Below are 57,671 nucleotides of genomic sequence, written 5' to 3' on the forward strand. Positions count from 1 at the left end.
CGCGGATTTGGATGCAGTCCGTGTTAGCACTACATGGCGGTGGATTGCCGATCGGTCCGCACTCTGAACTTTTCGTTCCTGAACATTTGCGTTCTGGCGGCGTTCATAATTCCGGGTGCTAAATTGGATCTCGGTTTAGGAGGAGTCGTCCATGAGAAAGATCGCTGCAATTAGCCTTCTGCTCGCGTCGTTTTTACCCGGCGTGGCACTTGCACAAGACATAGAGCTTTATATCGATGGCGGCGGACCAAGATATAACGATGGACCACGTTACTACGACGAGGACTATCGCGATTACCGCGCTGAGCGCCGCTATTGTACGCCGCGACGAGCCTTGGCAATCGCACGGGAGGAAGGCCTACCAGGCGCCCAGATTGGCCGCACCACGAATCGCTGGATTGAAATCCGAGGAACCCGCGGACGTTCAATCGTCTTCGGCCTTTCACCTCGCTGCCCGATCCTCGGCTACAATGATTAACGCCTGGCATTTGCCGGATGGGCTTCATTGCGTTCTTCCGCACGATCGGGCTTATAGATCCGGAAGTCGCCGTGGTTCCCTACGTCCTACAAAGGTGGCTTTTGTCGGTGTCCGGAGGGAAGGGTCTTGCAGAGAGTTATTATTACAGGCGCGAACGGCTTCGTGGGCAAGAGCATGCCGACTTCGCTGATCCGTCGCGGTTGCCAAGTGTATTCGCTTGGCAGGACGGATCCAAAAGTGGACGGCGTGAGCTTCCATCAGATGGATCTGCTTGATTCTGACGCTGATGAATTCCGACGGGTAGCTGCGATTGGCGCTGACACGATGATCCACGTGGCGTGGTGCACTGAGCCCGGCGTTTATTGGACCAGCATTGACAATCTCAGATGGATGGCCGCTTCGCTTCGGCTTCTTGATGCTTTTTTAGCAGGGGGCGGAAAACGCGTCATCATTGCAGGGACCTGTGCAGAATACGACTGGAATTTCCACACTTTGACCGAAAGGGAAACGCCCCTAGCCCCATCGACAATTTACGGGCAGGCCAAAGCCTCTCTTCATGCGACCGTCAACGCATACGCGCAGAAGCACTCAATTTCCTTCGCCTGGGCCCATATCTTCTTTCCCTATGGTCCCGGAGAGAAACGCGGACGCCTGCTCAGCGATTTAGTCTGCAACCTTCTCGATGGCCTGCCGATGGACGTTTCCGATGGCAAACAAATTCGCGACTTCATGCATGTTGATGACGTCGCCGACGCCATTGTAGAACTTGCTGCCAGCGATGTGCAAGGCCCCGTAAACATTGCTAGCGGCGAGCCGCGGCAACTGCGTGAGATCATCGAGTCAACCGCGAAAGAAGTCGGCAGACGCGACCTTGTAAGGCTGGGCGCGCGGCCTCCGTTGGCAAACGATCCGCCTTGCCTCACTGCATCCGTACTGCGCCTTCGGAATGAGGTTGGATTTCGCCCTCGATACACGCTAGAGGACGGGATCAGCGCCACCGTGGCGTGGTGGAGATCAAATTTGACGAACGAGGCGATCAGAAGATGACGTACGGAATTGCCGGTCTGCAAAAGCACCGAGGTCTCTAGCGGCGTGATGAACAAAGCGAAAGTCGTTGTTGCTCCAACCCAGCCTGGAGTGCATTGCGAATCAGACGTTTGCAGGTTTCAAAGTAATATTTTTAGAAAGTTGACTTACTACCCAAGGTGCGCAGCTCAGGCTTGGTAGCTGAGCTGATCATTATTTTGGTCTTCATAATGCAAATCTTATGATACGTTGCGCGCCTTAATGCATCATAAGATTTGCATTACTCAAGGCCGCCAGTGCCGTGTGTGCGCGAGGCATGAGAGCTTTCAGCCACGCTCATCCTCCCGTTTTAGTTCTCACGGCAACTGGAATCTTGGAGTATTTGCTGCAAATTCCCCAAAACCAAAAACAAAACCAGAACCTGAAGCACAGGAAGCGGATGCTAGGGATTACGGTTCGCTAGCCTTCAGGCGGATCCGAGCCGCCTGATATTGCCGGCAAGTTCCGCTGCGAGGCGCAAGGCTGCTGCAGTTGCACCGGCCATCTGCGGCATGATCAGCCATTCGAGCGTCCAGGCAGCGCCGGAGCGCTCCTGTTCGTGCACCAGTGCCTGATGCACCCCGGAAAGCTGCGTCGCGTTGAAACGGGCAAGCGCCACCAACACCTCGGCGGCGACCGGATTCTGCTTGTGCGGCATCGCCGACGATCCGCCACCACCCGCAAGTTCGATTTCATCGCCCTGCTGCGCCATCAGCGCGATGTCCTGCCCGAATTTGCCGAGACTGCCGGTGATGAGCGACAGCGCGTTGGCAAAGTCGGCAACTTCGGAACGCTGGCTGTGCCATTGCGGAAAATCGGCAAGCGCCAGTTCCTCAGCCAGCGTGGCGCGAACATCGTCGGCCCTGTCCCTCAGCTTGTCGAGCGTGCCCGCCGCGCCGCCAAACTGAACCGCGAAGAGATCACGATCCATCGCCTGCAGCCGATCCTTGTGATCGAGCAAGGGTTCGATCCAAGTGCGCAAGCGATCGGATACCGTGATTGGTATAGCCGCCTGCATGCGCGTGCGGCCCATCAGCTCTCGCTCGCCCCATTGATCGTCGCACTCCTCCAACACCGAAACGACATCGCCAAGACGAGTGCCGAAAAGTTCGGCAACAGCCTTCATGCGCAGCATCAAGCTCGTATCGATGACGTCCTGGCTGGTCGCGCCAAAATGCACATGCGTTGCAGCCTCACCACCGACGGCCGCACGCAACTGTCGAACAAGTTCAGGAACGACGACGCCGTCGACAGCCATGGCCCGCCTGAGCGCTGCGACATCTGGAGAAAAACCCCGACAGGCCTCGGTGATGCGGTCGGCAGCACTTTCCGGGATGACGCCATGGATCGCTTCCGCGCGCGCCAGCGCCGCCTCGAAGGAGAGCATCGCATGAATGTCGGCGGCAGTCGAAAACTCGGCAGCCACCGCCTCGTCGCCCAGAAGGCCGGAGAGATAGGGATGATCGAAAGCGGAATAGGTCATGGTCCCCCCGATTGATGTCGCGATGCCCGCTCGCGCTTGAACGGAATGCCACGGTCTGCCTTGCGCCGTCCATGCAGCAAGATGCAACGGATCGGCCTCTCGCGTGACATTCCGGCTTCAGATGTCGAGGAAGACCGTTTCCTTCTCACCCTGCAGGTGAATGTCGAAGACATAACTAGGGGCGCTGCCGGTCGCGACAAGCGTCGCGACGCGATGGCGATGCTCGACGCGCAAAAGCAAGGGATCGGCGGCGTTCGCCTCGGCTTCATCGGGGAAATACATCCGTGTGTGCAATCCGATATTAATGCCGCGCGCGACGATCCAGAATGTGATGTGCGGCGCCATCGGCCGGCCGTCCTTGAAGGGCACGGGCCCCGGCTTGATCGTGTCGAAACGGAAGACGCCGTCTTCTGCACCGGTCGGACACCGTCCCCAGCCGGAGAAGCTCGGATCCGCCGCGCCGCGCATTTCCGACGGCGAATTGTAGAGCCCTGCCGCATCTGCCTGCCAGATTTCCACCAGCGCATCCCGAAGCGGCGTCCCCGTACCATCGAGCACCCGGCCGCTGACGGTGATGCGTTCGCCGAGCGTGCGTTCGCTCACCATCGTTGTGCCGAGGTCGGCGTCATAGACGCCGCCAATGCCGCAGAAATTCGGCGTGAGGCCGATATGCACATAGGGACCGGCTGTCTGCGACGCCGTTTCCTTGAAATAGCCGAGCGCCTGGACCATCAATTGCCCTCCATGCGGTTTTCAAACAGCGTCGAGCGACGACCGCGCAAGACGATATCGAACTTGTAGGCCCGCGCGTCCATCGGGATGGTGTTTGCCCAATCGAGCGGCGCGATCAGTTGCTCGATCGCACGGCGATCGGCGATCGTGTTGACGATCGGACACTTCCAGATCATCGGATCGCCCTCGAAATACATCTGGGTGATCAACCGCTGGGCAAAGCCGTGGCCGAAAACCGAGAAATGGATATGGGCAGGGCGCCAGTCGTTGACACCATTCGGCCAGGGATAGGGTCCGGGCTTGATCGTACGGAAGGAGTAAAAGCCGTCTTCGTCGGTGATCGTGCGGCCGCAGCCGCCAAAATTCGGATCGAGCGCTGCGAGATAGCTTTCCTTCTTGTGGCGATAGCGCCCGCCGGCATTTGCCTGCCAGAATTCAAGAAGAGCGCCGGGAACAGGCCGGCCGCGTTCGTCGAGTACGCGCCCATGAACGATGATGCGCTCGCCGATCGCGCTTTCGCCCGGCTTGGCGAAGTTGTGGATGAGATCGTTGTCGAGTTCGCCCAGAATCGAATGACCGAAGACCGGGCCGGTGATTTCGGAAATGGTGCCGTCGAGAGACAAAAGCGCCTTCTGCGGCGAGCGCAGCACGGAGGTCTTGTAGCCTGGCGTCAGCGCCGGCGCATGCCAGTTCCTGTCGCGGGGAAAAAAGGCGCCGGTCTCGGGCTTCCGGTTGGCTCTATCGGACATCTCGTTGCTCCCGTCAGGCCGCCTTGCCGGCGTCCATTTCCGCAAAGACCTGTTTGACGATCTTGATTGCGTGGTTCGCCGCCGGAACGCCGGCATAGATCGCCACATGCAACAGCGCCTCGCAGACATCGTCACGGCTGGCGCCGGTATTGGCGGTCGCACGCACATGCATGGCAACCTCTTCGTCCTGGCCAAGTGCTGCCAGAAGCGCGATGGTTACCATCGAACGCTCGCGTTTCGTCCAGGTCGGTCGCGACCAGACGTGTCCCCAGGCCGCCTCGGTGATCAGTTCCTGGAACGGCCGGTCGAAATCGGTCGAGGCCGATTGCGCACGGTCCACGTGGTTGTCGCCAAGGACGGCCCGCCGCGTCGCCATGCCCTGGCGATAGCGGTCGGAGGGCGCGAAGGCATCACTCATGGCTGTTGTCTCCATGCGTTACAATCTCGAAAAAGGCGCGCAATACCGCAGTCAATGCCTCCGGCTTTTCAACGCAAGGGATATGCCCGGCATCGCGGATAACCTCGTAGCGGGCGCCGGGAATAAGGCGAGCCGTGCCAAGCACCACATCCGGCGGCGTCGATCCGTCCTGGTCGCCGACGACGCAAAGGACGGGCACGGCGATGCGCCCAGCCGCTTCGGTATAATCGGCATCGCGGATCGCACCGCAGGTGGCGGCGTAGCCCGTCGCCGACTGGCGGATCAGCATGTTGCGGTAGCCTATCAACGCTGCATTTTCAGGGCGTCGGAACTCAGGCGTAAACCAGCGTTCAAGGATGCCGTCGGCGATCGCCTCAATGCCATGGGCTTCGATGGCCGCGATGCGCTGCGCCCACAGTTCCGGCGTGCCGATCTTGTGCGCGGTATCGCAGAGAACGAGGGCCCGCACGAGATCCGGCCGCCGCTGATAGAGCGACTGGGCGATCAATCCGCCGACCGAGAGGCCGCACACGATCGCTTGGCTGACCGAGAGCATGTCGAGCAGGCCGGCAAGGTCATTGGCGTGGTCTTCGATCGCGTAAGGGAGCGGACCGATATCGGAGAGACCGTGGCCGCGCTTGTCGTAGAGAACGATCGCATAGTCGCCGGCAAGGCGGACGATGACATCACGCCAGATGCGAAAGTCGGTGCCCAACGAATTGGCAAAGACCAGCACCGGCCGCTCGGCCGTGGCGCCGATGACCTGATAGTGGATTGTGATGTCGTTGATGCGGGCAAACTGCACGGTGCTTCTCCTCTGCAACCAAATTGTCTGTTTAATCTGGTTAGGTAAAATGATATTTCACGGCATTCCATTAACTCACGAGTTATGAATTCCATGGTCAACGCTCGGGTCAAGTTTCGTCATCTTCAGACTTTTGTCGAGGTCGCACGGCAGAAGAGCGTCATGAAGGCGGCCGAACTCCTGCATGTCAGCCAGCCGGCAGTCACCAAGACGATCCGCGAGCTGGAGGAGGTTCTGGGCGTTGCCGTTTTCGAACGCGAAGGACGCGGCATCAAGATCACCCGCTATGGCGAGGTCTTTCTTCGCCATGCCGGTGCGGCACTGACGGCACTGCGCCAGGGCCTCGATTCGGTCTCGCAGGAGCGCTCCGGTGATGGCGTACCGGTGCGCATCGGAGCATTGCCGACAGTCTCGACACGGATCATGCCGAAGGCGATGTCGCTTTTCCTGAAGGAAGATACAGGCGCACGGATCAAGATCGTCACCGGCGAAAATGCCGTGCTTCTCGAACAGTTGCGGGTCGGCGATCTCGACCTCGTCGTCGGCCGGCTGGCGGCACCGGAAAAGATGACCGGCTTTTCCTTCGAGCACCTCTATTCCGAACAGGTGGTTTTTGCCGTTCGCGCCGGTCATCCCTTGCTTTCCGGCGCGCAATCGGCCTTCGCTCATCTCGGCGACTACCCGGTGCTGATGCCGACGCGTGCCTCCATCATCCGCCCCTTCGTCGAACACTTCCTGATTGCCAACGGCATACCGGGCCTGCCGAACCAGATCGAAACGGTCTCCGACGCCTTCGGCCGCGCCTTCGTGCGCGCCAGCGACGCGATCTGGATCATTTCGGCGGGTGTCGTTGCCAGCGACATCGAGGATGGCACACTTGCGGTCCTGCCGATCGACACCAGCGAGACAAAGGGCCCGGTTGGCCTGACGATGCGCGCGGACTCCATTCCGTCGCTACCGCTTTCCATCCTGATGCAGACCATCCGCGAGGCGGCAGCGGCTATCGCGCCGAAAGCCTGACGGTCGTCCGGTAACGGATACCGAGCCACCTTTACAAAACCTCCTCGTCAGCCGAGATTGCGGCCCTCATCCGTTCACCGAAACCACCATGCGATCGATCCAATGCAGCTCGAAATCTTCGCCGGACACCACATTGCCGACATGCTGGACTGGTTCCCGACTGCCGAAGCGCTCATTCAATGGGGCGGGCCCGGGCTCCGCTTTCCGCTTGATGAGACGCAGCTCGAGGAGATGCAGGCTTCGACATCCGGGGATGCACCGACGCGCTGGATGTTTGCCGGCATTGTCGACGACAATCTGGCCGGTCACGCCCAGGTCGCGCTCGACTGGGAAAATGGCGTCGGTCGGCTCAGCCGCGTGGCGATCAATCCGCGGCTTCGTGGCCAAGGCCTCGCCCATCCGTTTCTCCAGCGCATCATCGCGCGCTTCTTCGCAGACGCCCGCTTCGAGCGACTGGAACTCAACGTCTATACCTTCAACACGGCCGCAATCCGCACCTATCTGAAGCTCGGTTTTATCGAGGAAGGCGTTCGGCGGTCGTCGGCCAGGGTTGGCGATATCAGGTGGGACACCGCCATTTACGGCATGCTGCGCAGCGATCTCGCGGCGAACAACCTGGCTTAGAACGGCAGCCCGACATAATTTTCGGCAAGCGCTGTCGAGGCGGCGCGCGAATGGGTGAGATAGTCGAGTTCCGCCTCCTGGATCTTCTGGTCGAAATCGCCGGTATCCGGGAAACGGTGAAGCATCGTGGTCATCCACCAGGAAAAGCGCACGGCCTTCCACACTCTCGCTAGGGCATGCGTCGAATAGGCCTCGACCCCGGCATTCGAGCGGTCCTGGTAATGTTCCAGCAGCCCTTCGAAGAGGTAGTGCACGTCACTTGCCGCAAGGTTCAAACCTTTGGCACCGGTCGGCGGCACAATATGCGCGGCGTCGCCAACCAGGAACAGCCGCCCGAAACGCATCGGCTCGGCGACGAAGGAGCGGAGCGGCGCGATCGATTTTTCAAACGACGCGCCGGTGACCAACGCCTCGGCATGGTGCGCCGGCAATCGCCGCCTGAGTTCGTCCCAGAAGCGCTGATCCGTCCAATCCTCGATCTTCTCGTCGAGCGCGCATTGCACGTAATAGCGGCTGCGGGTCTGCGAGCGCATCGAGCAAAGGGCAAACCCACGCGGATGGTTGGCGTAGATCAGTTCATGGCTGACCGGCGGGACATCGGCAAGAATGCCGAGCCAGCCGAAGGGGTAGACTTTTTCGAAGGTGCGGATCGCCTTTTCAGGAACCGACTTGCGGCTGATCCCGTGAAAGCCGTCGCAACCGGCGATGAAATCGCAATCGAGACGGTGATTTATGCCGTCCAGTTCATAGGTGACGGATGGATTGTGGCCATCGAAATCATGCGGCTCGACATTTGCCGCAGTGTAGATCGACGGTGCGCCGGTGAGCGCGCGCTCTTCCATCAGGTCGCGCGTCAGTTCCGTCTGGCCATAGACCATCACGCGCTTGCCGCCGGTCAGGTCGTAGAGGTCGATGCGATGATCCCGGCCATCGAAGGCGAGCGAAAAGCCGTCATGCGGCAGGCCCTCGGCATGCATGCGCTTGCCGGCCTTCGCAAGGTCCATCAGGTTGACCGTTCCCTCTTCCAGAACACCGGCCCGCACCCGGCCAAGAATGTAGTCCTTGCTCACGCGATCGAGGATGACGTTGTCGATGCCGGCACCAGTCAGCAATTGCCCGAGCAGAAGGCCCGATGGACCTGACCCGATGATGACGACCTGTGTGCGCATGCATTCCTCCCAAAACTGACTTTTGACAAGACTCTGCTCGGGAGAGCCACCAGGCTCAATGGACATTTCGGTCAGGAAATTGCACTAATCGAACATCACCAACGGATGCGGTCGATGAAAAGGACGGTTCCAACCTACCAGCTTTACGGCGAACAATCGCTGGAACGGCCGGATTTCTGGCTGCATTGTGAGACGATCCCGTCGCGCAGCAGCCAGCATCATTGGGAGATCGGGCTGCATCGCCATGAGAGTTTCTTTCAGATCCTGTACATTGCCGGCGGATCAGGAGACGCGGTGTTCGGCGACACGGCGCACCCCATTCGCCCACCGGTGATGATCACCGTGCCGCCGGCGATCAGCCATGGCTTCCGCTTTTCCCGTGACATCGACGGGTTCGTGTTCACGGTCCTCGCAACGCATCTCAGGGTATCGCCCGGCGAGCGCAGCCGCCTCGGCGCCTGGATGGCGACGCCGCGTCTCACCCGCCTCGACGGCGGCGACGACAGCCGGTATGTGGCATTGACCCTTGCCCGGCTGGGTGCGGAGTGGGAAGCCAACCGGAGCCACCGCACCGATCTGCTCGACGCCTATCTAACGTCGGCGTTGACACTGGGCGCCCGCCTCGATGAAGCGCAACCCGTCGAGGACGACGCCGCCGACACGGAAAACGAGCAACGCGTCGAACTTTTCATCAGCCTCGTCCAGCAACATCATCGCACGCACAAGCCTGCAGCGTTCTACGCACGCGAGATCGGCCTATCGCCGACGCATCTCAACCGTATCGCCCGCAGCATCACCGGCCAAAGCGCCCACGAGATCATCGCACGCAAGCTGACGGACGAAGCACGGCGCGAGCTCGTCTTCACCCGCGGCAGCGTGCAGGAGATCAGCTTCCGGCTCGGCTTCGCCGATCCCGCTTATTTCTCTCGCTTCTTCCTGCGTCAGACCGGCATGACACCCAGAGCCTGGCGGCTTGCCGAGCGCTCGAAGCTCGGAGCATAGGCACTCTGATGGCAATCAATTGCCGAGCCGGCCGCGCGCCGCTGGTGATGGCGCTGCCTATTGCGCCACCTGCTTTTTCGCCTCCGTTTCCGAAACGAAACAGCCGCCGGCCAAAATCACACAGGACCTAGGCAAGCGGCTGTCTGCGTCGAATCGGATCCCTCAGAACTTGAGGCTCAGATTTGCCTTGAACGTCTGATCGCTGACGCCGCTGGCGAACTGTCCGGCGTAAATCAGCCCGAGATTAGCATCCGGCGTAAGAGCAAAGTCGAGACCGGCTTCGAGCACCGCCGCATCCTCGGCGATCGGAACACCGGCGATGGTAAAGGTGCTCGCAGACGAGAACCCGTTCGACGACAGCGGCAGCGTATCGCCGAAGGCGTGTTTCCAACCGATCGTGCCGCGCGCCGTCGCCAGTACACCGCCGAGGTCGAAACTGGATGCTGCGCGCAGACCGAGGGTCGTGAATGTCGTGTCCTGCGACGCGTCGCTGCCCACGAGCGCAGCTGCCCCGCCGTGTTCCGCAAAACCATCGCGGTTGAGCTGCACATAGGCGAGATTGGCAAACGGCTCAAACTCGACCGTGCCGGTCCTGACGGCATAGGCGAACTCGCCAAAGACCTGGCCGGTGCCGGCATCATAGTCGGCGTCAAGACGATCGGAGAACCCTGGGAACGAAACCGAGCGGCTCGTCTCAATGTCATGCCAGCTATAGGCGGCGCCTGTTCGCAGCGAAGCGTCGCCCCATTGTCCACCGGCATAGAGCCCGAGATGATAGTTGTCGGATGTCGCCGAAGAAAACCGTGCGTCGATGTCCATCGAAGAGCGCGAATAGCCCGCAAGCGCGCCGACGGTCCATTCGTCCACCTGCGTATCGGCACCGACGAAGAAGCCGCCGATGGAGCGATCCGCCTTTGCCGCATTGCCGTCGCCATCCCAACGGCCCCAGGAGCCGAAACCCTGCGACCAGATGGCGAGCTCGCCCGTCTCAGCCGCCGTGCTGTTTCCGGAAGTCTGCTTGGCACCCACGGCGCCAAGAACCGAGCGCAAACGATCGTTTGCCGCGTCGCGCAGGAACCGGCTGTCCTCGATCAGGATCGACTGGAAGGAGGCATGCACTTCGCCGGAAAGCAGGTCGAAGGCCGTGCGCGCGGCCTCAGGCGTTGCTGCAAGCGAGAGTGCATTGACGATAGGGCTCGCAACCCCCAGTCCATCAACACCGGTGCTAGCGGCAATCTGGTTGCGCGTGCGGGCGACGCTGGCAAAGCTGATGTCGTTGCGGGTCAGCTTAAGCGACAGGTCGTTACCGTCGCCGCCGCTATAAGAGACGGTCGGATCGAGGAAGACCAGATTGTCGACGATCGAGGCAAAGGTCCCGGTTATGGCGCCTGAACTCTGCTTGTCGATGAGGATGAACGGGCCGTTGACCGGGCTCCAGCTCGCCGCCGTGTTGGGAGAGAGCAGAAGATCGAGCGTCGCACCTGATATGTCGACATTGCCCGAAACGATCAGCTTGTCGGCGTTGGCAGGCGTGCCCTCGATCTGAAGGACACCGTTGTTGGTATAGTTGCCGGCAATCGTCTGTGTGCCGATCGAATTGCCGGGAGCATGGACGCCGCCACTCAGAACGGTCGTGTTCCCAAGTGTGCCCGTGCCGCCGAGCCGGGCACCACCGTGGATAGTCGTCAGGCGGGAGGCGGCAAGCGAGCCATTGACGACCAGTGCCCCCGACGTGATGGAGGTGTCGCCAGTGAAGGTGTTCACGCCCGTCAAGGTGAGCTTGCCGGTGCCGGCCTGGGTGAGTGCACCGCTGCCGGAGAATGTGCCGGCAAAGCTGACGTCGTTCGAGCGGTTGAAGATCATGGTACCATTGTTGGTGATCGAGCCGGCGAAGTTGCCGGTGCCGCCGATCCAGCCGGTCGTGCCGCCATTGCCAAGCTGCAGCGTGCTGCCCGTACCGATCGTTACCGGACCGCGGCTGCTGCTGGTCGCCGTCAAGGTCAGCGTGCCGCTGCCGATCTGCGAGAACGAGCCGGGGCCGCTGATCGAGCCGGCATAGGTGACATTGTCGGAGCGATTGAAGGTCAGCGCACCGTAGTTGGTCACATCAGATGCGAGCGACCCGCCCGTGCCGCCGTCGCCGATCTGCAGCGTCGCACCCTGAGCGATTCCGGCGCCGCCAGTAAAGCCGTTGGTGCCGGTCAGCACCTGCGTGCCGCCATTGACCGAGATGCCGCCGGTACCGTTGATCGCGCCGGAGAACGTGCCCGCGGCGTTGTTGATCATCAAGGTCTTGCCACCGAGCACCACCTGCCCGCTGCCGGCAAGCGACTTGATTTGTGCCGATGAAGCCGCCGAGACGTCGAAGACGCCATTGGCGGTCAAGCCGCTCGAGGTGTTGATCCGCCCCTGGCCGGACAGCGCAAGCGTGCCGCCCGCCGCAATGCTCGTCGCGCCCGTATAGGTGTTCATTCCCGTCAGCGTCAGCGTACCGTTGCCGACCTTGTTGAGCCCGCTGCCGGTTGCACCGTTCTGCAGCACCGTGCCAATCGTCGTTGCGACGCCGCTGCCGACATTGATCGTTGCCGCCATGCCGCTTGCCGGATTGAAGGCGAGTACGCCGCCATTGATGGTGTAGCCGCTGCCATCGGTCGTCGTGGAGAACTGCAGCGTGTCGAGGCTCTGCGTGCCAACGACATTGACGACACCACCGGTGGCGCCGGCAAAGACGCCGACGGAGCCGCCAAAGCTGCCGTTGATGCCGGCATGCAGCGGGTCGCCGGTCCAGTTGGTGCCGGTCGACGTCCAGGTGCCGGCGCCGCCATCGACCGCGCCGTTGCCCGCCGTGTCTGCCCCATCCCAGAAATGCATCGTCTGGCCGGTGCCGAGCACGGACAGATTGACCTGCTTGGCGATGCCGGTCTGGACCTGGTGGCTGGCAACGGTGAAGCCGGGTGCTGTCGACGTCGCGACCGTCGTGGCAAAGCTGCCCGACAGCGAACCGTCATATTCGAACAGCCGGTAATATCCGGCGGATGCCACCTGAGCGTTTAGCGCGCCGCCGAGCGTCAGATTGTCACCGACCTTTACCAGGTCGTTTCCGCCAGCGCCCACACCTCCGACGAGACCGGGCGTGTTCAGCTCGAACACCGATGAGGAGCCACCGTTCAGTATCAGGTCACCACCGATCGTCAGTGTGCCCGGGCTGTTTCCGGCCGCAAGCGTGCCATCGACCGTCACGTCGCCTGCGATCCTGCCCGATCCGCCGAGCGTACCGCCGGTGCCGACATTGACGTTGCCGCCAAGCTGGCCGTTGACATAAGTCGTACCCGACGACATCGACGTCGTGCCGGCGAACAACGAACTATCGCCCGTCAGGGTGAGCCGGCCAGTTCCGGCCTGTGAAAGTGTGCCGGTACCGCTGATCTTGCCGGCATAGCTGACATTGTTCGAGTGGTTGTAGATCAGCGCACCGTTGTTGGTGATCGAGCCGGCGAAGTTGTTGGTGCCGCCGATCCAACCGGTCGTACCGCCATTGCCGAGCTGCAAGGTGCTACCCGTTCCGATCGTCACCGGACCGCGCGTGCTGTTGTCCGCCGTCAAGGTCAGCGTGCCCGCACCGATCTGCGAGAACGAACCGGGACCACTGATCTGGCCGCCATAGGTCGAATTGGCGGAGCTGTTGAAGACGAGCGCGCCGTAGTTGGTGACATTGGATGCGAGCGATCCGCCCGCACCGCCATCGCCGATCTGCAGCGTCGCACCGGAAGAGATGCCCGCACCGCCGGTGAAGCCGTTGGTGCCGGTCAGGACCTGTGTGCCGGCATTGATCGAAATGCCGCCAGTGCCGTTGATCGCGCCGGAGAAAGTGCCGGTCGCGTTGTTGACGATCAGTGTCTTGCTGCCAAGCACGACCTGTCCGCTGCCGGCAAGCGATTTGATCTGTGCCGAAGATGCCGCCGAGACGTCGAAGACGCCGTCGGCGGTCAAGCCGCTCGAGGCGTTGATCCGCCCCTGGCCGGAAAGCGCAAGCGTACCACCTGCCGCGATGCTCGTCGCACCCGTATAGGTGTTCATCCCCGTCAGCGTCAGCGTGCCGTTGCCGGATTTGATGAGGGAGCCATTGCCGGTAATCGTATTGCTGATCCTGCCGCTACCGGTCTGGTCGATCGTCAGGCTGGCGGAATTGTTGATCGCGATGTTGCCCGCAAGACCCGGCGTCGCCGCGAGAAACCGGAACGTGTTCGCACCACCATCGAAGGTCATGGCATTGGCGCTGCCGCCATTGCCGCCGATGATCGACCCGGAGGCGCCCAGGGTTACATCCAGGTTTCGGCCAAAAATGCCGGCTCCATGCGCGCCGCCCGTCCCGCCGCTTCCTGCCACGCCGCCCGTCACGCTGCCATTGATGATCAGCGTGCCGCCGTTCAACGCGCTAATGCCGATGCCGCCATCACCATTGCGCTTTTCGGTAACGTCGCCGCCGGCGCCGGCGTTGCCGCCGTTGCCGCCGGTAAGCTGCGTGTTCACCGTCAATGTGCCGCCACCGATCAGCGCGGCGCCATCACCGCCATCACCACCGCTGCCACCAATCCCAACGCCTCCCGACGCTGCCCCGCCGGCACCGCCATGTCCGCCCTGCCCGCCTGAGACTGTCGCTCCGGTAATGCTATCGGTGCTGCCAGAGGCGACAATCCGGCCATAACCACCAGCACCGCCACCACCGCCGTCGCCACTTGGCGAAGAACCACCATCGCCACCGCGGCCAGCGGCAACTCCAACGCTGCCGTGCGCGCCACCACCGCCGCCGCCGCCGCCACCATAATTGCCGCTGCTGCCGCTGCCATTACCGCCTGACGTTCCATTCGGGCTGCCAACGGTACCGCCTGCGCCGCCAGTGCCGGCAACCCCGGTACCGAGCTGACTTCCCGCGCCGCCGGCGGCACCCGGCCCGCCACCGCCGCCGCCATTTCCGGAATAGGTCGCATCGGCGCCAGGTGTGCCCTGCAGGCTTCCGTCCACGCCACCACCGGCACCGCCTGTGCTACCGCCGTTGCCGCCCTTTCCTGCCGCCTCAGCAGACGAAGGCGTGATCGCGACCATGCCGAGGGCAAGACCAGAAGCGGCAAACAGCCATAGCGCTGTGCTACTCAGCAAGAGGCGTTGCCTGCCGCCCACGGGGCGACGTCTCGCCAAGAGCCGATTACCCCGGCTCTCCTCACCCTCAAGCCCGCCAGCCAAGCCCTTGTTCGTACAATTGATCTTTTTCAAAGGCTTGCCCCTCGCCATCATCCCAAATATCCCAGGATGCTGGCTTGCACGGCAACCCTAAAGCGGCAACGGCCAATCGACGAAACAACCTACGGGTTCGACGAAACGACAAAGCGGGAGGTCTGCGACTGTGGACAATCTCAGATCCCCAGCCGGCTGCGCAATTCCTGCCTGTAAGGCCGTGATACGGCCCATGGCGCATCGAACCTGCGCAGGCGCACTGCCCAAGCCTGCCTGGTCGGGCCCGCATGACGATCCAACTCGGTCACATGCGCTATGTTTATCACCGTCGTACGGTGGATGCGCAGGAAGTTCGACTTCGGAAGCAGGCCGATCCAGAACGAAAGCGGCCGTAGATCGAGCACCGCCGCTTCGTCTCTCAACCAGATCTGCGTGTAGTCTTTGGCGGAACGCAATCCGACGATCGCTGCCAGCGGAACGCCGCGCGTGCGCCCCGGCATATGCAGATGCACGAGGGGCTCGGTGCCGGTGAGTGCGCTGACGGTGCTTCCGTCGCGTTGACCGTCCTTCGGCGCTCGCCCATAGCGAGCGATGCCGATCAGTTTTGCACAGCGGGCAAGCTGGTGGATCTCGGGCACCGGCCACCGGCGTTTCGCGCGCGTCGCATCAAAGCCGATACAGGCGCGCAAGGTGCCGTCATGAAAGACCGGCACGCACAGGACGCTCTTGTCGTTCTGACGCAGCATTTCCGCCTGAAGGACGCGCGCGGGACGCGGAAGGTTGGCGACGTCATTGATCATCACCGCCTTGCCGGCGACCAGCCACTGATGCAGCCAGCCGATCATCGTCACCGGCGTCTGCTGCAGATCTTCTACGTGCGACGACACGCCCTCGCGGGCCCATTCCTGGGTATTGCGGAACCGCAGAAGATCGTCGTCGTATTCGAACATCCAGGCGCGATCGGCGCCGGCGAGCCTGCCGGTTTCCTCCAGGATTGCCGAAATCGCGACGTTGGCAGGCGAGCCGATGAGGTGAGTGGCCGCCAGATAGGCCCAGTCATACGAAGGCTGTCCCACGATTGGCTGGAAACACTCGGCAATTTCTATCAACTCGTAGGGCGGCGCTGTGTCGGAAAGGTCGGACGGTTGAAACTGTTCGTTCATGGCGACCAATATGTGAATAAGGAATGGGGCAGGCTTCGCAATGTGTCGTTGCCGCCCCAGGAAACCATGGCGTGACAACGACGGACACGTCCGATGATCGCCGAGGGGCGGCGACAAGCGGAGCTCTGAAATCGATAATTACTCAAGCGCGCGCGTTCCGATGGCCCCCTCCATCGTCATGCAGCAGCGTTTCGCAACGCAGCATCCGCCCACGGCCGCCAGTTGAGGTTGAACGTGAGAAAAATGCAAGAGCCATCTGCTTCGCCCAAGCCCCCCTTTTTGGGTCGATGCTTGGCAAAACGAAGCGATATCGGCGGTTGTGCCGCAGGGCCAGAGCGAAAGCTTCGCGGGTAGAGAGCAGACGCGCCCCACACGCCGAAGGAGACGTGGCTTTTCCGCTACAGGAACCGCCCCGGCAGCGATGGCCGACGCATGGCGAGCGACGTCACCGTCGCCAGCAGCATGATGATGCCGAGCAGGAAGAACGCGTTGGCGTAGCTCATTGTATAGGCTTCCCGTTGAACCACCCTGGCCACCATTGCAGTCGCCTGCCCTATCGCATCCTGCTCGCCTGGCGCCCGTGGCCGAAGGGTGCGCGCGAGCGCCTCTATGCGAGAGAGCGCTTCGGGGTTGCCGCTGTGCACATGAAGGCCGATCAGGTTGGAATGAACCTGCTCCTGCACGCGTACGACCGTCGCAACAAGCGCCATGCCGACGGCCGACCCGACGGTCCTGACGATATGCACGAGCGAAGCGATCCAGGGTATTTCCTGAAACTGAATGTCTTCGGTGATCAACACCATGGTCGGCACCGCCAACAGGGGTGCTCCGAGCGCCTGCAGCATCACCGGCAACAGGAAATCGTCGGCCGCCCACACACTGGAGAGATTGACCGCCATCAGGATGCCGCCGCCGGTCAGGATCCCGCCCGCAGCCAACAGATTGCGCGGGTCGACCCTGTAGCAGAGCCAGGCGACGACGGGCGTCAACAGCAGTTGCGGGATCACGGCATTGAGAAACAGCCCGCTGCTTTCGAGCGCTCGGTAGCCCTGAACGCGGATCAGATATTGCGGAATGAGGAACGCCGATGACATGATGGCGAGCCTGACGGCAAACATCATCAGCAATCCGAGCCCGACATTGCGCCGCCAAAGCAGCTTCGGACTGACGACCGGGTTCGGATGCAGCACGGCGTGGACGAGGTAGGCGCCGATCAGGAACACGCCGGCCAGAAGCGACCCGACGACCAGGCCCGAGTGCAGCCAGTCCAGCCTGTTGCCCTGGTCGAGCGCCGTTACCAACGCCGCCAGGCCAAGTGAAAGTGCCAGGAGCCCAAAACCGTCCACCTTGCGGAAACGCATATATTTGATTGGCTCGTGCGCCAGGCCATAACCGGCGGCAAAGACTGTCAGCGCACCGGGGACGGCATTGAGCCAGAAGAGGAACTGCCAGGACAGGCGATCGATCACCCAGGCCTCGAGCGAGACCGACAGACTGGGCGTGGCGGCCGAGACGAGCGCATAGAGCGACAAGCCATAGAGACGCTGCTGCTGCGGCAAATGGCGCATGATGACGGCATAAGCCATCGGAATGAGGATGCCGGCGCTCAGTCCCCTCAGCGCCTGCAATGTCAAAAGCACCTGCAGGTTGGGACTGAGCGGGATGACCAGCGAGAAGATCGAAAACAGCCCCGCGCCGATGATGACCCCGCGCGTCGGCGAGAGAATGCCACGCAGCCAGACCGCTGCCGGGATCGCCGCGACCTCGGCGACGACATAGGCCGTCGTGATCCACGACGCCTCGTCGAAGCTGAGACCCAGAGCGCCTCTGATATCCGCCAGCCCGATCTCGGTCAGTCGCGAATTGAGGATTGAGGTAAAGGTGCCGAGAAGCACGGCTCCGATCGCCACGATGGTTTTCAGGCCCGGAAACGGTACGCTAGGCTTTGCGATCGCAACGGATGTCATCGTCAGCCCTCCCCGTCCTCAGAGCTTCGCGGGCGTATCGGTTTGAATGGTCGATACGACGGACATGCCGGGTCGCAACTGCCGGCGCAGCCCCTCGGGCACATCGGTCAGCGCTATCTTCACCGCGATGCGCTGGGCGACCTTGGTGAAGTTGCCGGTGGCGTTGTCGGCCGGCAACAGGGCGAATTCCGAACCGCTCGCGGGCGAGATCTGCTCTATGCGGCCGGCAAGGCGTTCGCCCGGAAACATATCGACGGCGATCGTGACGGCCTGGCCGACCCGGACTTTGCCGAGTTGCGTTTCCTTGTAGTTCGCCACCACATAGACCTTCGGCAGCGGAACGACGGAGATCACGCGCGTCCCAGCCGACACATACTGGCCGGCACGCACACTGCTCACATTGACGACGCCGTCGGTCGGCGCGATGACCTTGGTATAGCCAAGTTCGATTTCGGCAAGTTCAAGCTCGGCGCGCCGACTGGCAAGCTCGGCCAATGCTTGTTCGCGCTGCGTGCCCAACACGTCCAACTGCTGCCGCTCGGCATCGACTTCGGCCTGCTTCTCGATCATCTGGGCTTCGAAGCGGCGGATGGCGGCAAGCGCCTCCTCCAGCCTCTGGCCGGTCGACCAGCCGTCGCGGGCGAGTGTCTTCTGCCGACCATGCTCGGCGGCCGCGCGATCGCGGTCTGCGGCCGTCGCCTGAATACTCGCTTGCGCCTGCGCGATGATGCGGTGCTGCAACTGCACGCGGCTATCGACATTGCGGATCGCCGCTTCAGCCGCCGATACCGCTGCCCGCGCACGGCTGACCTTTGCCAGATATTCGGCAGGATCGATTTCGGCCAGGATATCGCCGGCGTGCACGCGCTCGAAATCCCCAACGAGAACGGCGCGAACATGTCCGCCGATCTGCGTGCTAACCGGCGTTATGTCGGCGCGCAGATAGGCGTTGTCAGTCGATTGGTCGGTGAAACCGGCCACCCACTGCCCCCAGCCGAGCGGTATCACCGTGGCAAGACCTATGCCCATGACGATGACGGCGGCGCGCGTAAGGGCGAGATAGCTCCGCTTGCGGCGCGGCTTTTTCGTCTGCCTCGGCTCTTCGCTCTGCGACCGGCCGGTTGCTGGGGTCTGCATCGGAGCCGTTCGCTTGTCCTGAACGGGAAGTTCCGTGACGACTGCGTTCATTGCCGTAAATCCTTTGGGTCCGTTGGACCAGATCAAGATTTCGACAATATGAGCCCTGAGCGGCAATGAATGAAATGATCATTGAGCATGTGAGAAATGAGTGCCATTCATGCAGATCAAAGATACCGGCGTCATTCTTCGACGCCATAGCGCCTGGCGCTTTCGATCAGCTCATTGCGCAGCCATTGCACCGACGGATGTGCGCCCATGGTGCGATGTGACAGCATGGAGATCTGAAACGCCGGCGCCTGGTAGGGCGGCTCCCGCCAGGTCAGGTCGAGTGCCTTGGCTGCGCGCTTGGCAAATTGCAGCGGCGTGAAGGCGAGCATATCGGTCGCAGCCACCAGCGAGGGCACGGCCAAAATGTGAGAAACGGTGGCTCCGACCTTGCGTACCAGGCCTTCGGCACCAAGTAGGGCCTCAATATGACGCGGATTGCTGGTGATATAGGCGCGTTCCAGCCCGCCCTGATCGATTGTCGCGCCAGCACCCGCCTGGATCTGGTCGGAGATCAAAATGTCGATCTGCGGATAGAGCGAAAGTTCGCGCAGGCCGAAGGCGCCCGAGGCTGCGGGATGATCCCGGCGCATCAGCCAGACGCTTTGGTCCGAAAACAGCGGTTCGCTGACGAAGCGCGAGGGCGTCTTGCCGAAAACGCCGATGGCGACATGGATTGTTCCGCGATCGAGTTCCTCGGTGATGTTCATTTCACTGAGCGCGCGCACGCGGCAGCGGGCGTTCGGCGCCGCCTTGCGCATGCGCGACATCAAATCCGGGACAATCGTTGCGGTGATGTAGTCCGAAGTCGAGATCGAAAACTCGACCTCGGACGTTGCCGGATTGAAAACCGGCTCGGACAACGCAGCCTCGATCTGAACGAGGGCCGGTTTGAACGCTTGCGCCAATTCGGCCGCCCGGGGCGTCGGGTGCATGCCGTCGAAGCCGCGGATGAACAGTTCGTCGCCGATGATCTCGCGCAGTCGCGCCAAGGCATGGCTGACAGCCGATTGCGTCAGATGCAGGCGCTCGGCTGCCCGGGTGACGCCACGCTCGTCCAGCACCGCATTGAAGATCCGCACGAGATTGAGATCGAGATTATGAACGTCACGCATATTCGACATGGCCCTGATTCATTTGATTAATGTAGCCGGGCTTCGCATATCCCGCCAGTCAGATGCGCGCCGCCGCGGCCATCGGGCTGGAGCGCGAACCCACGGGAAGGTGTGAAATGATGATCCAGGAAGACGCGCGGCAATGGCCTTGCCGGAATGAAACGCTCGGTACCACTTTGAAGCCCGGTCAGAGAATGCTTGCAGATGCCATCCTGTACCTGGCTTCGGTGAGCCTTTTATGGTGGATGGGAATCCCATTGAATTGAGCGAGATTGCGCCACGCGCGACAGTCCACGCAAGAGAAGGGACCGAGTGGGACAATGCACGACATCACTGCTGGATCCGCAGCTCCACCCCTCTGAGCCTTTGCCTGTGAGGCGCCGGATCGCTGGGGCCATTATTGGCCTTTTGATCTTGCGATCGTACACCCATGGCCGTTTAATGTGAGAAACCTAGCTGGCACCCACCTGGCTGAGGAGAGCCCGCGCTCATGAAGCCAATGAACGAAAAGCACCTCGCGGTTCTGCGCAGGCACATGGTCGAGGTGATTGCAATCTATGCCGACCTTGAAAGCGAAGAACTCGGCAAGGCGGCGTTCGATGAACGGGTGATGGCAGCGATGCTCCAGGTGCCCCGGCATCTCTTTGTGCCCGCACCGGCTGCGCCCTTTGCCTATCAGGACATGCCGCTGCCGATCGGCTTCGATAAAACCGTGTCGCAGCCCTTCATGGTCGCTCTCATGATCGATCTCCTTGATCCCCAACCGCATGAGGCAGTGCTCGAGATCGGCACCGGCTTGGGCTACCAAGCCGCAATCCTCGCGGAGCTCGCCGGGCAGGTTTGGAGCGTTGAAATCATCGAGGAATTTGCAAGCCATGCCGAGGCTCTCCTCCGAAGCCTCGGCATCTCAAATGTCGGCATTCGTATCGGCGATGGGTCTGGCGGTTGGCCCGAACGCGCGCCATTCGACAAGATCCTGGTTACGGCGGCGGCCGAGGAGGCGCCGCCGGCCTTGCTCGAGCAGCTCAAGCCAATGGGCCGTTTGGTTCTTCCTATGGGCTCTGAACAACAGTTTCTGACTGTCATTGACAAGGATTCGGCGGGACGACTCGAGACGCGGCAATTCATCCCGGTTCGGTTCGGCCGGCTCGAGACGGTCTGATGCCCGCGTTGCCATCTGGCAAAATAGACCCTCACATTCTATTCCGAGGATCGTTTACCACGCCCATGCAGACGCTCGGCTGATTGACAAAAATCCTGATGTGAGCGGATTTGACCCGAAAGCCAGCATCATTGCCTGCACGAAGTTTGCCAGGGGTTTCAGGTGGGTGTTGCCGTGCGTGCGGGTGGAGTTGAAACAGCAGAACCATACTGGGTATTGTTCTGCCGGTCGATGAAATCGAGTGCCGCGACCGGAATGGATCCGATCGATACATTGTGCGACCTGATGTTCAGAACAAGCGCTTTCGCAGGTTTGAGGAATAAGGCGATGTAACGCGTCGCCTGCGAGGTTGGGGTGGCCCGCCCTTTTGCGACCGTCAGTGCCTCAGGCCCACTCACCACGTGATCGTCTCAGCAATCGCCGCACAGTCACTAGTCAGCGCCGCCTTATTGCCGCCAGCTGACCGCTATCACCGATCATCGCGCGGTTTGTCAGAAGCTGACGCGCGCGCCGATTTTGGCACCGGCCGACTGCGAGCCGTCACCTTCGATGTTGAACAGCAGCGAGAAGTCGAGGTCCCAGTTGTCGTTGTTGGAAAGTGCAAGCCCGGCCTCGACCCGTCCGAACAGACCTTCGCCATCGAGCGAGGCAAAGCCGACATCCGCGCCGACCGTTGGCGACAGGGTCAACCCGTTTTCCAGCTCAAGCGTCCGCTCGACGTCGAACCCCACGCTAAAGCGCGCCTGTTCCTCGATGAAGCCCTTTAGATCGATCGTCTCGCCGATCGCGTTCTTCACGTTGTAATCGTCAGTCTTCTCGTTGAAATAGACGGCTCTGAGTTTCGGCGTCAGAACTGTGAGCTCGTCGAGCTGCCATTCGCCGGTGAGCTTCACATCCGCCATCCAGCGGCTGGTGTCGAAGCTGCCGCCGAAGATGCCGGTATCTATGTCGTTCGACGAGCCGCCATAGAGCAGGTTGGCGTCGAGGAAGACGCCCTGCCCAATTTCGAACGAGGCATAGGGGCCGGCGAGCCAGCCATTGCCGGTCAGTTCGGCGTCCTCCGCCGTCGGATCCGTCATGTAGTCGTAGTGGAAGGACAGGCCGACCAAAGCACGGTCGTTGATGAGATAGTCGGCACCAACTGAGAACAGCGCGAAATTGCCCCATTTGTCGCTTTTGTCATCTTCATCCTTGTGGAACAGGAAGCTACCGTTCACCCAGATGTCAAAGAGCTGGTCAGTCTTCACGAAGGTTTGGCCGGCTGCAGCCGCATCGGCTGCATCACGTGCTGCCTGGATCTGGGCGAGGCTGGAGGAGAAGCCGAGCCGTGCGCCCTTGTCCGTGGGCGTTACAGCCGTCGTCACCGGATCGGTACTCGCCGCAGCCCGACGTCGATCGAGAAGGCCCGGCACCTGGACCGTCGACGAAAGCAGGTTCTGCCGTGTGCGGACGAAGTCGCGCACGAGGCCGTCGATCTCTTCGCCGACTGCCACGCGATCGAGCGCAATCCGATAGGTTACGTGGCCGACATTGGAGGAGCCGAACGCGCTGTGCAGCGTGTAACCAACAACCGCAGAGCCGGAATAGGATGGGTTGGGCGTGAACTTGAGATAGTAGCCGACCGGTGTGAAGCTGCCTGCGGCCGCAAGTTCCCCCTCGACGATTTCTGCTTTGCCGGCAATCGGAGGCTCGACCGAGGCGATTGCGGCGTTGATGAACGGGCCACCGGTCGCGCCGCTGTTGAGGTAAACGTTGTTCGGCGCCGAACCCGCTGGAACGTCGATGACGAAGTCCGGCGCGGTGACAGAGCGTCCGTTCAGCTTCAGCGTATAGGTGGCCGATCCGCTGGCGCCGCGGCTGTCGGTCACCGCGATGGTGAAGCGGTAGGTGTCGGGCGTCGCGTCGCTGGCGAGTGGCCCGGTCAATTCCCCGGTGGAGACGTTGAGAACCATGCCTTTCGGCAGGTCGCCGCTCTTGACGCTGTAGACCAGAGCGCCAACGCCGCCGGTCGCCGAAATGCGCGAAGAATAGGCTTCGCCGACCATCGCGTCTGGCAGCGCACCGGCAGACGGGCTGAAGACAAAATTGCTGGGTAGGATAGAAAGCGAGTAGTTCGCCTGGCCTGTGGCGCCGCTCGCGTCCGTTGCCGTCACGGTGAAGCGGAAGTCGCCGTCAGCGGACGGCTTTCCGGAAATGCGGCCGCTTGACGCATCCAGCATGAGACCGCCAGGCAAGGCGCCTGATGTCACGGCGTAGGTAAACCCACCAACGCCGCCGCTTGCAGAAATCGACGTGTCCGAATAGGCGACGCCAAGAGTGCCGGATGAAAGCGTCGCGCCGGTAGCCGGCGTCAAAACTACCGGCACCGCTGCGACCGTGATCGAATAACTCGCATTGGCAGAGCCGCTAGTCGCCGCCGTCGCCGTCACCGTGAAGTTCGCGGTGCCGATCGCGCCGACCGTCGGCGTGCCTGATATCGCGCCGTTCGACGCATTCAGGCTCAGGCCCACCGGCAGCGAGCCGGTCGTTACAGCATAGCTGATCGTACCAACACCGCCGCTCGCCGAGATCGACGTATCCGAGTAGGCAACGCCGACCGTTCCGGCTGACAGCACCGTGCCGGTTGCCGGGGTCAACACCAGCGTCGGGGCCCAGATTGCGATGGAGTAGCTTGCAGAGACGGAACCGGTTACTGCCGCCGTTGCCGTTACCGTGAAGGTCGCCGTACCGAGCGCGCCCGCCGTCGGCGTGCCTGATATCGCGCCGCTCGACGCATTGAGGCTCAGGCCTGCCGGCAGCGATCCGGCGGTCACCGTATAGCTGATCATACCAACACCGCCGCTCGCCGAGATCGACGTATCCGAATAGGACGAGCCGGCGGTGCCGGCCGAAAGCGCCGTGCCGGTAGCCGGCGTCAGCACCAGAGCCGGCGCTCCAATGGTGATCGAATATGTGGCCGAGGCCGTACCGCTAGTCGCTGCCGTTGCCGTCACAGTGAAACTTGCCGCCCCGAAGCCAGCCGCCGTCGGCGTGCCTGATATCGCGCCGGTCGCCCCATCAAGTGTAAGCCCCGCCGGAAGCGCGCCGGATGTCACCGCAAAGCTGAACGTCCCGAGGCCGCCGCTTGCGACGATTGACGTGTCCGAGTAGGACGCGCCCACCGTTCCAGCGGAAAGCGCTGTGCCGGTTGCCGGCGTCAGCACTACGGGCGGAGCACCTACGGTGATCGTGTAGACTGCCGAGGTGGAGCCCGCAGTTGCGGCCGTCGCGGTGACCGTGAAGTTTGTCGTGCCAAACCCGGTCGCAGTCGGCGTCCCGGTGATGGCACCGGTTGTCGCATCGATGGTCAGACCCGCTGGCAACGTCCCCGCCGTGACGGCATAGCTGATCGTACCCACGCCGCCGCTCGCCGAGATCGAGGTATCCGAATAGGACGCGCCGACGACGCCAGTCGCCAGTGCGCCGCCCGGCGGCGTCAGCACCACCGGCGGGGCCGCGATGGTGATCGAGTAGTTGGCCGCAGCCGAGCCGCTGGTCGCCGCCGTTGCCGTCACTGTGAAACTCGCCGTTCCGAGCGCTGGAACGGTCGGCGTGCCGGTAATTGCCCCGGTCGACGCATCGAGGCTCAGGCCGGTCGGCAGAGCGCCTGATGTCACCGCATAACTGAATGTTCCGACACCGCCACTGGCAGAAATCGTGGCGCCCGAATAGGCGGCACCCACCGTCCCGCCCGAAAGCGCCGTACCGGTTGCAGGCGTCAGCACCACGGCCGGCGCACCCACGACAATCGTATAGCTTGCAGAACTGCTGCCGCTTGTCGCCGCTGTCGCTGTCAGCGTGAAATTCGCCGAGCCGAGCGCGGCCTCAGTGGGCGTGCCGGCAATCGCGCCGGTCGATGCGTTGAGCGTGAGGCCGGGAGGCAAGGATCCAGCGGTCACCGCAAAGCCGATCGCACCTGCGCCGCCGCTTGCCGAGACCGAGGTGTCCGAATAGGATGAGCCGACCGTGCCGGCCGAAAGCGCCGTGCCGCTTGCCGGCGTCAGCACCACCGGCGGCGCCCCCACCACGATCGTGTAGTTCGCCGAGGCAGAACCTGCCGTGGCCGCTGTCGCCGTCACCGTGAAGTTCGCCGCGCCAAAGCCGGCCGCCGTCGGCGTTCCTGATATCTCGCCGGTTGCCGGATCAATGGCAAGGCCCGCCGGGAGAGCGCCGGTCGTTACGGTGTAGCTGAACGTGCCGACACCGCCGCTCGCCGAGATCGACGTCTCCGAATAGGACGATCCGACCATGCCGCCCGTAAGGGTCGCACCGGCTGCTGGTGTCAGCACCACCGGTGGCGCCACCACCGTGATCGTATAGCTTGCCGAAGCGGTGCCGCTTGTCGCCGCGATAGCCGTCACGGTGAAAGTCGAAGTGCCGAGTGCGGGCGCAGTCGGCGTGCCCGTTATCGCACCGCTTGCCGGGTCTATAGTCAGGCCGTCGGGAAGCGCACCGGATGTCACCGAAAAGCTGAGGCTCCCCAGGCCGCCGGTTGCGGAAATCGACGCACCCGGATAGGACGCACCAACAGTACCGGCCGAAAGCGCCGTACCGTTGGCCGGTGTCATGACCAAGGGCGGAGCTCCGACTTCAATCGAGTAGGTCGCCGAAGCAGAACCCGAGGTGGCCGCTGTGGCCATCACCGTGAAGTTCGCCGTGCCGAATGCACCCGCTGTCGGCGTGCCGCTGATCGTGCCGGTCGTCGCATTCAGAGAGAGGCCATCGGGTACCGCTCCGCTGCTAACCACATACGTGAACGCACCCACACCGCCGCTCGCCGAAATCGTCTGCGAGTAGGCAGAACCGACCGTGCCGGCCGTCAGAGCCGTACCTGTGGCCGGTGTCAACACCACCGGTTGTGCTCCGATCACGATCGTATAGTTGGCGGTAGCCGAGCCATTGGTCGCGGCCGTGGCCGTCACCTCGAAATTCGCCGTACCGAACCCGCCCGCCGTCGGCGTGCCGCTGATTGCACCGGTCGATGCATTCAGGGTGAGGCCGGCCGGCAGCGCGCCAGCGGTCACCGAATAGGAGATTGGGCCCGCGCCTCCGGTCGCCGAAATAGATGCGTCTGAATAGGCCGCACCAACCGTTCCTGCCGTAAGCGTTGTTCCGTCTGCCGGTATCAGCACCACCGGCGTCGCGGCCACCGTGATCGAATAGCTGCCCGAAGCTGAGCCCGCGGTTGCGCATGTCGCCGTCACCGTGAAATTGGACGTGCCGAACCCGCCGGCCGTCGGCGTACCACTGATCGAACCGGTCGATGCATTCAGGGTGAGGCCTGCAGGAAGAGCACCCGATGTGACCGCGTAGCTGATCGTTCCGAGTCCACCGCTCGCCGAGATTGACGCACCAGGATAGATCGCGCCAACCGTGCCGCCCACCAAGGCGCCGCTCGCCGGCGTCAGCACCACCGGTGGTGCTGCGATCGCGAGCGAGTAGCTCGCCGAAGCCGAGCCCGTTGTCGCGGCCGTCGCCATCACCGTGAAGTTCGCCGTGCCGAACCCACCCGCCGTCGGCGTCCCGCTGATCGCACCGGTCGATGTATTCATGGAAAGACCCGCCGGCAGCGAGCCCGACGTTATCGCATAAGTGATCGTCCCGACACCGCCGCTCGCCGAGATCGAGGTGTTAGAGTAGGACACCCCCACGGTACCGCCGGTCAAAGCGCCGCTCGCCGGCGTCAGCACCACCGGTGGAGCTGACACCGTTATCGAGTAGCTGGCCGAAGCCGAACCGGAAGTCGCAGCCGTCGCCGTCACAGTGAAATTCGCGGTTCCAATCGCGCCCACTGTGGGCGTGCCGGTGATCGCGCCAGTCGATCCATTGATGCCGAGGCCTGCCGGCAGTGCGCCGGCGGTCACCGCGTAGGTGATTGTGCCAGACCCCCCGCTCGCCGAGATCGATGCGTTGGAATAGGAGGTTCCCACCACGCCGGCCGAAAGCGCCGTGCCGCTTGCCGGCGTCAGCGACACCGGCGGGAAGGCATTGACGGTGACGGTAACGTTCTGCGTGATGAAGTGCACCCCGCCGGTCGAGATGGTGGTGCTGTCCTGGACCTTCAGGTTGAAGGTCGAACTGCCAACCGCCGATGGCGTGCCGGACAGGAGCCCGCTGGCCGAGAGCGTAAGCCCGGCGGGCAGGCTGCCGCTGTCGCGGGTATAGGTGTAGCCCGGGGTGCCTCCGCTTGCAGAGAACTGGACGCTATAGGCCGTACCGACACCGCCGTGCGGCGGAGTATCCGGTGTTACGTCGATGGCAGGCGGTGCGATGAGGACGCTGTAGGCTTTATCGAGCGTATTGGCCGTCGGCGTCGTCGAATCGACAACACGGACGGTAAAATTGTAGGGACCCGAGCCGGTCGGCGTAGTACCGGAGATGACACCGGAGGAGGAAAGGGAAAGGCCCGGCGGCAGATTGCTGCCTGCGACGAGCGAATAGGAATAGGGGCCGGTTCCGCCACTCGTGCTGAGCGCCTGATTATAGGACGTGCCGATCACCGGCGTAGCAACGCTCGAAGGCGTGACCGTCAGCGGCGAGGATGAAGGCGTGATCGTAATGTTGAAAGTAATGGGAATGCCGAAATCATCCTTGACGATGAACGTGTCGGACGTCGCGCCGTCGCCGTTGTTGGTATAGATGAGCAGTGACAAGTTTTGCGGCGTGCCGAATGTCAGACTGCCGTGGGACGGGGAGGTGTCAGCAGGACCTTCAAAGCCGAAAACGGCGCAGTTGAACGTCGCAGTGCCGCCTGACGTTATCGTGGCAGTCTGCGGTGAACTACAGGCCGCCTGAGCCGCTGAGATCGGCCACAGCGCCGCCAGGCAGGCGAACATCACCAAAGCAAGGAGGTAGGCCACGTTCGTGCGATATCCGCACACGAGGTTTGCCCAACCAAACGATTTCTGCGCCATTGTTCCGCCCTTGTGCGCACGGCACGTCACATGGACGCAAGTCCATCGTCACGATCAGTCCGTTCACCGCCTCACCCAGTGACATGTATTTTCGAGTCACACAACCCAGCATCGTGCGACTTTAGCGAGAAACTCGTTCAAAAAGTTTGTCAAACCGCCCTTCCCAAGATGCTCGTTATGAGAGAGAGTGCGCCGCAGGATAAATCCAGAGTCGTCGAATTTTATCGGGATGGGGGCAACCATGAGCGAACCTTTTGTGGGGCAGATCATGATGAGCGGGTTCGGCTTTGCGCCGCGCGGTTTTGCACTGTGCAACGGCCAGATTTTGGGGATCAATCAGAACCAGGCCCTGTTCTCCTTGCTGGGGACGTACTACGGCGGCAACGGCTCAACCACCTTTGCCCTGCCGAATCTGCAGGGGCGAACGCCTGCAGCGGCCGGTCCGTCCGCCGACCCCAGCTGGAACCCGACACCCTATGAAATCGGAGAGGCCGGTGGCATTGAAGCTGTGACCCTCATGCAGCAGCAGATTCCTGCCCACCAACATCAGGGCAACGGGACGACTGCGGAGGCCAATCAGCGCAACCCGACGAACACGCTTTACGGTACCACCTCCCTGCCGATCTATGCGCCATCAGGCGAAGCGCAGGTTGTGCTGGCGCCCCAGAGCGTCGCGTCGGCGGGCGGCGGACAGCCGCACTCCAATATGCAGCCATTCAACGTCATCAGTTTCTGCATTGCGTTACAGGGCGTATACCCGCCCCGCAATTGAACCTAGCCGCCGGAGGATAACAATGGGCACTCCCTATATCGGGGAAATTCGGATGTTTGGCTTTTCCCGCGTGCCGACCGGCTGGCAGGCCTGCGATGGTTCGCTGCTGTCAATCGCGGAATATGACACACTGTACATGCTGCTTGGCACCACCTATGGCGGCGACGGCCAGAATACGTTCGGCGTGCCCGACCTTCGCGGTCGCGTGCCCCTGCATCAGGGCACCGGCCAAGGACTGAGCACGCGCTTGCCCGGCCAACTTGGCGGCACCGAAACCGTGACCCTTCTCGCGACCCAGCTGCCGCCGCACAACCATCCGATGTTTGCGACAACGACAGCAGCCAGCGCGACCGCGATCGGAACGAACGCCGAACTCGGCGCACTCTCGGGCAACACGATGTATGCCACTGATGTCACTGGCCTTAATGGGTTCAATACGTCCCCGAACTCGACCGGGCCCACCGGACAAACCCAACCCCACGACAATATGATGCCGACCTTGACGGTGCAATTCTGCATCTCGCTATACGGTGTCTTTCCGTCGCAAAGCTGATGCAGCCCCCATTGCACGATAAGGGAATAGAAATGTCAGAGCCTTTCATTGGTGAAATCCAGCTTTTCGGCTTCAATTTCGCGCCCCGCAATTGGGCGCTTTGTAATGGCGCGACGCTTGCAATTCAGCAGAACACGGCATTGTTTTCATTACTGGGCGTAGCTTACGGCGGCAATGGCAGTTCCACTTTTCAATTGCCAAACTTTTCCGGCCGCGCCGGCTTCACTCAGGGCATGGCACCGGGGCTCTCGCAACACACGCTCGGCGAGGTTGTCGGCGAAAACAACGTCACACTGAGCACGTCGGAAATGCCGGCGCATACGCACGGGTTCACGATCTACAACCAGACCGACATGGCAAAACGGGCAAGCGCACCTTCTGCCGGCAACGCGTTGACCGTGCCCATCGAGAGCTCGGTCACGGCAAAGGACGCTCAGCCGAATGCCCAATTCGCGTCAAATATGATCGGCTTGGCGGGCAACAACCTGCCGCATGAAAACCGACAGCCTTATCTTGCCGTGAACTTCTGCATTGCCCTTAACGGCACCTTCCCGTCGTTCGGGTGATGTTGCCAGCCGACATTGCCACGATCGGATTTCCGGCACGCCTCGATCCGCCTCGCCTGCCGGTCGCGGGCATGTCCTTGCGCCACGCCACATCCGAGGATTTTCCGTTTCTGCTACAGCTCTACCGGTCGTTTCGAGCGGAGGAACTGGCGGCGGTGCCTTGGTCAATCGAACAGAAACACGCCTTTCTCCAACAGCAGTTCCTGTTCCAGCATCGCCACTACATGGCGACGTTTCCCGACACAGATTTTCTCGTTGTCGAGATCGGAGGCGAGCCAGCCGGCCGCGTCTATCTTGATGCGAAGAAGGAGCGTTGGCTCATCGTCGATATCGGTGTTTTGCCGCAATGGCGCCGTCAAGGCCACGGAACCACGCTGTTGGCGGCCATTCAGCACGAGGCGACGGTGTCCGATTGCGAGGCCGTCGTCCTGCACGTCGAGCAGCATAACTTCCGGGCGCAGGCTCTCTACCATCGTCTTGGTTTTCGAGCCGAGGAGAATGGTGGTTCTCACGTCCAGATGGAATGGTCTTGCTGCAACCTCGCCGAGACTGGGCGTCTCTGACCGCCTTTCACCTCATCAATTGAATACGGCCTGGTAGACGATGCCCTGCTTGTCCCTGGCGACCGGTACGAGGAAGATCTCCAGCGCGCCGAGCGACGCATTCCTCAGGCGGTAGATCTGCTGCGGCAGGACGATCGCCGAACTGCTGCGGAACACCAGGGAAAAAGGCGCGCGCCGCATGCCAGGCAGGATCTGTGTTGTGCCCGGAGAAGCTTCCGCCAAGGTCAGCGGCACGGTGCTCTCGCCAAGAGACAGATCAAACGCCTGGCCGACACAACCCGCAAAATTTTGAAGCGTCAGAAGTTCCATGCGCTGTTCTCCCCGATGATTCCCGCTTAGGTCGATAGCTGTACACCTACAGCATTGCGGTTGAGCGCAAAAGACTTCGGGCATCTCGAGTTCTTTCGCTGAAAGCGACCGCCAGCGTTCCCCTTGTACATTCAGCGAATTTTCAGCACAGAACAAGAACATCGGCTTCTGTTCCCTTCGTTTCGTTTGGTGGGTGTCGCGCGCCAATATCCTTGTCGACAAATTGCCTACATAGAAAATATATAAAATCGACAGTTGGGTTTTGGCCTCGTACATTGGCAAAAACCTCAAAGATTCTGACATAGGAGCCGACATGCCTTTGCCATCCCGCCCTGCCTCGATCTCCGCTACGGAAAGACATGCGCGACTGGGAAGATTGCGCGAAAACATGGAAGCTGCCGGTTTCTCAGCCGTTCTGATAGGAGCGACAGAAAGCCTTCGCTATTTCACTGGCCTTGTCTGGCATCAAAGCGAACGTCTCCTCGGTGCGCTGGTGACACCCACGACACTTACTTACATCGTTCCGGGTTTCGAGCGCAGTCGCGTGGAAACACTGCCGCACCTGCCTGGCGAAATCGCCACTTGGGAGGAAGAGGAAAGCCCCGCTCGGCTCATTGCTTCACTGCTTGCAGCCACTGATAAGCTCGCGCTCGACGATGCGCTGCCGCTGTTTGCCTATCATGAGCTCGTCAGGAATCTCGGCGTTGATCGCATCGGTGATGGTGCTCGTTTGATCCGTGATCTCAGGCTCTGCAAGTCAGCAGCCGAAATCGCGCTGATCCAGTACGCGATGGATCTCACCCTCGAGGTTCACAAACGCGCGCACGTCATGATGGAGCCGGGTATACGGGCCTCCGATGTCGTGCGCTATATCGATGAACAACATCGCGCGCTCGGCGCCTCCGGTGGCTCGACCTTTTGTATCGTATCATTCGGAACCGCCACATCCCTGCCTCATGGGGCAGATGGCGACCAGGTGCTTGAGAAGGGACAGGCGATCCTCGTCGATACGGGAACACGCATCGACGGCTATCACTCGGACCTCACCCGCACCTACATGCTGGACGAGGCGGACGCAGAGTTTGAGCGCGTCTGGTCGATCGAGCGCGAGGCACAACAGGCGGTCTTCGAAGCCGCGCAGATCGGCGTGGAGGCTCGCATGCTGGATGAGGCGGCCCGAGCGGTGCTCGTGCGCGAGGGCCTTGGTCCGGATTATAGATTACCGGGCCTACCCCATCGGGCCGGTCATGGTCTGGGCCTCGAGATCCACGAAGAACCTTACATCGTGCGCGGTAACGGCACGCGCCTTCGTGCCGGCATGTGCTTCTCCAACGAACCGATGATCGTCGTACCAGGTCAGTTCGGTATCCGGCTCGAAGACCACATATTCATGTCTGACACTGGACCGCGCTGGTTCACGCAACCCGCCACCGGCCCAACTCAGCCTTTTGCTTGAACGACATGACTACGCTCGGGGGCATGATGCCATCAGTCCAGGCGATGAAGCCTGTGATGAACTGACTGACTGGCCGATGATAGAGCACTTGCGGCGGTCCAGCCTGTTTAATGAAGCAGCACGCTTAGCCGAGGCGCGGACAGCCGGGCCGGTTAGCAAATGCGACTGTCACGAACCGCCCGCGCCGTTCGCCATCGATGACGATTTGTCTGCGTGTCACGGTCTGAATTTCCGGATCACGTAGTCCAAGTCTCGATGCACGACGAAGCGCTTGCCGCTCGCTACAGCCGGGCCGCTCGTACTCGTCCTCGTAGTATCGACGGTCCAGATCTCTATCGCGCAGCTCAGGACGTCCGTCCGGGCCGATGTAGAGGTCGAGGGACTGCGCCGACGACGTGGATGAAACGGCTGAGAGGGCGCCGACCGAGAGCAGGCCTGCCGCCAAAAGATTATGAATGGACTTTTGCATGTCCGCCTCCTCAATAGAGTTCAGTTGAGCCTATTGAGAACTGAACGACAAAGGCCAGGTAAGGTTCCCCAGCATCAACGGCGGTTGCCGCGCTCGTCCTTTGTATGACAATCGTGAAGGCGGCAACCATTGGACGTTTCAGTATCGCTCTATCGCGATCGCTTCGGTTGGCATCAACGCCTTTCTTCTGCCTTTCCCGCACTTAATTCTTAGATGAACAAAAACGCCGGCACGAAATGACCACCCCGCAGACAGCCCCAATCGGACCGAGGTTCAGCCGCATTCTCACTTTTAACTGGCCACGACCGGCTGTCGCATTGGAGAGGGCTATAGATGCCGCTCAAACCGGCCGACGATCGCGCCGGTGCGTAGGCGCTCAAACAGAGCGGCGAACCCACGCAGATACAAATCGCGCTGCGCCACTCCCCAAGTTCGCTGGATGTAGCGGCCGATTTCCTTCACATCCTCACGAGCAAGCGGCGTGATCGCAAATTCAGGCATGCGCCGTTTCCTGGTCGAGTTCATCGAGAATCGCGGTCAGATCAAAGGGGACACAAGCGCCCGCGTCGGCCTGACGCCAGGCAGGATCTAGCGCCTCGCGCAGTTGCTGCAGCTTCGCCGCATCCGATTCTTCCCCCGCAATCTTGAGACGCAGCGCCTCGCGGATCACCTCCGAGGCATTGTTGTAGAGGCCCGACGCCACCTTATCGCGGACATATTCATCGAGCTTTTCGGTCAAAGAGATATGCATGTGTGCATCCTTTCGCCACCCAATCCTACAAGGATTGACAATCTTTATGAACGATCAGGGTGCATCGATCAGTTCACGTGCCCAGCAGGACCAGCACCAGGACGACGAGAGGACGGCATGCTTCGGAGAGTTGCCCCCGCCCCTGCGCCCCCATCGGCAACTCGGAGCGCAGCGAACGAGAGAGTTGATTCTCGACGTGTTCCACAACCGCCGCTTTGATGCCGATAACCTGACTCTCCGCGACCGTCGTGTCGCTGCCAGAGCGTCCCTTCTTCGCATTGATGTTTCGTGCGGATTGATTTCCCTTGCCTGGAAGAGCCATGGGTGACGGGTTTCAGGTTTAGATTTGACACATGTTGGCCAAGGAAGGCTGGTGTCTTCACCAGCAGGAGCATCTGATGATCGCAGAACTCTTCGATAGAAACAGGATTTGGTCAGAAGAGAGAAGAGCCTTGAAAGCCGACGCGAGCGTTTGTCGGAACTGCAGCGGCAGAGTATCTATGGATCGGGTGTTCCGATAGCAGCGTGCGGCCAACGTCATCGCCGGCCTGGAGTCTGGCGAGGTGTTCCTGCACCGCAACGTCGCCAACTTGATCGATCCGACTGACCCATGTTGTCCATCGTGGAATATGCTTTCAATTGCTTGGCGTTAAACCATCATCATATGCGGTTACTACGGTTGCGGCGGCATTCGCGCAGTTGTCAGCGGTGAAGCACTCGTTGCCCATTTGAAGTGCGACCCGACACCCTCTTCGCCTCGATAGGTCGTCACACTGGTAGTCAGTGCGCCTATTCACGTGTCAGAAAATGGAGGTTGCCGCCCAGATCGGAAACGACGAGCCGCCGCTCGTCCCAGACGAGGACGGACACCGGTCGTGTCAAGGCGTCGAGAATGATCTTTCGGCTGCCCGTCATTGTGTCGAGTCTGAGCAAACGACCGCTGCCTTTCCGGAAACCTTCCGGCTGATCGTAGATACCATGTTCGAGAACAAGCATCGCTCCATCATTGTCGAAGGCGATAGCAACGGGCGCATTCAGGCCATCGACGTCAAGTCGCGGATTTGACGCGCCACCGGTTTCGGGGATCGATACGATCTTTCCAGCACCGGCAAGGAAAGGAAAGCCGCCGAACAGCGCGACATAAAGGCGTCGGTCGCGCAGCCCGATCCCGGTCGGCACAGCATCGACTTCATAGCTGTTCCCGGTTGCGAACTCTGTCGGCGAAAGATCCTGCAGTGCCGTCGCCGCCTCGGCCATACGGCGGAACGTCATGATCGTGTTCTTCTGCCCATCCGTTTGCACCCGTTCGACACTGTTTCGCGCGGCATCGATCACGTAGTAGACGCCGTTCGCCAAGATGAAGTCGAACGGATTCCAGAAATCGCTGCTGATGACGCGGACCGCGCCAGCCCCATCGATCGCAACGAGGGCGTGATCATACGGGCCTGCGTCGGAGTTGGCCGGCGTCCACCCTTGGGCGACGACAAGAACGTTACCGGCACGCACGACACGGTAGGGACCGGTCGGGTCGCCGATCACATCGAGGCCATGCGAAAAGACCGGACCGAATGCGACGAGCTTACCCTCCGCGTCGCGGCGATAAAGCCGGCCGCTGGCCAGATCGGTGACGAGCAGAGCCTCGCCGTCGCGGGACATACCGGCGAACGCGGCACCCGGCAGGTTAACGGTCTCTAGCCGGTAGCCGGGTGCGACTGCCGGCTCTGCGCTAGCGCCGACTGCCAGGAACAGAAGACCAGCAATGATTGTCAAGCCGCGGAGCGAATGCATCGGAAGCCACCATTGGCTGAGAAACGAAATTCCGGATTATAGGCGAGGCGATAGGTCGTCGTAAGGTGGCGTGCATCGCTGTTCCAGGAGCCACCGCGAAGCACGCGGTATAGCCCCGTAACGTTTGCCGCAGCCCCACCGTCATAGGGCGCGTAAACATCACTGGTCCACTCCCAGACGTTGCCGACAAGATTGAGGACGCCCTCGCTGCTTGCGCCATCGGCGAAGGACTCTGCTGGCGCGGTCATCGGATAACCGTCGCGCGCGTCGCCGGAGCAGCAGATATCCGCGCCGGAATTTGCCCGCACCAAGTCCCCAGGTGCCGAGCCCCACGGAAATGCGCTGCCCGTCGTTCCGCGTGCCGCTCTCTCGTATTGTTGCTCCGACGGCAGCGCCAACCCGTAGTGACGACAAAAAGCATCGGCGTCTCCCCAACTCACCCCGACGACCGGCCGGTCGTCCAATCCCAGAGCCGGGTGATTTGCGTAGAAGGCCGGGCGGTGACCGGTCTGATCGATGAAGCGTCCGTATTGTCGGTTCGTGATCTCGGTACGGTTGATCGCGAAGGCCCGCTCCCACAGAACGCGGCGCGGGTGTTCATTTTCGGGGCCGTCGTCACGACCGAAGACGAACGCGCCGGCAGGGATCTCTATCAGCGGATTGCCGTCGATGGGACCGGCATCGGCGGCGGCCGCGGCGAATGCCACTGTGATTGCAATTGCCGCCGTCCAGATGTCAGAAGTCGACACGGTATTGTGTCCCTCCATCGAACAGAAAGACGCGATCTGTCTCAACCTTCACGCCGATCCGCTGATCAATCTGGCCAGCGAAGTTCTTGTCGGCGCGCAAAGTCATCAGTTGGCCGCCTAGCTGCAGGCTTACAAGCGTGTTCTCGCCCGTGAGCTCCACCGAATAGATCGGCGCAACCAGATTGACGTCGGCATCCTCGGCTCCGGCCGCATGGACGTCCTCTGGACGCACACCGAGAACGGCGGAAGAGATGTTTGCCCGCCCAAGACCCGCCACCCTTAGGCCGGCCCTAACGAACACGCCGTTTGTCACCTCCCCGGGGATCAGATTCATCGGCGGCGAGCCGATAAATCCGGCAACGAAGAGGGTGCGCGGATCGTTGTAGATTTCCCTCGGCGTTCCGAGCTGCTCGATCACGCCCTTGTTCATCACGGCCACGCGGTGGGCGAGTGTCATCGCCTCTATCTGATCGTGGGTGACATAGATCGTCGTGACCTGCAGTTCATGCTGGAGATGCTTCAGCTCGGCGCGCATTTGCGTGCGAAGCTTGGCGTCGAGATTGGAAAGCGGCTCGTCCATCAGAAAAACACGTGGCGTGCGGACGATGGCGCGGGCGAGTGCCACGCGCTGGCGCTGACCGCCGGAGAGTTCCTTCGGCAGACGCGACAACATCGTGTCGAGTTCAACGCGCCGCGCGACCTCGGCTATTCGTCGCTTGTATTCGGCTGGGGGCACTTTGCGGATCTTCAGTGGATAGCCGATATTGTCCTCGACACTGAGGTGCGGATACAAGGCATATGACTGGAAGACCATCGCGACGTCGCGATATTTTGGCAGGACGCCATTGATGCGTTCCGCATCGATGTAGATATCGCCCGATGTCGCCTCCTCGAGACCGGCAACCATGCGCATCGTCGTCGTCTTGCCGCAACCGGAGGGGCCGAGCAGGACGAGAAACTCCTTGTCCCGGACCTCTAGATTGAAGTCGGCGACCGCGATGAATTCGCCGAACTTCTTGGAGACATTGGTGAACGTGACGGACGCCATGGTCTCACCCCTTGACGGCCCCGAGAGACAGCCCCCGGACAAGATGCTTCTGAACGATGAAAGCGAAGATGACGATCGGCACGCAGGCCATGAACCCGGCGGCGCTGATTTCCCCCCAATAGGTCTTGTACTGCGTCACCCGCCCGGCGATGCCGATCGGAAGCGTCTGCGACTGCTCGGTGAGCGTGATGATCAGGGAAAGCAGGAACTCGTTCCACGAGATGATCAGGCAGAAGATGGCCGTCGCCGCGAGCCCTGGACGCGCGAGCGGCAAAGCGACATGCAGGAATGCGCCCCAGCGCGTGTCCCCGTCGACGATCGCGGCCTCTTCCAGTTCGACCGGCAGATCCTGGAAATAACTCTTCATCATCCACGTTGCGAACGGCAGGTTGAAGGCGGTATAGGCGACGATGAGCGCCGACTTCGTGTTGAGCATGTCGAAGTAGTTGAAAAACAGGTACAGCGGAATGATGCTGACGATAGGAGGCATCATGCGCGTCGAGAGGATCCAGAACGAAATCTGCTTTCGCCACTGCCACGGATAGCTGAAGCGCGCCAAGGCATAGCCAGCCATCGTGCCAAAGCCTACGGAAATGATCGTGGTTCCGGCCGCAACGAGCAAGCTGTTCAATGCGTAGCGCAGGAACGGCCGCTGGATGAACGCTTCGTCGTAGTGCTTCAATGTCGGGTTGCGCGGCAGCCATTCGGGCGGTACTGCGAAGATGTCGATGTCGAACTTGAACGAATTCGCCGCGATCCAATAAACGGGAAACAGCGTCAAGATCAGCGCGATGAGGATCGCCAGATAGGCGGATAGTCTGAGAAGCATCTCCCGGACCCGGCTGCGTGTTCTTATCGTCGCCATCGTCGCCTCACTCCGCCAGCCGCATGCGCTTCATGAACCAGGTGCTCAGCGCGATCGTCACGAACAGCACGAAGAGCGAGATCGCCGCAGCGTAGCCGGGATCGGCGAAGCGGTAGGCGACCTGATAGATGTATAGACTCAAGACCTTCGTTCGGTCTGCCGGACCTCCCCCCGTCAGGATGAAGACCAGGTCGAAAAGGCGCAGCGCATCCATGACGCGCAGGAGCAAGGCAATGGCGATGACCGGCTTCAGGAAGGGCAGCGTCAGATCCCAGAACTGCCGCCATGACGAGGCGCCGTCGAGCGCTGCGGCCTCGTAGGGTTCGACCGGCAGGCTTGCCAGCCCCGCCAACATCAGAAGAAAAATGAAGGGCGTCCACTGCCAAACATCGGCAACGATGATCGAAAACATCGCGAGGTTCACGTCGCCCGCCCAGGCTTGCAGTGGAAGACCGAGACGGAACATGATTTCGTTGAGGACGCCAAACTGTGGCTCGTAGATGATCTTCCAGGTGATCGCGACGGCGACCGGCGGCAGCATCATGGGGATCATCAGGACGGTTTTGAGAAAGGCTAGTCGGCGGATGAATTTATCGAGGAGCAGCGCCAGGCCGAGACCGAGGAGGAATTCGGTCGTCACTGCCACGACTGTAAAGACAGTCGTGTTCCAGAGTGCGACGTGAAATTGCGTGTCGGAAAGCAGTCGAGCAAAATTGTCGGTGCCGACGAACTCCCAGGGCAGATCGGGGTTCGGGCTGATTTTGTGAACCGCGGCATAGAACATATAGAGGCTGGGAAAGATCGTCAGCCCGAGCAATATGAGGACCGTTGGCGCAAGCATGAGGATCCGCAAATGGCGCTCTGCCCAACGCTCCAGACCGCCGCCCATGCGAAGCGGCGTGGTCAATGTGCCTTGATCGGGCGTCAACATCTCCCTCCCGTGAACAGCTTGTCCATACGCACCTCAAACCCCGCGAGCGCTACGGGTAATTGCCGTCACCACCATGGGAGCGGGGCCCAAAAACCCCGCTCCGCGCAGATCGCATCGCCGCCTATTTAAGGCCCGTAATCTCTTCGACTGCTGCCTGTGAGCTCTTCAGCGCCTCCTCTGGCGTAATCGTGCCTGCGACGGCCTTGGAAAGCTCTATACCGAAGGCATTCTCGATCTCCGGCCACTTCGGATGGCGTGGACGAGGCGTCGAGGCCTGGATCGCCTCCATCAACACCGGATAGTGTCGGAACTGTTCCTGCGAGGTCAGTTCCGGATCGGCAAAGACCGAGGCTCGGACAGGCGGATTGCCGCGGGTGGCGGAAATCTTGATCTGCTCAGCCGAGGTCGCCCAGACCATGAAGTCGAAGGCCTCCTGTTTATTCTTGGAGGCCGACATGATGCCCATGGTCCAATGGCCGATTTCGGAGCTGCCCGGTTTCGTGCCCGCCGGAATTGGGGCGTAGGAAATCTTGCCAACCATCTTCGACTGGCTCGGATCCTCAAAGGTCGCAACCCAGTTCGGCCAGTTGATAGACGAGGCGGCGGCACCAGCAGCAAGCGCCGTACCCACTTCGTTGGCATTGTAGCTCTCGATCCCCTTTGGAGAAACGTCGCGGAGCGCCATGAACATCTTCATCGCGGCCGCGCCTTCCGGCGTATCGATCGTCACCTTCGTGCGATCCTCGTTAAACATATTGGCGCCGTAGGACCAGAAGATCGGCATGAAGTCGGCCACGACCGGGTTACCCTGGCCGCCCCGGAAGACATAACCGAAATAGCGACCTCCGCCGTTCTTGGTTAGGGTCTGGCTCGCCTTCAATACGTCATCCCAGGTCTTGGGAGCCTCGACGCCAGCTTCCTTGTACTTGGCGGCGTCATAGAAGAACATCTGGGCGTTTCCCACATACGGCAGGCACACATAAGGTCCCGTATTGTAAGGGGTGCGACAGATCGCCAGCGACTTCGACAGGAAGTCGTTGTCCGGGCCTTCCATGCCCGCATTCTTGAAGTATGGCGTCAAATCCTCGAGGTGTCCGTTCTCGGCGAAAAACGGAATCCACGGGTCATCCATCAAGATGATGTCGAACACGCCGGATTTGGTTGCCCCCGCATTGGCGCCCTGTTCGAACACATTGGCATAAGGCGCCTGCACGATCTCCACCTTCGTGCCCTTCATCTTCGAGTAGTCGTCGGCAGCAGCCCTAAGGCCGTCACCCTCGCTGCTCGATGGCACGAGGACTGTGAAATCGGCCCATGCGACCCCGTTGATCGCCAGCGCGGACGCCGCGGCAGCTAAGACGAGAAACAGTTTGCGAACCATCGTACACCTCCCATTCCGAGTTGATATCCAAAGGCCGCTTTTTCGTAGGGGGCCCTACCCTATCCGGAACGGCGGAGATGCGAGCTCGACGCCCATGCGAACAGACACGCGACAACTTGAAACGCCGTCCGGCATCTCCTCGAGCCGGCGCTGCTCCCAAAGCCGATTTTACCACATCAGGAGCATTATTTTGAGAGTCTGTATTAGCATTCGCTACTATTGCATATTGCGTGATCACAATTCTCAATTCCCGAACACCGTCGTATGTTCGCCCACGTCGGAATGTGATCTCAATTGATAGGAATGTAGGGACTGTGCCGGCCGAAATCCGGATCATAATATGTCCGCAGCATTCCCGGCGGCCTCAAAAACGCGATAGATTGGCTTGGTCTCCGGTGAGGCGGTGGTCGGATTCGTTATCTCTGCCCACATCAAAGGTGATTCCGCGCACTTCACGCTCACGTTCAAACGCTGGACGGGAGTTCCACCATCACGGTTTCAGATGGGCCGGGAATGAAAATCGATCATTAGATCGCTAGAACAGCACAGATTGTGCGCATCCCCGAGGCCTCGTCTGAGGCCATGGCAGATCCTGCCCGAATTGGAGCCGCCGATGCTGGGGGCCTCAGGCTGTAGCAGACCCGGGCAGTTCAGCTCCCGATGGGGACGATACATCACTGCTGGTCGACGAAGTGACCGCAGTAGTAGTCGTCGATCCGGGTGCGAGCGAACCACGCTACCCAGGCTTGTGGCAAAGTCGATCGAGCACGTCGCGAAGCGCAGTCGCGGCTTCATCTCGCTCGCCAGCAGACATCAACTCGGGTTCCGCTTCTAGTCTGAGATGCGGCAGCTCGGTTCGAACGGCGCTGCGTGCGGCGACCAGATTGGTCTTCAGATCGAGGACACGATATGTGGCGACGGGATAGGCGATACCCCTGATCTGGACATGCCCCAGCTCGACACAAGCGATTGTGTCCTTCACTTGCGCAAAGGTCTCATAGGAAATGAGCACTGCCCCCGCCGGCGCCTCCTGCTCGAGGCGCGAGGCGAGATTCACGGCGCCGCCGATTATCGTGTAGTCCATCCGATCTTCACTGCCGAAGTTGCCGACCGTGCAGTAGTCGGTATGAATGCCGATGCGGCATCGTAGCGGCGTTTCAATGCCGATGTCGCGCCAGATTTCTGAAAGTTCGCTCATCCGTTTCTGCATGGCGAGAGCCATCTCAACACAGGCGAGCGCGTCCTCCTTGACGCCGCGGGTCTCCGGGTCCCCGAAAAACATCAGGATCGCGTCGCCGACATACTTGTCGATGGTGGCGCCGTGTTCCAAAGCAATTTTCGACATTTCCGTCAGGTAGTGATTGAGGAGCTGGGTGAGATCCTCGGACTCCATCTTGTCGGTGGTCTCGGTAAAGCCGGCAATGTCCGAGAAGCATATCGTCAGCTTCTTCCGCTGGCTGGCGATCCTGACGTCCTGACGGCCGGTGAATATCGAGTTGTATACTTGTGGTGCCAGATACTTCGCCAGCTTGCTCGACAGCGCCTCGAGGGCTGCGGATTTCTCCGCGAGGTTCTCCTCCCGCTTTTTCAACTCCGTGATGTCCGAGTAAACGGCCACCGTGCCGCCGCCTGTGATGCGGCGCTCGCCTATCATTATCCATCGCTCGTCACTTCGCCGCTGCACCCACGGTTCACCAGGATTGCGGTGCCGGGAGAGCCGCTCGGCGACCCATTCCTCGAGGCGCCCCTCGGCATCCTTGATGTAGCCGCGCTCGGCGGACCGGCGGATGATGTGCTCGAATGTGGTGCCGGGCGTCAATTCGATCGCAACATCGCTGTAGAGCAGTTCGCGGTAGCGGCTGTTGCTGAGAACGAGCCGGTCCTCCACGTCATAGAGAGCGAACCCCTCCGAGATGCTCTCGATGGCATCTACGAGCCGTTGGCGTGCTTCAGCAACCTCGCGCAGATTCTTTTCCTCGATCTCGACAGCCGTGTCCCGGAACAGCCTGAGCGCCTCAGCCATGCGGCCGATTTCGTCGTGGCCCGCGGCAGGCAATGGCGCACAAAGATTGCCGTCGGCGATCGCGAGCATGCCCTGGCTCACGCTTCCCAGACGGGCGAGAAGACTGCGGTCGACATAGAGCCAGACAATCAGAATCGAACTCAACAGGCTGAGAACGGCCGAGCCAAGGACAACGCCGGTGCCGTAGCGCTGGACGACCGCGGCCTCGAGACCGGACGAGGAGATCTCACGGTTTGCCGCAGCGACAAGGCGATCGACAGCAGCGGTGAGACTGCGGGACAGCCGATTGTTTTCGGCCAGAAGTTTTTCGCCCTCAGCCAGGACGGCAAACTCGTCCTGTCTAGCCTTCGGTATGCTGTTGCCACCATCGATCAGCGCCTTGAACTCGCCCACCCGCTGTTGGAAGCGGGACCGTAGCTTCTCGTCGATCTCGGCTGAAACCGTTTCGAGGACGGCGAGCGACCGGCGCAGCGGAAAGAGCATCAATGCAAGATCGCCTGGCGTCGGCGCGTTCGCCAACTTAACCAGCGCGTCGTTGACGGCGGATATCTCCTGGTGTGCCCTCTGCTGGGGGATGTAGCCCTTAATCGCCTCGACCAGGTCGGAAGTCGCCGCCGCACGTCGGTCTGAGGCGAGCGACGCGTCGGCCGCGACAGTTCTCCATTGCGCAAGCTTGGAATTCATCACCAGGATGCCAGCCGCCAGAAGGCGTTGGCCTGCAATTGTCGTAGCCGATAAGCGACGTAACAACTCCTCCTTGCGCGCGACTACGGTGAGCTTGGCGGCGACAAGGTCGTCGAGTGCGTCGAGGTTTCGCCGCAGACCAAGCACCGCCGCCTCGATCTCGGCCACCGCCGCCGTGCCAAGCGTGCCCCCCTTGAGCGCGGCAAGCAGTTCCTCTAGGCGCGCCATCTCGACCCCGATCGCAGCCGAGACCTCGTTGTGCCGTACCTTGCTCGTTGAATTCAGTACAGACGGAGCAGTTGCCGCGACCCGCTCGGCTTGACGCGACAGTTGGAGGGACGCCAGCGCCGACGGCACCCGATCCTTGGTTATGCTGTCGACAACCTCGCCTACCTGGAGGAAGGCATAAAGAGCAGCTGCCGTCGCGAGCACCGCGAAGGTGCTGATGCCGAAGAAAGCCAGCAACAGGCGGCCGCGTATGCCTAGGCGTTCAAGCATCGCGGCGACACTTAATCTGAAGTGACGCGGCGGCGTGTGGCGGGCTGCTATTCAACCGGCACATACTCTCCACCCCGCCAGACGTACCACACCCAGCTTTGGTTCGTGAGGTCGCCCTTGTCGTCGAAATCGACCGGGCCGAGCACAGTGTCGAACTCCTGTCCGCGCAGTGTCGCGATGACCGCCGGCAGTTCGAGCGAGGCTGCCTTATCGACCGCTTGCGCCCAGAGTTGGACGGCAGCGTAGCTCAGCAGTGTGTAACCTGCGGGCTCGAAGTTTTCGGCACGGAACCGCTCCACCACCGGGGCAGCTTCGGGGTTTCGCCGCGGGTCCGCGGAGAACGTAAAGAGGGTCCCCTCGGCTCCCGGGCCGGCGATCAGCGCAAACTCTTCGGTAGCCAGGGCGTCGCCGGAGATGACCTGAAGCGCGTAGGCGCGGTCGCGTGCAGCGCGTACAATCAACGCAACCTCGGCATGATACCCGCCGACAAACAAAACGGCGATACCAGCGGCCTGTAACGCAGCGATCTCCGCCGAATAGTCGTTCTTAGCAGGCGTGTATGCGTCGTAGACAGCTTCGGTTACGCCCCGCTTGTTCAACTGCTTTCTTGTCTCACCGGCGAGACCCATACCATAGGTCGTGCCGTCGTGAAGGATCGCGATTTTCTTTTCGCCCCATTCATCGGCCAGGTAGTTGCCGGCCACGATCCCCTGCTTATCGTCGCGACCTATGACTCGAAAAACGTTGTCACGGCCCTGTTCGGTCAACAGCGGATTGGTCGATCCTGGTGAAATCTGCAGAACCGCCGCCTCCTCATAGATCTTTGATGCCGGGATCGAGGCGCCGGAGCAGTAATGTCCGACGACGAACACCACTCCGTCAGCCACCAGTTTCTTGGCTGCCGCCACGGCCTGCTCGGGATCGCAGAAATCGTCGACGTTGATGACGCGCACCTGCTGGCCAAGGACGCCGCCCGCCGCATTGATGTCGGCTACGGCCATCTCTGCCCCACGCTGACCCTGCTCGCCGATCCACGCGAGCCGTCCGGTCATCGCGGCCGAAACCCCGATCACTACCTCCGCCTGCGCGGGGCAGATGTAGATAGCCGCAAGCGCGGCAACAGCTATGGTGACCACGCGGTGCATCACTGTACCCCTAACGTTAGCTTACGCTAATCAAGTCGATGCCGACAGTCCTTTGCGTAAGTGCGGATACCTCGGCCGGTTCCGCAACAGCCTTGCCTCGCGTCAGCGTCGTCGGGCCGCCCGCGCAGAATGCTTTCTTGGCTGAAACAGCCGCAGCACTGCATGCCGAGCTCGGCAAGGAAGGACTGGCGTGGCCTCACCGGGTACTTCGACGCACCATCGCTTAAAAGTGCACTCAGATTGGCCGTGAGAGCCAGCAATCGCCCACGTCAGCGAAAGAGCAAAAAGGCCGTTACGGGTGATACTCTCGTCCTGTTGCTGGCGACCTGCGCCAGTAACCGCCTGATTGATCTGCGCGATCAGGCAGGTGGACGTAGACAATCGGAAATCGCCGGCCTGCGTGTGGAGGATTTGACCGACGAGGAGCCAGTTTTTGCCGATCGCAAAGGCAAAAATTCCCTTCCCCTGTCGTGTTTGACGATCCATCTTGGCCGCACGCTGAATTGAGCGAGATCCGCCCCAGGCGACCGTCCGCCGAAGAGAACGATTGGAGTGAGACAATGAACGGCACGATCACCGACAATGTCGCGGCATCACGCTTCGAGCTTGCTGTCGGCGATGAGCTTGCCGTTGCCTATTACCACAACGAAGACGGCCGGGTCGTTCTCACCCACACGGAGGTTCCACAGGCACTTTCCGGGCAAGGCATCGGCACACGGCTGGCGCGTGGGGTCTTCGAGACGCTCCGCCAAAGACAAGCTCGCATTATCGCCAAATGCCCGTTCATGGCCGCCTTCGCGGTAAAGCATCCGGAATATAGCGCGATGCTCGATGGATGAGTTCGGTGCGGCAAGTTGCCGACGGTCTCAGGCAAATGGTGTGATGCCCGCCTTCAGCCTCCGGCGTTCCGTGCTCAAGGGCGGCGGTATGTCAGACTTTGCCAATACGGCTTTCCCCCGAGGGAAAGCCGTATTGTTACGTGAAACTGCTTCCGTCAGAGGCTTGCGCCGACTTCCCGCAGCTCCTTCAGAACCGGCGCCTTCGGCAGCCAGATCTCGTCATAGGCGGCGATGATCTCGGCGGTGTTCTGCAGGTCTATATCGACGATCTTGATACCGGTATTCTTGAAGTTCTGCAGGAGGGTGGCTTCCTTTGCGACGGTTGCGTCGATCTGTTTGTCGAGCTCCTCGCGGGTCAGGCGGGCGATAAGTTCGCGATCCGCTTCGGGAACGCCCTTCCATATGCGGCCGGAAGCCAGCGCGACACAGGGCATGAAGATGGCGTTCATGCGCAGCATGGTCTTGGCGACCTTGTCATATCGCTGGTTCCAGGAGAGATCCAGGTCGGCTTCAAGTCCGTCCACCTGCCCGTTGGACATAGCGTCAAACACCTGCGGCGTCGGGATTGGCGTCGGCGCTGCGCCGAGCAGCTGATAGAAGTCACGGTAGGCCGGCGTCGTGTTGATACGCAGCTTCATACCCTTGATATCTTCAATGCCGCCGGTTTCCTGGCCGGTGAAGACGACGCGCAGGGTGGTGATGCCGTAACCAAGTCCAATCGTGCCGGTTTGGGCAGGCAGTACGTCCAGCAGCTTGATTGCGGCAGGGTGACGAACGAGCGCAGCGACCTTCTCGGTGCTCTTGACGAGCCACGGCGCATTGATGGCCGCGATCTGGGGAATGCGCGAGCCGAGTTCCGCGGTCATGATCCAGCCGAGATCCAACGCACCGGACTGCATCTGCTGCAGCATGGCGCCTTCGTTGCCGAGCTGGTTCGAAGGGAAGACCTGGATCGCGAGGCGCCCGTTTGTTTCTTCGGAAAGACGCTTGCCGACGGCTTCAGCCGCAAGGTTCCAGGGGTGGCCCGGTGGCGTGGTGATGCCGAGACGATAGATCTTTGCAGTCTGTGCACGCAGGATCGACGGTGCGGAGACAGCCGCCGCGGCTCCCAGCGAGACGCTCTTCATCAAAGTTCGACGCGTAATGTTCATGGCAGGTTCCCTCTGTTGTGAGTTTATGGGTTAGGAGAAGTAGGTCGACAGTGCCGGGAAGATCGAAAGCAGCACGAGGATGACGCAGCAGATCAGGAAGAACGGCAGCGTTACGATGAACATCTTGCCGGGCTTCGCCCCCGTTACTGCAGCGGCAATGAAGAAATTCAAGCCGACCGGCGGAGACAGGAAGCCGAGGACCAGGTTGATCACCGCAACGACGCCGAAATGCACCGGATCGATGCCGTAGACTTCCGTCGCAATCGGCAGCAGGATCGGAACGGTCATGATCAGCCCCGGCGCGCCATCGATGACCGTGCCGATGACGAGCAGGATCACATTGACCAGCAGCATAAACGTGACCGGGTCTTTCGCGATCGTCTGGATCCATTCCGCCACGTGCTGGGGAACCATTCCGTAGACGAGAACCCAGGAAAATACGGCAGCCGCAGCGATCAGGAACAGAATGCCGGCCGACAGGACCCCTGCCTTGACGAACATCTCGGGAAGCTGCTTCAGGCGGAGATCGCCGGTCACGAAACGCCCGACGAGGATTGCGGCAACCACGCCCATGGCCGCGGCTTCGGTCGGATTGGCGAGCCCGGTCACGATCGATCCCACGATGATCAGCGGGATGATCAGTGTCGGCGCGGCCTTCAACGTGATGGTCACACGCTCGCGCATCGGCAGGCTGGTGCCGCGCGGGTAGTTGTAGACGTATCCCATGAGCGCGATGACCACGCAGAAGGAGATGGTAAGGATGATGCCGGGAATGATGCCGGCGGCCAGCATGGTTCCGACGGGAACCTGCGCGATGACGCTGTAGACAACGAACATGATGGAAGGCGGAATGATCGGCCCCAGCATGCCGGCATAGGCTGTCAGACCGGCAGCGAAGGTCTTGTCATAGCCCTTCTTTTCCATTTCCGGGACGATCATCTGCGACATCAGCGCAACCTGGGCCGCGGCCGAGCCGAGAATGGACGCCACGAACATGTTTGCGAGCAGGTTCACATAGGCAAGGCCGCCCTTGAGCGCGCCGACGAATGCCATGGCCATGTCGATGATACGCCGCGTGATGCCGCCGCCGTTCATGATCTCGCCGATGAGAATGAACAGCGGAATGGCGATCAAGCCGTAGCTGTCGAGACCCATGAACATTTGGGTGGGAAAGGAGACGAACAGGACCGTATTGTCGCTTTGCCAGATATACGCCGCCGCCGTGAGGCAAAGCACAATGGAGATCGGCAGGCCGACTAGCATGAGGGCAACGAATGCGCCGAAGGTAAACATCAGGCGGCTCCTTCTGCAGTCGTCAGCGAGACCTGTACGCGTTTGCGCGCGATGCCGAGGTCTTCAAGCAGGTTTGCAGCATTGTGGACGATGAGCGTGAGAGCGAAGATCGGCAGAATCAGGTTGACGATCCAGGTCGGCCATTCCAGCGTCTGGGTTCGCTCGGTGTAGAGGAAGTTGAACGTTTCGGCGGCAAAAGCCTGAGCGTCGAAACCGTGGGAAGCGATGCCCAGCGGATCCAGCCAGATCCAGCACACCACCGCAAAGCCGGTCGCAAAAGTCAGCGATATTGCGGTGGAAAAGGCGCGCAGCCGCGCGACCCATTTGGGTGACAGTTGATCCGACAGAAGCGTGACGGCGAAATCGATCCGCAGCCGCGTCATGACCGAAGCCCCGATAAAGCCAAGCCAGATCATGGAGAAGATCGAGGCCTCGTCGATCCAGTAGATTGGCACCTTGGCGAATCGGGTGACGACATTCACCAAAATCAGCGCCAGCAGCACCGTTATGAAAATCCCGGCCAGGAACTTCTCACCGCGCAGGAGCGCCTGGGACAATCCTGTTATTTTCTCCGCCCAGAGCGGTTGGTTTCGTGGCTCCCCGGTCGATGACATCGCACGCCTCCTCCTACTGCATACTTCTTGTATTTATAAAGTATACATGGTCGCGCTTTGTCAACCGCTTTTCAAGCCGGCTAAGAAAGTCGGCACTGCTCGGTGACCGTCGTTACCTATTCTGCTGCAGGTCACGCCTCAGGTCGGGAAAGCGCCTCAAGGCGGTAACAGGGCTAACGTTGGCCTGACGGTAGAGAACGTCGACGATCTGATAGCGGATCTCAAAGGCGACGATGGATACCAATTTCCCCGGGGTCGTCCGGTCCAGGGAAGCCAATCTGGTAGCGCACCGCGAAGCGGAGCTTTATACGGCTGCTCTCCGTCGAGTTGTTTGGTTTGGAGTAGTCGTCGTCACCACATCGATCAGCTTTGCGCGGTGCTTGAGAAAGTCGTCCCCTGATAGAAACCGACACTCTCGTTGAAGCCTCCCCATTGAACTTGCGCCTCGGGAAGTCCCCGTCGGGTGAGATCCAAGGAGCATTCAAGTGATGCGGCTCGTCGATTGATGGCGGGCAAGCCCGCGTATAGCAGCCGTGACAATACTTCACGTCAGGTGGCTGCGCCTTTAGCCGGAGCGGACAGCAGCTCCTGTTGTCTCGCTACCCCGATTAGCCATTTGTGAAATTTTTGCCCGAACGGCTTTTCGAGAGCCGTCCGGTCCCAGGCTAAGTAGTAGCTTTCGGACAGTTGCATGCGAATGTCGAAGGGAACCATCAAGGCGCCGGAGGCAACCTCATCCAGTACCATCGAAACCTGTGCGAGAACGAATCCCCTACCGTTCACCGCCGCGTCAATGGCACTGCTCGACAAGGCAAAGGAAAGGCCAGAGAACGTTTGGCGGCCATCGGCATGCACCAAGGAGGCCCAGTCCCTCCATTGCGGCGAAGCCTTGTAATCCGCCTCCCATTCCACGTTTAGCAGCGGGAATTTGAGAATGGCCTGCGGACTGTCGAGGACACGGTTGGCGATCAACGCGGGCGAACAGACCGGTACGACCCAGTCGGTGAACAGATTTGCGACATGCTCGTGCGCATAGGCGCGCCGGCCGTAGGTAATGCGGAAGTCCACCTGCTCGATACCGATGCGGGGCTCTTGCTCCTGGCCGAGAATGCGCACACTGGATTCCGGACAGAGGGACTGCCAGTCGAAAATCTTGCGACCGACCCACCTGTTGGCGACCGAGGTCAAGGCACTGAGGACGATCCCGGTCTCGTTCCTGGCGCGCGTGAGAATATTGGCGGCATGGGAGAGCTGCTGAAAGCCTTTCGCGACTTCCCGGTAATACAGCCGACCCCATGACGACAATTCGACCCGCCGCCCACGTCGCTCCAAAAGCGTGAGCCCAAGACATTGCTCCAGGTTTCGTACCAGTTGGCTGACGGCGCCGGGCGTTACAGCGAGATCCTCCGCAGCGGCGCTGACCGAGCCACATCGTCCGATCGCCTCAAAGGCTTGCAGGCCGCGCAAGGACGGGTTCGACATCGTTAGGCACTCCTCGGACAGGTCGCTCAATTTAGAAAATCTAAAAAAGAACGCAGGAGCTGGCAACTTGTTGGCACAAAAAAAACGGCGGACATTCGCTTAACAAAACGCAAGGAGAGCGAAATGTTTCTCAAGAATGCCTGGTATGTCGCAGCCTGGGATCAAGAGGTCGGCCGCGAGCTGAAATCCGTCACGATCCTCGGCGAACACATCGTTCTTTACCGCAAGCAGGATGGCCATGCCGCCGCGCTAGAGGATGCCTGTCCCCATCGGAAGCTGCCGCTGTCCATGGGCCGCATCAAAGGTGACGACGTGGAATGCGGCTATCACGGCCTGACCTTCGATTGTTCGGGCTCCTGCACGCGGGTTCCGGGCGCCGAGCGCATTCCGCATGTCGCCAAGGTGCGATCTTACCCAGTCCACGAGCGCTACGGCCTGCTTTGGATCTGGATGGGCGATGCCGAGAAGGCGGATCCGAAGGAAATCTTCGAAGTCGAGTATTTCGGCAATCCCGCCTGGGGAATCAATCGCGGCGAGTCCATGACGCTCAACTGCAATTACCTCTACATGACGGACAACCTGCTCGACCCGTCACATGTCGCCTGGGTCCATCAGTCGTCCTTCGCCAGCTCGGCCTGTGAGGAAACGCCGCTCGAGACGACCGTGAAGGACGACGGCGTCACCGTCTGGCGCTGGATGATCGATTCCGAACCGGCCCCGTTCTACGCGCCCTTCCTGCAATTCGAGGGCAACACCGACCGCAAGCAGCACTACGAGGTGCGCTATCCGAGCAACGCGATCATTAAGGCCATCTTCGCGCCGGCCCACACCGGCGGGGAAGGCCGCGTCCTGCCAGAAAACACCTTCCTCATGGACAGCTACAACTTCATGACGCCGGTCGATGAAAACCGGACCAAATACTATTGGTTCCAGATGCGCAACTTCGCGCCGGACGACGCCAAGGTTTCCGAGAGATTCGCAAAATCCGTACGGGGCGCCTTCGAAGAGGATCGCGTCGTGCTGGAGGCGGTCCATCACGCAATGGCCAACATGCAGACACCGAACCTCGACCTGAAGATCGACGTCGGCCCGATGCGCTTTCGCCGCAAGCTGGCCCAGATGATTGCCGCCGAGGCGAAAGCCGACACGACCAGCGAAGCGGCTGAATAAGGATCAATCCGGATGCTCGATGCCGCGGCCTCGCGCTTTCGCCCCTTCGAAGTTGTCTCGAAGGTGCGCGAAAGCACCACGATCACGTCTTTCCGCCTTGCCCCTCTCGAACGGCAGCACTGGCGGCCGTTCGAGGCGGGACAGTTCCTGACGATGCGCGTTCCCGACCGCAAGGGTGGCCATGTCCTGCGCAACTATACGGTCTCCTCGTCCCCGCGCGAGGAAGGCACGTACCGGATAACCGTGAAGCGTGAGGCCGCACCGTCGCAGGACGTGCCGGATGGCCTGAGCTCCTGCTGGCTCCATGACGAGATCGAGCCCGGCGCCGTCGTCGAGATTGACCCGCCGCGCGGTGCCTTTAAGCTCGACAGCGCGAGTTCGGGGCCTGTCGTGCTTCTTTCTGGCGGCGTCGGGCTGACACCGACGGTCTCGATGCTGAATGTGCTGGCAAGGGAAAGCGACCGCCCCGTCTGGTTCATCCACGCCTGCGACAGCGCGGCCGTTCATGCGTTGCGAGAGGAAGTCGAGCAACTCGCCGCCCAGCGGTCCGGCATCGCCGTACACTTCTGCTACCGTTTCGCCGAGACCGGCGATCTCGCGGTCGCCCGGTGCCACTCGACGGGTTTCCTGACGCGCACCACGCTTCAGAGCCTTCTGCCGCTCGACGACTACGATATCTACATGTGCGGGCCACCGCCCTTCATGCGGGCCATCTACGGCATTCTGACTGGTCTCGGAGTGAGGAAGGAACGCATCGCCTACGAATTCTTCGGGCCGGCGAGCCTGTTGTCGGAGGCCGGGCAGATGACGGCGCGGCCCGCGATGGCGCGCGCCGCCGAGCCAGCCACCGAGGGGGACGGCCCACGCATCGTGCTCCAGAAGTCGGGGCGCAGCCTTGCCTGGGACGGGACGAGCGAATCCATCCTTGCCTTCCTGGAGGCACGGGGCATCGAGCCTGAATTCTCCTGCAGGGCGGGGGTTTGCGGGACTTGCGAACAGGGTCTCGTCTCAGGCGAGGTCGACTATTTCGAGGAGCCGCTCGACGCGATGCCGGACGACCGGGTGCTGTTGTGCTGCACCAGGCCGAAATCCTCGATCGTGCTCGATCTCTGACGCGCTCAGAACAAGAGGCTGCGGCCTGAACCAGGGTGTCCAATCCCCGAAGGAGGATCCGTGACGAAACCGCTCCATACCGAAATCCCGCTCAATCCGCATGTAGCAGGCCTGCCGCCGTACAATGCCGGCATGAGCATCGCCGCCGCACAAAAGCACAGCGGTCGGCAGGACATCGCTGCCCTTGCCAGCAATGAAAACCCGGATGGCTGTTCGCCGGATGTCGCGGCGGCGCTCGCCAACCTCAATCCGTCGCGCTACAGCGACCCGGCCTGCACGGTGCTGCGGGCGGTGCTCAGCCATAAGCTCGGCGTTCCCGCTGAACGCATCGTGGCCGGTAACGGCTCGGAGGAGATGATCGCCGCGGTCTGTCGCGCCGTGCTGCGTCCCGGTGCCCTCGCGGCGACAGTCTGTCCCGGTTTTGGGCTGCACGAGATCGAGGCGCTGGCCAATGGCGCCAAGGTCGTGAAGGTCGGCATGCGGACAGATCTGAACTTCGACATACCGGCGATCGTCGCCATGCTCGAGCGGGCGCCGGTGATTTTCTTCCTCTCCTCCCCCTCCAATCCGGTCGGCCCGGCGCTCGACCGCGAAAGCCTGGAGCGCATTCTCGCGGCGGTCACGCCGCAGACGCTTCTCGTTCTAGACGAGGCCTATTTCGAGTTCACGGACGAAGACATGCCTGACGGCCTCGCCGCGCTCTCGGCCACGGGCCTGTCCTGGGTCGTATTGCGAACCTTTTCCAAGGCCTACGGCCTTGCCGGCCTGCGTGTCGGTTATGCTGTGATGTCCGATGCGCGGCTCGCGCGCGCCGTGACCGCGGCCAAGACACCGTTCAACGTCAATGCTGCCGCGCAGGTCGCAGCCGTCGCCGCACTGGCGGACGAGGCATGGATGCGCTCTTCGGTTGCCGCATTGAAACGCGAGCGGGCACGTGTGGCCGATGCCGTTGCCGCCATGGGGCTTTCGGTGGCCCGATCGCAGACGAACTTCCTGTTCATCGACGTCGGCTGGGACAGCCGGGCGGCGCTGAATCACTTCCTGTCGAAGGGCATCATCGTCAAGCCGTGGAAAGAAGAGGGTTACGAGACCTTCATCCGTGTGACGATCGGCACGCCCTCGGAAAACGACCGCTTTCTCGACGCGCTTCGCGCCCTCGCCAAGCGTGAAGGATGAGGAGACGCCTGCGACGTCCCCTCCAATCCGACACACAAGAAGGGGTCGGGCCGCGACCCCACGGGAACGAACAATGAGCGCAAACGCACGTCAGCACAAAGCAAACCGGGAGCCCCCTCGCATGTCCCCTTCAACGCCATCCGGTCTTTTCGCCGGCGATTTCTCGGCCCTGCGCGCCCGGTTTCTCTCCGCCGCGCGCACCGCTGGGGCTAGTGTCGTCGAATACCTGCATCCGCTGCACGGACCGAACGGCGAGCGTCTGGCGACCGACGTTGCCTATCTTGGACGCGATGATGCCAAGAAGCTCCTGGTGTTGATCTCCGGCACCCATGGCGTCGAGGGTCCTTTCGGCTCGGCCTGCCAGACTGCCTGGCTTTCACAAAATTCGCCCTGGCAGCTCCCCGACGACACCGCGGTCCTAGCCATCCACCTCATCAACCCCTGGGGCACGGCCTGGACGCGCCGGGTGAACGAAGACAACGTCGACGTCAACCGCAATTTCATCGACTGGCAGAAAGCGCCGCCGAAAAACGAACGGTATGCCGCACTGCACTGCGCGCTCGTCTGTCGTGCCTGGGAAGGCCCGGAGCGCGATGCCGCAGCGGACGCCTACGAGACCGCGAAACAACGGCTCGGCGGCTATGCCGGCATCGCCCCGATCGTTGAAGCCGGCCAGTACGACTTTCCGAATGGCCTGTTCTATGGCGGCGACGGTCCCGTCTGGTCCAACCGCACCCTCATCGAGATCCTGTCGACGTTCGCGCAGCAGGCCACCGAGGTCGTCGTCTTCGACCTGCACACGGGCGCGGGCCCTTACGGCTATCCTGCCCTCCTCTCCGTTGCTGAGAACGAGCACGACGGTTTGGATTGGGGGCGGCGCATCTTCGGTCCGACGCTCTCGGTCGTCGTCACCGGCGAGAATGCAACCACAGATACCGGCATCTCCGCGACGGCCACCGGCTATGTCTCGGCCGCGGTGCGAGACGCGCTGCCGAAGGCGCGCGTCCTGCCGTTGGTGGTCGAATGCGGAACCCTCGACGGCGCCACGGTCGCGGATGCGGTTCAGGCGGACAACTGGCTTCACTTGTTCAGCAAGATCGATACCCCGCTCGGCAGCAGGATCAAGGAAACCCTGCGCGCCGCCTTCATTCCGGAGGACGCTGACTGGCAGCGCACTTGTCTTGCCGCTTCGCTGCGCCATTTCGACCGTGCCTTCGCAGACCTCAAGTCGGTCGGCGGCGCAGGTGCCGAAAAGCCGGTTCCTGCGGCGCCGGCCGTCACCGTCGTCGCCCACCCGGAAGCTAGCGGTCCAAGGCTTGACGAAAGGCCGGCGATCGAAGTGCACGACATCCACAAGCGCTTCGGTCCCCTCCCCGTGCTCAACGGCGTCAACATCTCCGCGCAACCGGGCGAGGTCGTGTCGATGATCGGCTCCTCCGGTTCGGGAAAGAGCACGTTCCTGCGCTGCATCAATTTGCTCGAACAGCCAAACGACGGGCGCATCGTTATCGATGGCGAGGAAATCCGCATGAAGAAGACGTCGGACGGCAGCGCCGCGCCGGCCGACATGCGGCAGGTCGAGCGCATCCGCTCACGCGTCGGCATGGTGTTCCAGAACTTCAATCTCTGGCCGCACATGACAGTTCTCGAAAACATCATCGAGGCGCCGCGGCATGTCCTTAAGGAAGAGCGGCAGGCGGCTGTCGACCATGCCCATGCGCTCCTGAAGAAAGTCGGCCTCTCCGACAAGCACGACCAGTATCCAGGCCAGCTGTCGGGCGGTCAGCAGCAGCGCGCCGCCATCGCCCGAACGCTCGCCATGCGCCCCAAGCTCATCCTCCTCGACGAGCCGACCTCCGCGCTCGATCCCGAGCTTGTCGGCGAGGTGCTGCGCGTGATCCGGCAACTGGCCGAAGAAGGAAATACGATGATCCTCGTGACGCACGAAATGCAGTTCGCGCGCGAGGTCTCGCACAAGATCCTCTTCCTCCATCAGGGAAAGGTGGAGGAGGAGGGTGCCCCGGCGGAGGTCTTCACCAACCCGCGCTCCGAACGCATGCGCCAGTTCCTGGCCCGTACGCTCTGACATTCCTGCGCCATCACCCGTCCGGGGATCTCTCCGGACGAGACCCAACAAGAAAGCTCAACATGGGGAACCAAAACATGAAGCTCAAAAGTCTATTGCTCGCCACGTTCTTCGCCGCCGGTCTCGCCGCGGCCCAGGCCGCCGAGGGCGAATTGTCGATCGGGACGGAAGGCGAGTATCCGCCATGGAGCATGGCAGACTCCGCCGGTAACGTGACGGGTTTCGACGCCGATGTCGGGACCCTGCTCTGCGCCAAGCTGAAGATGAAGTGCCATTTCGTCGTGCAGGCCTTTGACGGTCTCATTCCGGCGCTCAAAGCCAAACGTTTCGACATCATCATTTCCGGCATGTCGATCACGGCTGAACGCAAGAAGCAGATCAACTTCTCGGTCGGCTATGCGGAACTCGCAAACATGTTCGTGGTGAAGAAGGATTCCGATCTCGCCGGCATCAAGGACATCGATGCGCTGCTGAAATCGCTCGACGGCCGCACGGTCGGCGTCCAGGCCGGCACGACCCATGCCCATTTCGTGGAAAAACGCGCCTCCTCCGCCGTCCTGAAGACCTACGACACGCTCGACCAGATGCAGATCGATCTCGCCAGCGGCCGCGTCGAGGCCGCCTTCGCCGATGCCTCCGCCCTTCAGGATTTCCTGGCGCGCCCGGATGGCAAGGACTTCCAGTTCGTCGATGTGAAGGTGCTCAGCACTTTCGATCCGACGCTTGGCGAAGGCATCGGCGTCGGCATTTCGCAGGAGAATACCGAGCTGAAGGCCCGCATCGACGAGGCGCTCTGCGAGTTGGTCGCTGACGGCTCGATCGGCAATACGAGCCAGACCTGGTTCAAGACGGACATCTCCCGTCCCTGCCAGTAACACCAACACGACGTCTCCCGGGTGAGGAAAGGCCGTCAGGTCGATCCTTCTTCGGGGGGCTTCATCCGACAGGACAATGCGAAGGTTGGGCGGGTTCGATGGAACTTGGATTATGGCAGGTATGGGACGGCGGCTGGATCTCCGCAATCCTGCGCGGCGCGGCGATCACCGTCGCCCTTGGGGTCACGAGCATGGCCTTCGGCATCGTCATCGGCGTTGCCTGCGGCCTGATGAAATGGGCGCGGCTGTTTCCGCTCACGCTTGTCGTGGACGTCTACACGTCGATCGTGCGCGGCGTCCCGGAACTCCTGATCATCTATCTCCTCTTCTTTTCCTCCGTGGAATTCGTAGCCCAGGTCGCCGCGGCGTTTGGCTATGAAGGTCTGGCTGGCAACGGCTACGCCTTCACCATCGCAGTCGTTGCAATCGCAGCCATATCGGGGGCCTATTCGACGGAGGTCGTGCGGGGGGCTCTGGCTGCCATACCGGCCGGACATATCGAAGCGGCGCGGGCGCTTGGGATTCCAGGCAGGCGCATCTTCCGCCGCATTATCGCCCCACAGATGCTGCGGATCGCGGTACCGGGTATGAACAATGTCTGGCAGACCACGATCAAAGACACCGCGCTTGTCTCCGTGGTCGGTTTGCAGGAACTGATGCGCGCGGCCTTCGTCGGGGCGGGTTCGACCCGCCATCCCTTCATCTTTTATCTCATCGCCGCTGTCGTCTACCTCGCAATCACGCTGATCAGCCAGGGTGGTTTCGATTGGATCGAACGCCTTCTGCGTCCCCGTACGAGGAAATAGGCCATGGATTTCGAACTCGTTCGCCTCGCAGTTCCGACCCTTGCCAAGGGACTGTGGCTCACCGCTGTCCTGACGGTCACTTCGATCGTCATCGGCTTCAATCTCGGTCTGGCGCTTGCGGTCATGCGCCTGTCGAAAAACACGGCTCTGAGCAGTTTTGCCAAAAGCTACAGCACCGTTTTCCGCGGCACGC

48 protein-coding genes and 2 pseudogenes (1 of these 50 running past the window's edge) are annotated in these 57,671 nt (G+C 61.4%); 20 read left to right on the top strand and 30 right to left on the bottom strand.

Annotated features, from left to right (window positions below; translation table 11 throughout):
• Positions 1–151: 151 nt before the first annotated feature.
• Positions 152–478 carry a hypothetical protein gene (locus ASD02_RS36720; protein ID WP_082555460.1) on the top strand — a complete coding sequence of 109 codons (327 nt, stop codon included), beginning with the start codon at positions 152–154 and terminating at the stop codon, positions 476–478.
• A 126-nt stretch (positions 479–604) separates the two neighbouring features.
• On the top strand, positions 605–1,525 hold the full coding sequence (locus ASD02_RS06155) for an NAD(P)-dependent oxidoreductase (RefSeq protein ID WP_057220346.1): 921 nt from the start codon (positions 605–607) through the stop codon (positions 1,523–1,525).
• A 445-nt stretch (positions 1,526–1,970) separates the two neighbouring features.
• On the opposite strand, the gene ASD02_RS06160 is transcribed toward ASD02_RS06155, so the two are convergent.
• From ASD02_RS06160 to pcaD, 5 genes are all read right to left on the bottom strand, one after another.
• Positions 1,971–3,026 (bottom strand): 3-carboxy-cis,cis-muconate cycloisomerase, encoded by a 1,056-nt coding sequence (locus ASD02_RS06160; protein WP_057220347.1) that lies wholly within the window; start codon positions 3,024–3,026, stop codon positions 1,971–1,973.
• Between the two features lie 117 nt (positions 3,027–3,143).
• The gene (gene pcaG, locus ASD02_RS06165; RefSeq protein WP_057218973.1) at positions 3,144–3,758 is read right to left on the bottom strand and encodes a protocatechuate 3,4-dioxygenase subunit alpha; all 615 of its coding nucleotides are present in this window, start codon (positions 3,756–3,758) and stop codon (positions 3,144–3,146) included.
• Positions 3,758–4,507: a protocatechuate 3,4-dioxygenase subunit beta gene (gene pcaH / locus ASD02_RS06170; RefSeq protein ID WP_025429132.1), complete on the bottom strand. Its 750-nt coding sequence runs from the start codon at positions 4,505–4,507 to the stop codon at positions 3,758–3,760. The genes pcaG and pcaH overlap by 1 nt, the downstream gene beginning before the upstream one ends.
• A gap of 13 nt (positions 4,508–4,520) precedes the next feature.
• A complete protein-coding gene (pcaC, locus tag ASD02_RS06175; RefSeq protein WP_057220348.1) occupies positions 4,521–4,925 on the bottom strand; it encodes a 4-carboxymuconolactone decarboxylase in 405 nt (134 codons plus the stop codon).
• A complete protein-coding gene (pcaD, locus tag ASD02_RS06180; protein ID WP_057220349.1) occupies positions 4,918–5,730 on the bottom strand; it encodes a 3-oxoadipate enol-lactonase in 813 nt (270 codons plus the stop codon). Before pcaD ends, pcaC begins: the two co-directional genes overlap by 8 nt.
• A 93-nt stretch (positions 5,731–5,823) precedes the next feature.
• Here pcaD and pcaQ point away from each other — a divergent pair, with 93 nt between their 5' ends.
• On the top strand, positions 5,824–6,750 hold the full coding sequence (gene pcaQ / locus ASD02_RS06185) for a pca operon transcription factor PcaQ (protein ID WP_057220381.1): 927 nt from the start codon (positions 5,824–5,826) through the stop codon (positions 6,748–6,750).
• A gap of 102 nt (positions 6,751–6,852) precedes the next feature.
• The gene (locus ASD02_RS06190) at positions 6,853–7,374 is read left to right on the top strand and encodes a GNAT family protein (RefSeq protein WP_057218979.1); all 522 of its coding nucleotides are present in this window, start codon (positions 6,853–6,855) and stop codon (positions 7,372–7,374) included.
• Here ASD02_RS06190 and pobA read toward each other — a convergent pair.
• The gene (gene pobA / locus ASD02_RS06195; protein WP_057218981.1) at positions 7,371–8,543 is read right to left on the bottom strand and encodes a 4-hydroxybenzoate 3-monooxygenase; all 1,173 of its coding nucleotides are present in this window, start codon (positions 8,541–8,543) and stop codon (positions 7,371–7,373) included. The genes ASD02_RS06190 and pobA overlap by 4 nt on opposite strands.
• A 114-nt stretch (positions 8,544–8,657) precedes the next feature.
• On the opposite strand from pobA, the gene ASD02_RS06200 reads away from it, so the two are divergent.
• The gene (locus tag ASD02_RS06200) at positions 8,658–9,545 is read left to right on the top strand and encodes a helix-turn-helix domain-containing protein (RefSeq protein WP_057220382.1); all 888 of its coding nucleotides are present in this window, start codon (positions 8,658–8,660) and stop codon (positions 9,543–9,545) included.
• 162 nt (positions 9,546–9,707) lie between these two features.
• On the opposite strand, the gene ASD02_RS06205 is transcribed toward ASD02_RS06200, so the two are convergent.
• From ASD02_RS06205 to ASD02_RS06225, 5 genes are all read right to left on the bottom strand, one after another.
• The gene (locus ASD02_RS06205; protein WP_156408364.1) at positions 9,708–14,702 is read right to left on the bottom strand and encodes an autotransporter domain-containing protein; all 4,995 of its coding nucleotides are present in this window, start codon (positions 14,700–14,702) and stop codon (positions 9,708–9,710) included.
• Positions 14,703–14,956: 254 nt separating this feature from the next.
• Positions 14,957–15,940, bottom strand: a complete 984-nt coding sequence (locus ASD02_RS06210; protein WP_057220351.1) for a GAF domain-containing DNA-binding protein — start codon at positions 15,938–15,940, stop codon at positions 14,957–14,959.
• Positions 15,941–16,338: 398 nt separating this feature from the next.
• Complete coding sequence (locus ASD02_RS06215) at positions 16,339–17,907, bottom strand: DHA2 family efflux MFS transporter permease subunit (RefSeq protein ID WP_057220352.1); 1,569 nt, start codon at positions 17,905–17,907, stop codon at positions 16,339–16,341.
• Between the two features lie 18 nt (positions 17,908–17,925).
• On the bottom strand, positions 17,926–19,095 hold the full coding sequence (locus tag ASD02_RS06220) for an HlyD family secretion protein (RefSeq protein ID WP_057220353.1): 1,170 nt from the start codon (positions 19,093–19,095) through the stop codon (positions 17,926–17,928).
• A 131-nt stretch (positions 19,096–19,226) separates the two neighbouring features.
• Positions 19,227–20,216, bottom strand: a complete 990-nt coding sequence (locus tag ASD02_RS06225; protein ID WP_057220354.1) for a LysR family transcriptional regulator — start codon at positions 20,214–20,216, stop codon at positions 19,227–19,229.
• A gap of 481 nt (positions 20,217–20,697) precedes the next feature.
• On the opposite strand from ASD02_RS06225, the gene ASD02_RS06230 reads away from it, so the two are divergent.
• Positions 20,698–21,369: a protein-L-isoaspartate(D-aspartate) O-methyltransferase gene (locus ASD02_RS06230; RefSeq protein WP_057204750.1), complete on the top strand. Its 672-nt coding sequence runs from the start codon at positions 20,698–20,700 to the stop codon at positions 21,367–21,369.
• A gap of 491 nt (positions 21,370–21,860) precedes the next feature.
• On the opposite strand, the gene ASD02_RS06235 is transcribed toward ASD02_RS06230, so the two are convergent.
• Positions 21,861–28,268 carry a putative Ig domain-containing protein gene (locus ASD02_RS06235; protein WP_162255899.1) on the bottom strand — a complete coding sequence of 2,136 codons (6,408 nt, stop codon included), beginning with the start codon at positions 28,266–28,268 and terminating at the stop codon, positions 21,861–21,863.
• A 295-nt stretch (positions 28,269–28,563) separates the two neighbouring features.
• Between ASD02_RS06235 and ASD02_RS06240 the strand changes: the two genes are divergently transcribed.
• From ASD02_RS06240 to ASD02_RS06250, 3 genes are read left to right on the top strand one after another with little or no spacing between them, the layout of a single operon-like run.
• Entirely contained in the window at positions 28,564–29,094 is a 531-nt protein-coding gene (locus ASD02_RS06240; RefSeq protein ID WP_057204819.1) for a tail fiber protein, read from the top strand.
• Positions 29,095–29,146: 52 nt separating this feature from the next.
• On the top strand, positions 29,147–29,647 hold the full coding sequence (locus tag ASD02_RS06245) for a tail fiber protein (RefSeq protein WP_234907811.1): 501 nt from the start codon (positions 29,147–29,149) through the stop codon (positions 29,645–29,647).
• An 11-nt stretch (positions 29,648–29,658) separates the two neighbouring features.
• The gene (locus ASD02_RS06250; protein ID WP_244494180.1) at positions 29,659–30,213 is read left to right on the top strand and encodes a tail fiber protein; all 555 of its coding nucleotides are present in this window, start codon (positions 29,659–29,661) and stop codon (positions 30,211–30,213) included.
• Between the two features lie 164 nt (positions 30,214–30,377).
• On the opposite strand, the gene ASD02_RS39530 is transcribed toward ASD02_RS06250, so the two are convergent.
• Both ASD02_RS39530 and ASD02_RS39535 read right to left on the bottom strand, forming a co-directional pair.
• Entirely contained in the window at positions 30,378–30,659 is a 282-nt protein-coding gene (locus ASD02_RS39530) for a hypothetical protein (protein ID WP_228751018.1), read from the bottom strand.
• 132 nt (positions 30,660–30,791) lie between these two features.
• Positions 30,792–31,361 carry a hypothetical protein gene (locus ASD02_RS39535; RefSeq protein WP_234907812.1) on the bottom strand — a complete coding sequence of 190 codons (570 nt, stop codon included), beginning with the start codon at positions 31,359–31,361 and terminating at the stop codon, positions 30,792–30,794.
• A gap of 37 nt (positions 31,362–31,398) precedes the next feature.
• Here ASD02_RS39535 and ASD02_RS06265 point away from each other — a divergent pair, with 37 nt between their 5' ends.
• A complete protein-coding gene (locus ASD02_RS06265) occupies positions 31,399–32,541 on the top strand; it encodes a Xaa-Pro peptidase family protein (protein WP_057220356.1) in 1,143 nt (380 codons plus the stop codon).
• A gap of 124 nt (positions 32,542–32,665) precedes the next feature.
• On the opposite strand, the gene ASD02_RS06270 is transcribed toward ASD02_RS06265, so the two are convergent.
• The 12 genes from ASD02_RS06270 to ASD02_RS06320 form a co-directional block, all read right to left on the bottom strand.
• Positions 32,666–33,010 (bottom strand): hypothetical protein, encoded by a 345-nt coding sequence (locus ASD02_RS06270; RefSeq protein ID WP_057218999.1) that lies wholly within the window; start codon positions 33,008–33,010, stop codon positions 32,666–32,668.
• A 327-nt stretch (positions 33,011–33,337) separates the two neighbouring features.
• Positions 33,338–33,511, bottom strand: a complete 174-nt coding sequence (locus ASD02_RS37985) for a type II toxin-antitoxin system RelE/ParE family toxin (protein ID WP_162255900.1) — start codon at positions 33,509–33,511, stop codon at positions 33,338–33,340.
• Complete coding sequence (locus tag ASD02_RS06275) at positions 33,504–33,749, bottom strand: type II toxin-antitoxin system ParD family antitoxin (RefSeq protein ID WP_234907813.1); 246 nt, start codon at positions 33,747–33,749, stop codon at positions 33,504–33,506. Before ASD02_RS06275 ends, ASD02_RS37985 begins: the two co-directional genes overlap by 8 nt.
• 85 nt (positions 33,750–33,834) lie before the next feature.
• Positions 33,835–34,083 (bottom strand): hypothetical protein, encoded by a 249-nt coding sequence (locus ASD02_RS06280; protein ID WP_057204771.1) that lies wholly within the window; start codon positions 34,081–34,083, stop codon positions 33,835–33,837.
• 467 nt (positions 34,084–34,550) lie between these two features.
• Positions 34,551–35,549: a ScyD/ScyE family protein gene (locus ASD02_RS06285; RefSeq protein WP_057220357.1), complete on the bottom strand. Its 999-nt coding sequence runs from the start codon at positions 35,547–35,549 to the stop codon at positions 34,551–34,553.
• On the bottom strand, positions 35,528–36,268 hold the full coding sequence (locus ASD02_RS06290) for an SUMF1/EgtB/PvdO family nonheme iron enzyme (protein ID WP_057220383.1): 741 nt from the start codon (positions 36,266–36,268) through the stop codon (positions 35,528–35,530). The genes ASD02_RS06285 and ASD02_RS06290 overlap by 22 nt, the downstream gene beginning before the upstream one ends.
• Positions 36,269–36,284: 16 nt before the next feature.
• Complete coding sequence (gene ugpC, locus ASD02_RS06295) at positions 36,285–37,346, bottom strand: sn-glycerol-3-phosphate ABC transporter ATP-binding protein UgpC (protein WP_057204775.1); 1,062 nt, start codon at positions 37,344–37,346, stop codon at positions 36,285–36,287.
• A 4-nt stretch (positions 37,347–37,350) separates the two neighbouring features.
• Positions 37,351–38,211, bottom strand: coding sequence for a carbohydrate ABC transporter permease (locus tag ASD02_RS06300; protein WP_025429155.1), 861 nt, complete (start codon positions 38,209–38,211; stop codon positions 37,351–37,353).
• A gap of 7 nt (positions 38,212–38,218) precedes the next feature.
• Positions 38,219–39,142 (bottom strand): sugar ABC transporter permease, encoded by a 924-nt coding sequence (locus tag ASD02_RS06305; protein WP_057219005.1) that lies wholly within the window; start codon positions 39,140–39,142, stop codon positions 38,219–38,221.
• 121 nt (positions 39,143–39,263) lie between these two features.
• Complete coding sequence (locus tag ASD02_RS06310; protein WP_057219007.1) at positions 39,264–40,523, bottom strand: ABC transporter substrate-binding protein; 1,260 nt, start codon at positions 40,521–40,523, stop codon at positions 39,264–39,266.
• A 736-nt stretch (positions 40,524–41,259) separates the two neighbouring features.
• Positions 41,260–43,728 (bottom strand): adenylate/guanylate cyclase domain-containing protein, encoded by a 2,469-nt coding sequence (locus tag ASD02_RS06315; protein ID WP_057219009.1) that lies wholly within the window; start codon positions 43,726–43,728, stop codon positions 41,260–41,262.
• A 47-nt stretch (positions 43,729–43,775) separates the two neighbouring features.
• Complete coding sequence (locus ASD02_RS06320) at positions 43,776–44,873, bottom strand: branched-chain amino acid ABC transporter substrate-binding protein (protein ID WP_057220358.1); 1,098 nt, start codon at positions 44,871–44,873, stop codon at positions 43,776–43,778.
• Positions 44,874–45,059: 186 nt separating this feature from the next.
• On the opposite strand from ASD02_RS06320, the pseudogene ASD02_RS36725 reads away from it, so the two are divergent.
• Together ASD02_RS36725 and ASD02_RS06330 are read left to right on the top strand one after the other, a co-directional pair.
• Positions 45,060–45,371, top strand: a pseudogene (locus ASD02_RS36725) (integrase); the annotation flags it as partial.
• Positions 45,372–45,433: 62 nt separating this feature from the next.
• The gene (locus tag ASD02_RS06330; protein ID WP_057220360.1) at positions 45,434–45,712 is read left to right on the top strand and encodes a GNAT family N-acetyltransferase; all 279 of its coding nucleotides are present in this window, start codon (positions 45,434–45,436) and stop codon (positions 45,710–45,712) included.
• A gap of 155 nt (positions 45,713–45,867) precedes the next feature.
• On the opposite strand, the gene ASD02_RS06335 is transcribed toward ASD02_RS06330, so the two are convergent.
• From ASD02_RS06335 to ASD02_RS06350, 4 genes are all read right to left on the bottom strand, one after another.
• The gene (locus ASD02_RS06335; RefSeq protein ID WP_057220361.1) at positions 45,868–46,863 is read right to left on the bottom strand and encodes a TRAP transporter substrate-binding protein; all 996 of its coding nucleotides are present in this window, start codon (positions 46,861–46,863) and stop codon (positions 45,868–45,870) included.
• Between the two features lie 30 nt (positions 46,864–46,893).
• Positions 46,894–48,156 (bottom strand): TRAP transporter large permease, encoded by a 1,263-nt coding sequence (locus ASD02_RS06340; protein WP_057220362.1) that lies wholly within the window; start codon positions 48,154–48,156, stop codon positions 46,894–46,896.
• Positions 48,156–48,770 carry a TRAP transporter small permease subunit gene (locus ASD02_RS06345; protein WP_057219018.1) on the bottom strand — a complete coding sequence of 205 codons (615 nt, stop codon included), beginning with the start codon at positions 48,768–48,770 and terminating at the stop codon, positions 48,156–48,158. Before ASD02_RS06345 ends, ASD02_RS06340 begins: the two co-directional genes overlap by 1 nt.
• Before the next feature lie 549 nt (positions 48,771–49,319).
• On the bottom strand, positions 49,320–50,252 hold the full coding sequence (locus ASD02_RS06350; RefSeq protein WP_057220363.1) for a LysR family transcriptional regulator: 933 nt from the start codon (positions 50,250–50,252) through the stop codon (positions 49,320–49,322).
• Between the two features lie 123 nt (positions 50,253–50,375).
• On the opposite strand from ASD02_RS06350, the gene ASD02_RS06355 reads away from it, so the two are divergent.
• The 8 genes and pseudogenes from ASD02_RS06355 to ASD02_RS06390 form a co-directional block, all read left to right on the top strand.
• Positions 50,376–51,422 (top strand): aromatic ring-hydroxylating dioxygenase subunit alpha, encoded by a 1,047-nt coding sequence (locus tag ASD02_RS06355; protein ID WP_057219019.1) that lies wholly within the window; start codon positions 50,376–50,378, stop codon positions 51,420–51,422.
• Between the two features lie 12 nt (positions 51,423–51,434).
• Positions 51,435–52,535 carry an FAD-binding oxidoreductase gene (locus tag ASD02_RS06360; protein ID WP_057219021.1) on the top strand — a complete coding sequence of 367 codons (1,101 nt, stop codon included), beginning with the start codon at positions 51,435–51,437 and terminating at the stop codon, positions 52,533–52,535.
• Between the two features lie 60 nt (positions 52,536–52,595).
• The gene (gene hisC / locus ASD02_RS06365) at positions 52,596–53,711 is read left to right on the top strand and encodes a histidinol-phosphate transaminase (protein WP_063978418.1); all 1,116 of its coding nucleotides are present in this window, start codon (positions 52,596–52,598) and stop codon (positions 53,709–53,711) included.
• 121 nt (positions 53,712–53,832) lie between these two features.
• Positions 53,833–54,882 (top strand): annotated as a pseudogene (locus ASD02_RS40520) (DUF2817 domain-containing protein); the annotation flags it as partial.
• Between the two features lie 162 nt (positions 54,883–55,044).
• Complete coding sequence (locus tag ASD02_RS40525) at positions 55,045–55,797, top strand: ATP-binding cassette domain-containing protein (RefSeq protein ID WP_057219272.1); 753 nt, start codon at positions 55,045–55,047, stop codon at positions 55,795–55,797.
• Positions 55,798–55,874: 77 nt separating this feature from the next.
• Positions 55,875–56,672: a transporter substrate-binding domain-containing protein gene (locus ASD02_RS06380; RefSeq protein ID WP_057219023.1), complete on the top strand. Its 798-nt coding sequence runs from the start codon at positions 55,875–55,877 to the stop codon at positions 56,670–56,672.
• A gap of 98 nt (positions 56,673–56,770) precedes the next feature.
• A complete protein-coding gene (locus ASD02_RS06385; RefSeq protein ID WP_057204798.1) occupies positions 56,771–57,478 on the top strand; it encodes an ABC transporter permease subunit in 708 nt (235 codons plus the stop codon).
• 3 nt (positions 57,479–57,481) lie between these two features.
• Positions 57,482–57,671: the beginning of an ABC transporter permease gene (locus tag ASD02_RS06390; protein WP_057204800.1), read on the top strand. It continues 497 nt past the right edge of the window; 190 of the gene's 687 nt are visible here — the first part of the coding sequence; its start codon is at positions 57,482–57,484; its stop codon lies beyond the right edge, outside the window.

This window comes from Ensifer sp. Root1252, from assembly GCF_001425885.1.
GTDB lineage: Bacteria > Pseudomonadota > Alphaproteobacteria > Rhizobiales > Rhizobiaceae > Ensifer > Ensifer canadensis.

Coding starts and splice junctions, on each gene's coding strand:
- ASD02_RS39535 (WP_234907812.1), bottom strand. CDS start 31,361: ATGTACGAGGCCAAAACCCAACTGTCGATTTTATATATTTTCTATGTA.
- ASD02_RS36720 (WP_082555460.1), top strand. CDS start 152: ATGAGAAAGATCGCTGCAATTAGCCTTCTGCTCGCGTCGTTTTTACCC.
- ASD02_RS06315 (WP_057219009.1), bottom strand. CDS start 43,728: ATGCTTGAACGCCTAGGCATACGCGGCCGCCTGTTGCTGGCTTTCTTC.
- pcaH (WP_025429132.1), bottom strand. CDS start 4,507: ATGTCCGATAGAGCCAACCGGAAGCCCGAGACCGGCGCCTTTTTTCCC.
- ASD02_RS39530 (WP_228751018.1), bottom strand. CDS start 30,659: ATGCTGCTCGACGTGCAGGACGACGGCCTCGCAATCGGACACCGTCGC.
- ASD02_RS06230 (WP_057204750.1), top strand. CDS start 20,698: ATGAAGCCAATGAACGAAAAGCACCTCGCGGTTCTGCGCAGGCACATG.
- ASD02_RS06330 (WP_057220360.1), top strand. CDS start 45,434: ATGAACGGCACGATCACCGACAATGTCGCGGCATCACGCTTCGAGCTT.
- ASD02_RS06320 (WP_057220358.1), bottom strand. CDS start 44,873: ATGCACCGCGTGGTCACCATAGCTGTTGCCGCGCTTGCGGCTATCTAC.
- ASD02_RS06285 (WP_057220357.1), bottom strand. CDS start 35,549: ATGCATTCGCTCCGCGGCTTGACAATCATTGCTGGTCTTCTGTTCCTG.
- pcaG (WP_057218973.1), bottom strand. CDS start 3,758: ATGGTCCAGGCGCTCGGCTATTTCAAGGAAACGGCGTCGCAGACAGCC.
- pobA (WP_057218981.1), bottom strand. CDS start 8,543: ATGCGCACACAGGTCGTCATCATCGGGTCAGGTCCATCGGGCCTTCTG.
- ASD02_RS06305 (WP_057219005.1), bottom strand. CDS start 39,142: ATGTTGACGCCCGATCAAGGCACATTGACCACGCCGCTTCGCATGGGC.
- ASD02_RS06345 (WP_057219018.1), bottom strand. CDS start 48,770: ATGTCATCGACCGGGGAGCCACGAAACCAACCGCTCTGGGCGGAGAAA.
- ASD02_RS06200 (WP_057220382.1), top strand. CDS start 8,658: ATGAAAAGGACGGTTCCAACCTACCAGCTTTACGGCGAACAATCGCTG.
- ASD02_RS06300 (WP_025429155.1), bottom strand. CDS start 38,211: ATGGCGACGATAAGAACACGCAGCCGGGTCCGGGAGATGCTTCTCAGA.
- ASD02_RS37985 (WP_162255900.1), bottom strand. CDS start 33,511: ATGCCTGAATTTGCGATCACGCCGCTTGCTCGTGAGGATGTGAAGGAA.
- ASD02_RS06245 (WP_234907811.1), top strand. CDS start 29,147: ATGTTTGGCTTTTCCCGCGTGCCGACCGGCTGGCAGGCCTGCGATGGT.
- pcaC (WP_057220348.1), bottom strand. CDS start 4,925: ATGAGTGATGCCTTCGCGCCCTCCGACCGCTATCGCCAGGGCATGGCG.
- ASD02_RS06355 (WP_057219019.1), top strand. CDS start 50,376: ATGTTTCTCAAGAATGCCTGGTATGTCGCAGCCTGGGATCAAGAGGTC.
- ASD02_RS06385 (WP_057204798.1), top strand. CDS start 56,771: ATGGAACTTGGATTATGGCAGGTATGGGACGGCGGCTGGATCTCCGCA.
- ASD02_RS06360 (WP_057219021.1), top strand. CDS start 51,435: ATGCTCGATGCCGCGGCCTCGCGCTTTCGCCCCTTCGAAGTTGTCTCG.
- ASD02_RS06240 (WP_057204819.1), top strand. CDS start 28,564: ATGAGCGAACCTTTTGTGGGGCAGATCATGATGAGCGGGTTCGGCTTT.
- ASD02_RS06160 (WP_057220347.1), bottom strand. CDS start 3,026: ATGACCTATTCCGCTTTCGATCATCCCTATCTCTCCGGCCTTCTGGGC.
- ASD02_RS06340 (WP_057220362.1), bottom strand. CDS start 48,156: ATGTTTACCTTCGGCGCATTCGTTGCCCTCATGCTAGTCGGCCTGCCG.
- ASD02_RS06210 (WP_057220351.1), bottom strand. CDS start 15,940: ATGAACGAACAGTTTCAACCGTCCGACCTTTCCGACACAGCGCCGCCC.
- ASD02_RS06280 (WP_057204771.1), bottom strand. CDS start 34,083: ATGGCTCTTCCAGGCAAGGGAAATCAATCCGCACGAAACATCAATGCG.
- ASD02_RS06225 (WP_057220354.1), bottom strand. CDS start 20,216: ATGTCGAATATGCGTGACGTTCATAATCTCGATCTCAATCTCGTGCGG.
- ASD02_RS06190 (WP_057218979.1), top strand. CDS start 6,853: ATGCAGCTCGAAATCTTCGCCGGACACCACATTGCCGACATGCTGGAC.
- ASD02_RS06220 (WP_057220353.1), bottom strand. CDS start 19,095: ATGAACGCAGTCGTCACGGAACTTCCCGTTCAGGACAAGCGAACGGCT.
- pcaQ (WP_057220381.1), top strand. CDS start 5,824: ATGGTCAACGCTCGGGTCAAGTTTCGTCATCTTCAGACTTTTGTCGAG.
- ASD02_RS06215 (WP_057220352.1), bottom strand. CDS start 17,907: ATGACATCCGTTGCGATCGCAAAGCCTAGCGTACCGTTTCCGGGCCTG.
- ASD02_RS06350 (WP_057220363.1), bottom strand. CDS start 50,252: ATGTCGAACCCGTCCTTGCGCGGCCTGCAAGCCTTTGAGGCGATCGGA.
- ASD02_RS06270 (WP_057218999.1), bottom strand. CDS start 33,010: ATGCAAAAGTCCATTCATAATCTTTTGGCGGCAGGCCTGCTCTCGGTC.
- ASD02_RS06265 (WP_057220356.1), top strand. CDS start 31,399: ATGCCTTTGCCATCCCGCCCTGCCTCGATCTCCGCTACGGAAAGACAT.
- ASD02_RS06335 (WP_057220361.1), bottom strand. CDS start 46,863: ATGAACATTACGCGTCGAACTTTGATGAAGAGCGTCTCGCTGGGAGCC.
- ASD02_RS06380 (WP_057219023.1), top strand. CDS start 55,875: ATGAAGCTCAAAAGTCTATTGCTCGCCACGTTCTTCGCCGCCGGTCTC.
- ugpC (WP_057204775.1), bottom strand. CDS start 37,346: ATGGCGTCCGTCACGTTCACCAATGTCTCCAAGAAGTTCGGCGAATTC.
- ASD02_RS06310 (WP_057219007.1), bottom strand. CDS start 40,523: ATGGTTCGCAAACTGTTTCTCGTCTTAGCTGCCGCGGCGTCCGCGCTG.